Source organism: Caballeronia sp. LZ016 (assembly GCF_031450805.1).
In the GTDB taxonomy this organism is placed as follows: domain Bacteria; phylum Pseudomonadota; class Gammaproteobacteria; order Burkholderiales; family Burkholderiaceae; genus Caballeronia.
Genome location: NZ_JARTVY010000002.1, coordinates 56,544 through 112,103, shown reverse-complemented (window position 1 = coordinate 112,103; position 55,560 = coordinate 56,544). Strand labels below are relative to the sequence as shown.

The 55,560-nt window shown below is 63.5% G+C and carries 54 protein-coding genes and 2 pseudogenes (2 of these 56 running past the window's edge); 29 read left to right on the top strand and 27 right to left on the bottom strand.

From position 1 onward, the window contains the following. Positions 1–797, bottom strand: partial view of a methyl-accepting chemotaxis protein gene (locus tag P9220_RS14045; RefSeq protein ID WP_309765604.1) — the 5' portion only. The gene continues 745 nt to the left of window position 1, outside the view; only the first 797 of its 1,542 coding nucleotides appear in the window; the start codon lies at positions 795–797; the stop codon falls past the left edge of the window. Between the two features lie 226 nt (positions 798–1,023). On the opposite strand from P9220_RS14045, the gene P9220_RS14040 reads away from it, so the two are divergent. Beyond that, on the top strand, positions 1,024–1,461 hold the full coding sequence (locus tag P9220_RS14040; RefSeq protein WP_309765603.1) for a PaaI family thioesterase: 438 nt from the start codon (positions 1,024–1,026) through the stop codon (positions 1,459–1,461). A 73-nt stretch (positions 1,462–1,534) separates the two neighbouring features. Here P9220_RS14040 and P9220_RS14035 read toward each other — a convergent pair whose 3' ends face one another. The 4 genes from P9220_RS14035 to P9220_RS14020 are packed head-to-tail and all read right to left on the bottom strand — an operon-like array spanning position 1,535 to position 5,129. Next, on the bottom strand, positions 1,535–2,383 hold the full coding sequence (locus P9220_RS14035; protein ID WP_309765602.1) for an ureidoglycolate lyase: 849 nt from the start codon (positions 2,381–2,383) through the stop codon (positions 1,535–1,537). 56 nt (positions 2,384–2,439) lie between these two features. Beyond that, a complete protein-coding gene (locus tag P9220_RS14030) occupies positions 2,440–3,183 on the bottom strand; it encodes an SDR family oxidoreductase (RefSeq protein ID WP_309765601.1) in 744 nt (247 codons plus the stop codon). A gap of 51 nt (positions 3,184–3,234) precedes the next feature. Continuing rightward, complete coding sequence (locus tag P9220_RS14025) at positions 3,235–4,071, bottom strand: amidohydrolase family protein (protein ID WP_309766750.1); 837 nt, start codon at positions 4,069–4,071, stop codon at positions 3,235–3,237. Positions 4,072–4,079: 8 nt separating this feature from the next. Next, positions 4,080–5,129 carry an aldo/keto reductase gene (locus P9220_RS14020; RefSeq protein ID WP_309765600.1) on the bottom strand — a complete coding sequence of 350 codons (1,050 nt, stop codon included), beginning with the start codon at positions 5,127–5,129 and terminating at the stop codon, positions 4,080–4,082. 213 nt (positions 5,130–5,342) lie between these two features. Here P9220_RS14020 and P9220_RS14015 point away from each other — a divergent pair, with 213 nt between their 5' ends. Continuing rightward, positions 5,343–6,143 carry an IclR family transcriptional regulator gene (locus tag P9220_RS14015; protein ID WP_309765599.1) on the top strand — a complete coding sequence of 267 codons (801 nt, stop codon included), beginning with the start codon at positions 5,343–5,345 and terminating at the stop codon, positions 6,141–6,143. A gap of 89 nt (positions 6,144–6,232) precedes the next feature. Further along, positions 6,233–6,778 carry a hypothetical protein gene (locus P9220_RS14010; RefSeq protein ID WP_309765598.1) on the top strand — a complete coding sequence of 182 codons (546 nt, stop codon included), beginning with the start codon at positions 6,233–6,235 and terminating at the stop codon, positions 6,776–6,778. Here the strand turns inward: P9220_RS14010 and P9220_RS14005 are convergent. After that, complete coding sequence (locus P9220_RS14005; RefSeq protein ID WP_309765597.1) at positions 6,775–9,204, bottom strand: GNAT family N-acetyltransferase; 2,430 nt, start codon at positions 9,202–9,204, stop codon at positions 6,775–6,777. The genes P9220_RS14010 and P9220_RS14005 overlap by 4 nt on opposite strands. Positions 9,205–9,443: 239 nt before the next feature. Here P9220_RS14005 and parA point away from each other — a divergent pair, with 239 nt between their 5' ends. The 3 genes and pseudogenes from parA to P9220_RS13995 all read left to right on the top strand — a co-directional run. Then, positions 9,444–10,106 (top strand): ParA family partition ATPase, encoded by a 663-nt coding sequence (parA, locus tag P9220_RS14000; RefSeq protein WP_309766748.1) that lies wholly within the window; start codon positions 9,444–9,446, stop codon positions 10,104–10,106. A 24-nt stretch (positions 10,107–10,130) separates the two neighbouring features. After that, a pseudogene (locus P9220_RS27065) lies at positions 10,131–10,236 on the top strand (chromosome partitioning protein ParB); the annotation flags it as partial. A 77-nt stretch (positions 10,237–10,313) separates the two neighbouring features. Next, positions 10,314–11,195: pseudogene (locus P9220_RS13995) on the top strand (ParB/RepB/Spo0J family partition protein); the annotation flags it as partial. 21 nt (positions 11,196–11,216) lie between these two features. Here the strand turns inward: P9220_RS13995 and P9220_RS13990 are convergent. Next, positions 11,217–12,581 (bottom strand): replication initiation protein, encoded by a 1,365-nt coding sequence (locus P9220_RS13990; protein WP_309765595.1) that lies wholly within the window; start codon positions 12,579–12,581, stop codon positions 11,217–11,219. A gap of 1,684 nt (positions 12,582–14,265) precedes the next feature. On the opposite strand from P9220_RS13990, the gene P9220_RS13985 reads away from it, so the two are divergent. After that, positions 14,266–15,462: a DNA-binding protein gene (locus tag P9220_RS13985; protein ID WP_309765594.1), complete on the top strand. Its 1,197-nt coding sequence runs from the start codon at positions 14,266–14,268 to the stop codon at positions 15,460–15,462. Positions 15,463–15,486: 24 nt separating this feature from the next. Here the strand turns inward: P9220_RS13985 and P9220_RS13980 are convergent, their stop codons facing one another. Beyond that, complete coding sequence (locus tag P9220_RS13980) at positions 15,487–16,506, bottom strand: tyrosine-type recombinase/integrase (RefSeq protein WP_309765593.1); 1,020 nt, start codon at positions 16,504–16,506, stop codon at positions 15,487–15,489. A 199-nt stretch (positions 16,507–16,705) separates the two neighbouring features. Between P9220_RS13980 and P9220_RS13975 the strand changes: the two genes are divergently transcribed. Beyond that, the gene (locus P9220_RS13975) at positions 16,706–18,136 is read left to right on the top strand and encodes a DUF2252 domain-containing protein (RefSeq protein ID WP_309765592.1); all 1,431 of its coding nucleotides are present in this window, start codon (positions 16,706–16,708) and stop codon (positions 18,134–18,136) included. Between the two features lie 47 nt (positions 18,137–18,183). Here P9220_RS13975 and P9220_RS13970 read toward each other — a convergent pair whose 3' ends face one another. Further along, positions 18,184–18,540, bottom strand: coding sequence for a DUF2471 family protein (locus tag P9220_RS13970; protein WP_309765591.1), 357 nt, complete (start codon positions 18,538–18,540; stop codon positions 18,184–18,186). Positions 18,541–18,790: 250 nt separating this feature from the next. Here P9220_RS13970 and P9220_RS13965 point away from each other — a divergent pair, with 250 nt between their 5' ends. Beyond that, complete coding sequence (locus tag P9220_RS13965) at positions 18,791–18,976, top strand: CsbD family protein (RefSeq protein WP_309765590.1); 186 nt, start codon at positions 18,791–18,793, stop codon at positions 18,974–18,976. Positions 18,977–19,111: 135 nt separating this feature from the next. Here P9220_RS13965 and P9220_RS13960 read toward each other — a convergent pair whose 3' ends face one another. Further along, a complete protein-coding gene (locus tag P9220_RS13960) occupies positions 19,112–19,714 on the bottom strand; it encodes an XRE family transcriptional regulator (protein WP_309765589.1) in 603 nt (200 codons plus the stop codon). Between the two features lie 134 nt (positions 19,715–19,848). On the opposite strand from P9220_RS13960, the gene P9220_RS13955 reads away from it, so the two are divergent. Beyond that, the gene (locus P9220_RS13955; protein ID WP_309765588.1) at positions 19,849–21,051 is read left to right on the top strand and encodes a glycine C-acetyltransferase; all 1,203 of its coding nucleotides are present in this window, start codon (positions 19,849–19,851) and stop codon (positions 21,049–21,051) included. A 71-nt stretch (positions 21,052–21,122) separates the two neighbouring features. Next, positions 21,123–22,154 (top strand): L-threonine 3-dehydrogenase, encoded by a 1,032-nt coding sequence (tdh, locus tag P9220_RS13950; protein WP_309765586.1) that lies wholly within the window; start codon positions 21,123–21,125, stop codon positions 22,152–22,154. A 159-nt stretch (positions 22,155–22,313) separates the two neighbouring features. Here tdh and P9220_RS13945 read toward each other — a convergent pair whose 3' ends face one another. Next, positions 22,314–22,946 carry a YceI family protein gene (locus tag P9220_RS13945; RefSeq protein ID WP_309765584.1) on the bottom strand — a complete coding sequence of 211 codons (633 nt, stop codon included), beginning with the start codon at positions 22,944–22,946 and terminating at the stop codon, positions 22,314–22,316. 159 nt (positions 22,947–23,105) lie between these two features. Here P9220_RS13945 and P9220_RS13940 point away from each other — a divergent pair, with 159 nt between their 5' ends. Continuing rightward, positions 23,106–23,636, top strand: coding sequence for a hypothetical protein (locus tag P9220_RS13940; protein ID WP_404980288.1), 531 nt, complete (start codon positions 23,106–23,108; stop codon positions 23,634–23,636). Positions 23,637–23,665: 29 nt separating this feature from the next. On the opposite strand, the gene P9220_RS13935 is transcribed toward P9220_RS13940, so the two are convergent. Then, positions 23,666–24,595, bottom strand: a complete 930-nt coding sequence (locus P9220_RS13935; protein WP_309765582.1) for a LysR family transcriptional regulator — start codon at positions 24,593–24,595, stop codon at positions 23,666–23,668. Positions 24,596–24,711: 116 nt separating this feature from the next. On the opposite strand from P9220_RS13935, the gene P9220_RS13930 reads away from it, so the two are divergent. The 6 genes from P9220_RS13930 (at position 24,712) to P9220_RS13905 (ending at position 31,269) form a co-directional block, all read left to right on the top strand. Then, a complete protein-coding gene (locus tag P9220_RS13930) occupies positions 24,712–26,286 on the top strand; it encodes an altronate dehydratase family protein (RefSeq protein ID WP_309765581.1) in 1,575 nt (524 codons plus the stop codon). A gap of 55 nt (positions 26,287–26,341) precedes the next feature. Further along, the gene (locus P9220_RS13925) at positions 26,342–27,265 is read left to right on the top strand and encodes a dihydrodipicolinate synthase family protein (protein ID WP_309765580.1); all 924 of its coding nucleotides are present in this window, start codon (positions 26,342–26,344) and stop codon (positions 27,263–27,265) included. A 62-nt stretch (positions 27,266–27,327) separates the two neighbouring features. Continuing rightward, positions 27,328–28,623 carry an MFS transporter gene (locus tag P9220_RS13920; protein WP_309765579.1) on the top strand — a complete coding sequence of 432 codons (1,296 nt, stop codon included), beginning with the start codon at positions 27,328–27,330 and terminating at the stop codon, positions 28,621–28,623. Positions 28,624–28,683: 60 nt separating this feature from the next. After that, positions 28,684–29,919 carry an alpha-hydroxy acid oxidase gene (locus P9220_RS13915; protein WP_309765578.1) on the top strand — a complete coding sequence of 412 codons (1,236 nt, stop codon included), beginning with the start codon at positions 28,684–28,686 and terminating at the stop codon, positions 29,917–29,919. Between the two features lie 14 nt (positions 29,920–29,933). Further along, positions 29,934–30,884 (top strand): NAD(P)-dependent oxidoreductase, encoded by a 951-nt coding sequence (locus P9220_RS13910; protein ID WP_309765577.1) that lies wholly within the window; start codon positions 29,934–29,936, stop codon positions 30,882–30,884. Between the two features lie 55 nt (positions 30,885–30,939). After that, positions 30,940–31,269, top strand: a complete 330-nt coding sequence (locus P9220_RS13905) for a GlpM family protein (RefSeq protein WP_309765576.1) — start codon at positions 30,940–30,942, stop codon at positions 31,267–31,269. Here P9220_RS13905 and P9220_RS13900 read toward each other — a convergent pair whose 3' ends face one another. Then, a complete protein-coding gene (locus P9220_RS13900) occupies positions 31,270–32,265 on the bottom strand; it encodes an SDR family oxidoreductase (protein WP_309765575.1) in 996 nt (331 codons plus the stop codon). A gap of 194 nt (positions 32,266–32,459) precedes the next feature. Between P9220_RS13900 and P9220_RS13895 the strand changes: the two genes are divergently transcribed. The 4 genes from P9220_RS13895 to P9220_RS13880 all read left to right on the top strand — a co-directional run bounded on the left by P9220_RS13895 (position 32,460) and on the right by P9220_RS13880 (position 35,410). Further along, a complete protein-coding gene (locus P9220_RS13895) occupies positions 32,460–32,846 on the top strand; it encodes a YkvA family protein (protein WP_309765574.1) in 387 nt (128 codons plus the stop codon). Positions 32,847–33,150: 304 nt separating this feature from the next. Further along, on the top strand, positions 33,151–33,813 hold the full coding sequence (locus tag P9220_RS13890; protein WP_309765573.1) for a response regulator: 663 nt from the start codon (positions 33,151–33,153) through the stop codon (positions 33,811–33,813). Beyond that, a complete protein-coding gene (locus tag P9220_RS13885; RefSeq protein WP_309765572.1) occupies positions 33,810–35,186 on the top strand; it encodes an ATP-binding protein in 1,377 nt (458 codons plus the stop codon). The genes P9220_RS13890 and P9220_RS13885 overlap by 4 nt, the downstream gene beginning before the upstream one ends. A gap of 11 nt (positions 35,187–35,197) precedes the next feature. Then, positions 35,198–35,410, top strand: coding sequence for a hypothetical protein (locus P9220_RS13880; protein WP_309765571.1), 213 nt, complete (start codon positions 35,198–35,200; stop codon positions 35,408–35,410). 8 nt (positions 35,411–35,418) lie between these two features. Here the strand turns inward: P9220_RS13880 and P9220_RS13875 are convergent, their stop codons facing one another. From P9220_RS13875 to P9220_RS13865, 3 genes are all read right to left on the bottom strand, one after another. Continuing rightward, positions 35,419–36,333 carry a LysR substrate-binding domain-containing protein gene (locus P9220_RS13875; RefSeq protein ID WP_309765570.1) on the bottom strand — a complete coding sequence of 305 codons (915 nt, stop codon included), beginning with the start codon at positions 36,331–36,333 and terminating at the stop codon, positions 35,419–35,421. An 87-nt stretch (positions 36,334–36,420) separates the two neighbouring features. Further along, positions 36,421–36,702, bottom strand: a complete 282-nt coding sequence (locus P9220_RS13870) for a hypothetical protein (protein WP_309765569.1) — start codon at positions 36,700–36,702, stop codon at positions 36,421–36,423. 210 nt (positions 36,703–36,912) lie between these two features. Continuing rightward, entirely contained in the window at positions 36,913–38,319 is a 1,407-nt protein-coding gene (locus P9220_RS13865) for an MFS transporter (protein ID WP_309765568.1), read from the bottom strand. A gap of 245 nt (positions 38,320–38,564) precedes the next feature. On the opposite strand from P9220_RS13865, the gene P9220_RS13860 reads away from it, so the two are divergent. From P9220_RS13860 to P9220_RS13850, 3 genes are all read left to right on the top strand, one after another. Next, complete coding sequence (locus tag P9220_RS13860; RefSeq protein ID WP_309765567.1) at positions 38,565–39,335, top strand: IclR family transcriptional regulator C-terminal domain-containing protein; 771 nt, start codon at positions 38,565–38,567, stop codon at positions 39,333–39,335. Between the two features lie 112 nt (positions 39,336–39,447). After that, on the top strand, positions 39,448–39,723 hold the full coding sequence (locus P9220_RS13855) for a YlcI/YnfO family protein (RefSeq protein ID WP_309765566.1): 276 nt from the start codon (positions 39,448–39,450) through the stop codon (positions 39,721–39,723). Beyond that, entirely contained in the window at positions 39,720–40,019 is a 300-nt protein-coding gene (locus P9220_RS13850; protein WP_309765565.1) for a type II toxin-antitoxin system RelE/ParE family toxin, read from the top strand. Before P9220_RS13855 ends, P9220_RS13850 begins: the two co-directional genes overlap by 4 nt. A gap of 260 nt (positions 40,020–40,279) precedes the next feature. On the opposite strand, the gene wrbA is transcribed toward P9220_RS13850, so the two are convergent. Then, positions 40,280–40,882 (bottom strand): NAD(P)H:quinone oxidoreductase, encoded by a 603-nt coding sequence (wrbA, locus tag P9220_RS13845; protein WP_309765564.1) that lies wholly within the window; start codon positions 40,880–40,882, stop codon positions 40,280–40,282. Positions 40,883–41,038: 156 nt separating this feature from the next. Here wrbA and P9220_RS13840 point away from each other — a divergent pair, with 156 nt between their 5' ends. After that, on the top strand, positions 41,039–42,259 hold the full coding sequence (locus P9220_RS13840; protein WP_404980287.1) for an FUSC family protein: 1,221 nt from the start codon (positions 41,039–41,041) through the stop codon (positions 42,257–42,259). Position 42,260: 1 nt separating this feature from the next. Here the strand turns inward: P9220_RS13840 and zwf are convergent, their stop codons facing one another. From zwf to P9220_RS13810, 6 genes are all read right to left on the bottom strand, one after another. Then, the gene (gene zwf, locus P9220_RS13835) at positions 42,261–43,736 is read right to left on the bottom strand and encodes a glucose-6-phosphate dehydrogenase (RefSeq protein WP_309765562.1); all 1,476 of its coding nucleotides are present in this window, start codon (positions 43,734–43,736) and stop codon (positions 42,261–42,263) included. Between the two features lie 183 nt (positions 43,737–43,919). Then, positions 43,920–44,819 carry a LysR family transcriptional regulator gene (locus tag P9220_RS13830; RefSeq protein ID WP_309766745.1) on the bottom strand — a complete coding sequence of 300 codons (900 nt, stop codon included), beginning with the start codon at positions 44,817–44,819 and terminating at the stop codon, positions 43,920–43,922. Positions 44,820–44,898: 79 nt separating this feature from the next. Further along, positions 44,899–46,944 (bottom strand): pyridoxamine 5'-phosphate oxidase family protein, encoded by a 2,046-nt coding sequence (locus P9220_RS13825; protein ID WP_309765561.1) that lies wholly within the window; start codon positions 46,942–46,944, stop codon positions 44,899–44,901. 23 nt (positions 46,945–46,967) lie between these two features. Next, a complete protein-coding gene (locus P9220_RS13820) occupies positions 46,968–47,588 on the bottom strand; it encodes a glutathione S-transferase (protein ID WP_309765560.1) in 621 nt (206 codons plus the stop codon). 127 nt (positions 47,589–47,715) lie between these two features. Continuing rightward, on the bottom strand, positions 47,716–48,018 hold the full coding sequence (locus P9220_RS13815) for a hypothetical protein (protein WP_404980251.1): 303 nt from the start codon (positions 48,016–48,018) through the stop codon (positions 47,716–47,718). Positions 48,019–48,036: 18 nt separating this feature from the next. Beyond that, a complete protein-coding gene (locus P9220_RS13810) occupies positions 48,037–48,219 on the bottom strand; it encodes a DUF1289 domain-containing protein (protein WP_309765559.1) in 183 nt (60 codons plus the stop codon). A gap of 167 nt (positions 48,220–48,386) precedes the next feature. Here P9220_RS13810 and P9220_RS13805 point away from each other — a divergent pair, with 167 nt between their 5' ends. Then, positions 48,387–50,390 carry an AI-2E family transporter gene (locus P9220_RS13805; protein WP_309765558.1) on the top strand — a complete coding sequence of 668 codons (2,004 nt, stop codon included), beginning with the start codon at positions 48,387–48,389 and terminating at the stop codon, positions 50,388–50,390. A 128-nt stretch (positions 50,391–50,518) separates the two neighbouring features. On the opposite strand, the gene P9220_RS13800 is transcribed toward P9220_RS13805, so the two are convergent. Beyond that, positions 50,519–50,752, bottom strand: a complete 234-nt coding sequence (locus P9220_RS13800) for a hypothetical protein (RefSeq protein ID WP_309765557.1) — start codon at positions 50,750–50,752, stop codon at positions 50,519–50,521. Between the two features lie 56 nt (positions 50,753–50,808). Next, positions 50,809–52,386: a methyl-accepting chemotaxis protein gene (locus P9220_RS13795; RefSeq protein ID WP_309765556.1), complete on the bottom strand. Its 1,578-nt coding sequence runs from the start codon at positions 52,384–52,386 to the stop codon at positions 50,809–50,811. A 297-nt stretch (positions 52,387–52,683) separates the two neighbouring features. On the opposite strand from P9220_RS13795, the gene P9220_RS13790 reads away from it, so the two are divergent. Together P9220_RS13790 and P9220_RS13785 are read left to right on the top strand one after the other, a co-directional pair. After that, positions 52,684–53,577, top strand: coding sequence for a DUF1254 domain-containing protein (locus P9220_RS13790; protein ID WP_309765555.1), 894 nt, complete (start codon positions 52,684–52,686; stop codon positions 53,575–53,577). Then, positions 53,516–53,800: a DUF1214 domain-containing protein gene (locus tag P9220_RS13785; RefSeq protein WP_309765554.1), complete on the top strand. Its 285-nt coding sequence runs from the start codon at positions 53,516–53,518 to the stop codon at positions 53,798–53,800. The genes P9220_RS13790 and P9220_RS13785 overlap by 62 nt, the downstream gene beginning before the upstream one ends. Positions 53,801–53,933: 133 nt before the next feature. Here P9220_RS13785 and P9220_RS13780 read toward each other — a convergent pair whose 3' ends face one another. Next, positions 53,934–54,725, bottom strand: coding sequence for a 3-hydroxybutyrate dehydrogenase (locus P9220_RS13780; RefSeq protein WP_309765553.1), 792 nt, complete (start codon positions 54,723–54,725; stop codon positions 53,934–53,936). 24 nt (positions 54,726–54,749) lie between these two features. Further along, positions 54,750–55,560, bottom strand: the 3' portion of a protein-coding gene (locus P9220_RS13775) for a GntP family permease (protein WP_309765552.1). The gene runs 590 nt beyond the window's last position; the window shows 811 of its 1,401 coding nt (coding positions 591–1,401); its start codon lies off the right edge, out of view — the gene reads right to left on this strand; its stop codon occupies positions 54,750–54,752.

The window sequence follows — 55,560 nt, the reverse complement described above, 5'->3', positions numbered from 1 at the left end:
CGCACCGTCTTCACCGTGCTGGCGACGCTCGCCTGCATCGCGGCGAGACCCGCGAAGAGACGGCCGATTTCGTTGGTGCCGCGCTCCGCGATGCGCTCGTCCAGACGCCCTTGCGCGATGCGTTCGAAGTGACGGCCCGCTTCCTCCAGCGGCGCGATCACGCCACGGCGCAACGTCAGATGGACGAGGACGACGCCCGCCAGAAGGGCCACGGCGATCGCGAAACCCACGGCGCGGAACAAGGCGTAGCGCGCATCAATCGATTCGAGATACGCATTGCTCGACGCATTGCCGAAATCGACGAACTTCTGCTGCTCGGCGAGATAGCGGTCCTGGAAGCCTTGCGTCGGCTGATCGAGGAACGCCTGGAGATTATTGGAATCGAGATATTGCACGAGCTCGGAGAGCGCCTTTGCGTACTCCGCGTATTTCGCCTTTAACGCGGTCATGCGCGCGACGTTCTCTTCGCCGGTCTTCGGCGCATCGAGGAACGCGGAAAACGACTTGTCGGCGAGCGCGATCTCTTCACGCGCATGCTGCACGATCTCGACCGGCTCGGTGCCGCCGCGCACCATGCGCGTTCCCGCGCGCGACAGGTTGATGCGCGCGTCCATCAGATGCTGCGTGGTCTTGTTGACCGCGTTGACCTGCTTGAGCGCGATATCGGACAGGCTGCCGACATCGCCGTGCGTGCGCGAAAGCGACCAGAACCCGAGCCCTTCGGTCACGAGCTGGAACAGGCAGAACACGACCAATACCGCGAGCAAACCCGATGACACCTTGATCTTTCCCAACATCACTCTCACCCGACTAACGAATTGAGCCGTTTCAACTCACGGCGATAGTGCGGGTTTACGGCAGCGGGCGCCGCAAGCTTGAATCGTTCGCCCGAAAGTCTGTCTATGCGACTGGATTGCACCGAAACGCACCATTGCACGAATTCCGCCGAACGTGCTTGCGCCGCACGCGTTCGCTGCCTATTGTCTTTGCAGGACGGCGCTGAACCCACCAAGGAGTGTCCGAATGGCCGAAATCGTCGATATCGCCCGCGGTGCGCTGAATGCGCAACCGTTCAGCGCCTTGCTCGGAACCAAGCTGATGCAGGTCGATTCAGCAAGCCTCACGCTGTGTCTGCCGATCCGCGACGAGCTGAGGCAGCAGCACGGCTTCGTACACGGCGGCGTGGTGAGCTATCTCGTCGACAACGCGCTGACCTTCGCGGGCGCGCTGCGGCTCGGTCCGAAGGTGGTCACGGGGGAATACAAGATCAATCATCTGCGCCCGGCGGTCAGTGGCACGCTGATGGCCCGCGCGCGCGTCGTCCACGCGGGGATGACGCAGGCGACGTGTCAGTGCGATGTCTTCGTCACCGATGGTAATGCCGAACGGCTCGTCGCGGTCGCGCAAGGGACGGTCGCGCGCATCGGCGACAGCGCGATCGAGGCGTTTTATCACGCCTGACGCGTTTTTCGTCGCTCCATACGTGCGAAAGCCTCGCCACGGCATGTGGCGAGGCTTTTCGTTCACCTGACGCTTACTGCGCGGCTACGGTCTTCTGCTGCTGCTCGCCGAGGCCCTCTATGCCGAGGCGCATCGTCTGGCCGGCTTTCAGATACACCGCGCTCGGCTTCACGCCCATGCCGACGCCCGGCGGCGTGCCGGTCGAGATGATGTCGCCGGGCTGCAGGCTCATCACTTTCGACAGGTACGCGACGAGTTGCGCGACGGTGAACACCATCGTCTTCGTGTTGCCGTTCTGATAGCGATGGCCGTCCACTTCCAGCCACAGATCGAGCTTCTGCGGATCGGCGACTTCGTCCTTCGTGACGAGCCACGGACCGATCGGGCCGAACGTGTCGAAGCCCTTGCCCTTGTCCCACTGCGTGCCGTGCTCGAGCTGCCACTCGCGCTCGGAGACGTCGTTGATCACGCAGTAGCCCGCGACGTAATCGAGCGCGCTGGCTTCATCGACGTACTTGGCTTCCTTGCCGATCACGACGCCCAGTTCGACTTCCCAGTCGGTCTTCTTCGACTCGCGCGGAATTTCGACGTCGTCGTTCGGGCCGCAAATCGCGCTCGTCCACTTGCCGAAGATCACCGGCTCGGTCGGCACCGGCAGGTTGGATTCGGCGGCGTGATCCGCATAGTTCAGGCCGATGCACACGAATTTGCCGACGCGTCCGACACACGGCCCGATGCGCGGATTGCCCTCGACCACCGGCAGCGACGCCGGATCGGCGGCACGCACTTTCGCCAGGCCCGCTTCGGTCAGCGTCGCGCCGGCGATGTCGTCCACGACTGCCGACAGGTCACGAATTTGCCCATCCGCGTCGAGAAGACCCGGCTTTTCCTGACCCTTCGGGCCGTAACGAAGCAGCTTCATCTGGTTTGATCCTCGTATTTCTGCAGCAAGTTGAAAAGGAATGCGCGGCGAGCCTGTTAGTTCGACCAGCCGCCATCGATGATGTGAATCTGACCCGTCGTGAACGACGACTCATCGGAACCGAGGTACAGCGCGAGCGCGGCGATTTCCTCGGCGCGGCCGACGCGGCCCATCGGCTGGCGCGCGACGAACGCGGCCTGCACCTGATCGACGCTCGCGCCTTGCGCCTGCGCCTGCTCCGCAATGCGCTCCTTGAGCGACGGCGATTCGACCGTGCCCGGACAGATTGCATTGCAGCGGATGCCGCGCGTGACGAAATCCGCCGCGACCGACTTCGTGAGTCCGATGACCGCCGCCTTCGACGCGCCGTACACGAAGCGGTTCGCGACACCCTTTACGCTCGACGCCGCCGACGACATGTTGATGATCGAGCCGCCGCCCTTCTCCAGCATCGCCGGCAAGAACGCGCGAATCGTGCGGTACATCGCCTTCGCGTTCAGGTCGAAGGCGAAGTCCCAGTCGGCTTCGCTCGCTTCGAGAATCGAGCCGGCGTGGACATAGCCCGCGCAGTTGAACAGCACGTCGACCGGGCCGACTTCCTTCGCGAGATCGTCGATGGCCTGGGTGTCGCGCACATCGAGCTTGCGCACTTCAAAAGGCTTGCCGTCCAGCGATTCGATGCGGATGTCCGTTGCGATCACGCGCGCGCCTTGCGCCGCGAACATTTCCGCCGTCGCGAGGCCGATGCCCTGTGCCGCCGCCGTGATCAACGCGGTCTTGCCTGCCAGTCTTTGTACCATCCACTGCTCCAGTCGAAATTGATTTTGAGACATGCCCGGTATAGAGGGATTTCAAAGGCGGTAGAACGCGCGGGCGTTTGCGCCGAAAATCGCCTCCTGGCCGGTTTTATCGAGATGCGCGGTGAGTCGCGTGGCGACGGCGTGCCAGTCAGTGTATCCGCCGTTGAGATTCAGCACCGGCCAATCGCTACCCCACATCAGCCGTTCGGGGCCGAAATGCGCGAGCAGATGCGCGATAAAGGGTTGAAGCGTCGCGTCGGTCCAGCCCTTGGCTGCTTCAGTGGCGAGGCCCGAGAGCTTGCAGGACGGTTTCTGCGGCAACGCGGCGAGCTGCGCGATGCCGTCGGCCCACGGTTGCCAGGCCGCATCGACGCCATCGCGAATCGGCGGCTTCGCCCCATGATCGATGACGATGCGCAACGCCGGGTAACGGCGCGCGAACTCGATCAGCGACGGGACATGCCGCGCGAAGATCAGCGCATCGAAGGCGAGATCGCGTTCGATGAGGCATTCGATCGCTTCGGCGCGCGGCGCGTGGGCGATCCACGTGTCGTCGGGCAAGTCCTGCAACATCGGGCGGACGCCTTTGAATTTCGGGTCGCGCGAAAATTCGTCGATGAAATCGACGGCGTCGACAGAATCAAGCGGAATCCAGCCGACGACGCCCGCGATGGAATCGTCGCCACGCGCGATATCGAGCAGATAACGCGTTTCTTCGACGGTCGGCGCGGCTTGCACCGTCACCGTGCGCGCAATGCCCGAAGCCACGCGGAGCGGTTCGAGATCTGACGGCCCGAACACCCGATATAACGGCTCTAGTGCCGGCGTGAGCCAGCCGTAGTCGCCGCGCGCCGGGTCCCAATAGTGCTGATGCGCGTCGATTCTCAGGGCCATGTTCACTCCGGCACGGGTGCGTTCGGGTGCAGCAAGCCTTCCGCCCGCAACGCTTTCCACAGCGACGAAGGAATCGGCGCTCCGAACGATGCAGCGTTCTCACGGACTTCACCGGGATTGCGCGCGCCCATGAGCACCGTCGCCACAACTTTGTGCGCATAAGGAAACTGGAGGGCGGCGCTCGATAGCGCGACGCCATGCTCGCGACACACGCGTTCGAGCTTGCCTACCCGTTCGATAATTTCCTTCGGTGCGTCGCCGTAGTTGAACTTGAGATCGCCATGCGCGTTCGTGTCGAGACCGCGTGCCAGAATCCCGGAGTTGAATGCGCCGCCGAGCAGGATGCTCACACCGCGCTTCTCGCATTGGGGCAATAGGTCGTCGAGCGGATTTTGTTCGAGCAGCGTGTAGCGACCGGCAAGCAGCGCGCAGTCGATCTCGTATTCGGCCATCGCTTCCATGACCGCCGCGCTTTCGTTCACGCCGAGGCCGACCGCTTTCACCCCGCGCGACTGCTTGAGTTCATCGAGCGCGCGGAAGCCGCCTTCGTCCGTGAGTTGCCGCCAGTACTGCGCGTTCATTTCGCAGTGCGTGTATCGACCGATATCGTGAATCAGCACGATATCGATGTCGATCATGCCGAGCCGCTGCTGGCTGTCCTCGAAGGATCGCAGGATGCCGCCGTAGGTGTAATCGTAGATGGCCTGGAAGGGCAGCGGATTCGCCCAGCCTTCGCTGCCATCGTCGGGCGTCGTTCTCGGGACGAAGCGGCGGCCGACCTTCGTCGAGATCACGAAGTCTTCGCGCGGATAACGCCGCAACGCATCGCCCAGACGATGCTCGGCCTTCGTGTGGCCGTAGTGCGGAGCGGTATCGAAAAAACGGATGCCCGCGCCCCACGCGGCGTCGACGGTGTCGCGCGCTTCTTCTTCCGTCAGCTCGTGGTAGAGACCGCCGAGCGGCGCCGTGCCGAGCGACAACGCCGTTACTTCTAGCGGCGTGCGTCCAATTGGGCGTCGGCGTAGGACGACATCCTGCGTTTCTGCGCTCATCTGCAAACCTCGATCAATCGATGCGGGTGGCTGCGGCGGAGCCGCTGATCGCGGCTGGCGGAATTTCAGGCGGGCAAGTTCGACGTCAGCAGCAAGGAAAAACCCTCGATGTGACGATTCACCAATGAACGTATTATTCATATTCGCACAACGCCAAGTCAAGAAATGCGGCCGGCAGCCTCGTCGGTGATTTCCCTTAGCGCTCCGGGACCCATGAATCGACGCACGCCATCTTCGCTGGACCTAGCCGACCTCGATGCTGACCGCTATCGAGCGCCCGCGCTCGACAAAGGGCTCGACATTCTCGAACTGCTGTCGGAACAAAAGTCGGGGCTTACGCGCGCTGAGATCACGAAGATGCTGGGGCGCAATGCGAGCGAGATGTATCGAATGCTCGAGCGCCTCGTTGCGCGGCAATATGTCGTGCGCTCTCCGGAAGGCGACCGTTACTCGCTGGGGCTGAAGTTGTATGCACTTGCGCATCGGCATCCGCCGACGCACCGGCTCATTGCGGAAGCGTTGCCTGTGATGCAGCGTTTCACCGATGCCGCCGAGCAATCGGTTCATCTGGCCGTCTACGATCGAGGTAATCTCCTCGTCATCGCTCAAGTAGACGGGCCGGGCACGTGGGGCATTTCCGTTCGGCTCGGCTCGCGCGTCGGCCTGATCGACACCGGATCGGGGCGCGTCATGCTCGCGTTTCAGACGGACGAACAGCGCGCGCACATGCTGGCCGAGCACACGAAAGTCAAAGGCGAACTCCCGGTCGACGACGCCGTGCTGGACGCCGAGCATCGACGCATCCGCGAACTCGGCTACTGGAAGAAGGACAGTCAGCAGACTTTCGGCGTCACCGACGTAGCGTTCCCGCTGCTCGGCCCCTCCGGTCAGGCGATCGCGGCGCTGACGTGTCCGTATATGCGGCGCATCGACGAATATGTGGCGCCCTCCGTCGACGATGTGACCGCACTTCTACACCACGCCGCGCGCGCCCTCTCGATGACGCGCGACTGAGCGGCGGCATCGCGCGTTAGAATGGCGGCCCTCTCAAAAAGGCGGCCTTCGTATCGACGGGCCGCTGACCTTCATCCAGCGCATTACTCATGGCGAAACTTCTCTCCGATTCAGAATTTCAGCGTTTTTCCGAACTACAGCAAAAGCAGGCGAGCTTCACGATCACAACGGATGAAGCGGACGAGTTGCGCGATATCGTCGCGCGCGCACAGAAGAAGCGTGACGACCGTGCCGCCGCGATGCAGTCCATCGAAACGCATATCGCGCAGTTCGACATCAGCCCTGACGAGCTTTTCTCGCCCGAGCAGATTGGCGAAGCGGCGCGCACCTACGGGCTCATTCCTGCTGCGAAGAAAGAGCGCACACTTCCGCCGCAACTGATCTACAACGGCAAGCCGTATCAGTGGACGTCGCGCGCGCTGCCGGATGAAATCCGCGAACCGCTTTTCGAAGCGTTCACTTCGGGGCAGTCGGTGAAAACGTTCATCGCGACGCCGAAGGACGCCGCGCGCTGCGCATTGACCATCGCCCGGCTGGAACGTGAAACGGGAAGTTCGTATGCCGAATCATTGCTGAGCGAGTTGTCGCTCACGCGCGCGCAAGTCGACGACGCGGTCGCCAGGCTCGCAGCCTAAGCTCGTATCGTTTCGGGCGGATGCGCCGGCGCGTCGCAAAGGCGCATCCTGAAACCCACGACGCCCGGATCCTCGGTCCTGATCAGTTCGAATCCCGCTTTTTGCGCCAGCGCGATCATGCCCGCGTTCTCGCGCAGCGCCTCGCCGATGATCCATCGCGTACCGCGCTTGCGCTCGTAGTCGATGATTCTCGATAGCAGCAACCACCCCAAGCCCTGCCCTTTCATGTCCGAGCGCGCGGCCAGCGCGAACTCGGCGGTTTCATTGTCGGGATCGGCAATCGCTCGCGCCACGCCGAGCGTCTCGTGCGCGCCGTCGTCTTTCTTGCGCGTCACGATGAGCGCCATCTCGCGGTCGTAATCGATCTGCGTCATTCGCGCGAGCTGCGAATGATCGAAGCTGCGCACTGCGCCGAAGAAGCGCAGGCGCAGATCTTCGGCAGTGTTCGCGGCGACGAACGCACGATGCGCGTCTTCGTCTTCCGGTCGAATCGGCCGCACCGTCAGGCGCATGCCGCGCCAGTCGAGCGTCTCTTCCATCGCGCGCGGATACGGCACGATCGCGAGCGGCTTCCGATGCGAACCGAGCGTCAGTTGCGGCTCAAGGACGGTTACGGAATCGCGCTTCACGCGAAACGTCAGCTTCAGCGCGACGATCTCCTCGAGATAGCAGACCAGTTGCGATAGCGCAGTCAGCGCGTTGAGAAGAAGCTCGGCGGGTAATTCACGCGCGCGCGGCGAGGTGGCGATCAGGTCGCGGGCGAGCACGGGATTGAGCGGCGGGAGCGCAAACTCGTGGAGCGAATCTGCCAGTCCCAGCGCGCCGGCAGCCCGGAATTCGAACGCCGGGCCGAATATACGGTGGTTGATGAGCCGCGTTTCGATATCGATGGCATCCGGCGGCGTCGGATCGGTCGCGCCCGGCTTCACAACGAAGCCGAAGCGTGCGCACATGCGGGCGGCCGGTTCGCCAGATAACTCCGCGACGCCGTTCGCCAACCCGGCGCGGACTTCGCGCTGTGCGTCGTCGATGTCTTTCGGGACGTCTGCGGGAACGCCGTCTGGCGTCTGCATCAGCAGCTCGCGCCCTTGCCGGAAATCCACGAGACGGGCGAAGCCGCGCGCGAGGCGATGCGGCGTCGTGTGCACCGGGATGCCGTTAGCGTGCAGTTCGTCGCGCGTTTCCGAATCGACGCAGCCGAAGAAGCACGCGAGCAGGCCACGATAAGCGTGCCGCCGTTGTGCAATTAAAGTGCGCGCTACATCGGCGACGGGCGCGCTGTGCGTCGGCGCATGAACGACGAACACGGTGCCGGTTTCGCGATGCGGCGCGAGCGCTTCGAGCGCGACGCCAAAGTCGGCGGGCGATGCGTCATCGCCGAGCAGTAGCGGATTGCCGGTTCGCGCTCGGGGCAGCGCGGCAGTTACCGCATCGCGAGCGGCAACTGGCCAAGGCGCGAGGTCACCGCCCGCACCGCCGAACGCGTCCATCGCCAAGGCGGCGACACCGCGGTCGCTGGTTATGACGGTCGCTGTGTCGCTCGTTGCCACCCTGCCGACGCCGAGCGTTTCGATTTCATCAAGCAGGTCGTCGAGCGAATCGACGCGGACAAGTCCGGCGCGACGGAAAGCGGCGTTGTAGAGGCGATCGAACGGATCGTCGCGACCCGTGCGTAACACCAGAACGGGTTTGTTTCGTGCTGCGGCGCGTGCCGCCGACATGAATTTGCGCGCCGAGCTGACGTGCTCGATCGCGAGCAGAATTGCGCGCGTCGATGGGTCGCTCGCCAAGAAGTCGAGCATATCGCCGGAGTCGACATCGGCTTCATCGCCGAGAGCGACAATTCGAGAGAAACCCAGGCCGCGCGCAAGTGCCCAGCCGAGGACGCCGTTCGTTAGCGCGTTCGAGCCCGAAACCCACGCGACACCGCCCGGCTTGACCGTACAGGCGGGCGCGCCGATGCATGCGCCCATCGACGGCGTCACGACACCGATGCTCGCTGGCCCGACGACGCGGATAAGAAAAGGCCGTGCAGCCGCCAGTGTTCGCGTGGTCCATTCGCTTGCCTCGTCGGACGCGATGCCCCCTGCGCGGTGCACGCTGTCCGAGCGCGGTCGTGCCTCGCCGACGATGACCACCGCTTTCGTTCCTCGCCGCCCCAATGCTTCGACAAGCGATGGCCAAGTCTGCGGACGCGTGCATAGAACAGCGACTGACGGCGCATCCGGCAAGTCTTGAACATCTTTGTACACCCGTACGCCGTTCAGCGACTCGTGCCGCGGATTCACCGGCCAGATCGGGCCTTCGAAACGGGCACATCGGGCCCGCTCCCAAACCATTTCGCCGATCGTCCCCACACGCGGCGACGCACCGATAACGGCAATGGACTTAGGCGCAAAGAGGATGTCGAGGTTGCGAACTGTCATGGGCGGCTCTCCGATGTGCGGCACGGATAAGCATAGGCGATGTTGATCGGTCGATCGCTGCCCGACGGTCGCGGCAGTGCTTTATGCGCATAAAGTTGCCCCGCGCGCCAACAGCGCTGGCTGCTTTATGCGCATAAACCTTGTCCGAATGGCTATCCGCTGCAACGTTTGACGAATCCGGCTGGAAAAACATTGACCACAATGTAGAATTCAAACGCGATCAAATTTCGGAGTTAATTGTGGCGGCGGAAATCATAGCGATCACGCAGCAGAAGGGCGGTGTGGGCAAGAGCACTATCGCCATGCACCTCGGCGCTGCTTTTCATGAAAAGAAGAAGCGGGTGCTCGTGGTTGACGCGGATGGCCAAAACACCTTGATCCATTGGTCCAGCGCCGCATCTGAAGACAATAGCGGCATCCCGTTCCCCGTCGTCAATCTCTCGGAAGCGGGCGGGCAGATTCATCGGGAAATCAAGAAGTTCGTCAACGACTACGACATCATCGTCGTGGATTGCCCACCCTCCATCACCGAGAAAGTTTCGGGCGTCGTGCTTCTGGCTGCGAGTATTGCGGTCATACCGACGTCGTCTTCGCCGGCCGACTATTGGTCGAGCGTGGGATTGGTGAAGCTCGTGCAGCAGGCACAGGTCATGAACGAGGACTTGCGCGCCGTCTTCCTGCTGAACAAGACCGAAGAGAAGCGGATGCTGACGCGCGAACTCAAGGTTGCGCTGGAAGAACTTGGCTTTCCCCTGTTGAAGACGCAGATACCCACGCGGGAGTGCTACAAGCAGGCGATGGCCCTCGGCCAGACGGTGCTTCAAATGAGCGATCGCGGGGCGCGCCTCGCCGCTGCCGAGATTCGCGCCTGTGCCGACGAGATCGTCGCCATGCTCCCCTGACTTTATGCGCATAAAGGACACTGAATGAAACCGTCGCAGTTTGCCAAGGGCTTCAAGGCTCGCCCGGACACGACCAGCAGCGAGAAACGAACCGCGCTCGACAGGCTGAATGCGATCGACGGCATCGTCGACATCCAGCACGTCTCACAGACCGCCGCCAATGGCCGCTCCAGCGCGTTCGTCGCGGATGAACAAATGGAAGCGGTTGCCGGCGCCGAATCGGATGAATATCGCGCGTGGCGCCGGGCGAATCGCTATACGGCAGGGCAGGTCATCGACTTGCCTTTGAAGGCGATAAAACCGAGCCCTTTCAATCCACGCCACTTCTATCTGAAGGCGTCGATTGCTGAACTGGCCGTGAATCTCGCCAAGCAGGGTCAGCAGCAGGCGATCCACGTCATTCCCGACTACGAGAATCCGGGCACCTTCTTCGTCAGCGATGGCGGCCGGCGCGTGCGTGCGCTCAAGGAAGCGAACAAAGAGACGGTGAAAGCGGTGGTCGTCGATCTGCCGATCGGCATCGAGAGCTACAAGCTGGGTTACGACCTCAACGTTCAGCGCGATTCGCAGACCGTCTTCGACAACGCTGTCGTCTGGAGGCGCTTCCTCGACGAGCAGCACTTCCAGAGTCAACGTGAGCTGGCGGATCATCTCGGACTCGACGAATCGACGATTGCCGTAGCTTTATCGATCGCCAAGCTACCCGAGAACGTGATGCAAGAGATGGTCGCACGGCCCGATCGATTTGGCTCGAACATGGCCTATCAGATCTCGCGGTATCACACGGCGCGTGGAAGCGATGCGACGCTGCGGCTCATCAACAAGATCACGTCGGACGATCTGAGCACGCGCCAGGTTGCGGATATCGTCAAGGGACGTGCAAGCCCGCAGGAGACGCCGAAGCCCGCAGGACGGCAGCGGTATGCGCAACGCCTGGAGATCAAACTCGACGGCGTTTCCGTGGGCGACCTCAAATCTTACGGCGAAGACCGGCTTGAATTGAGACTGCGCGGACTATCGCGGGAGCGACGCGACGAGTTGCTTCATCAAATCGAGGCGATGCTTCAGTCCGACCAGACCAAGGACTGAATGCTTGAGTGACGGCGCGGCTCAGGCCGCGCGCGACTGGCTCAGCGTGAAAGCCAGCAGGTCGCCATCGGTAGGCTCGCCCCAGGTCTCGCGGGCGAGCCAATCAAAGAACGACGTCTCCGCCAGCTTCGAATCGAGACCACGCTTGCGCCAGTCATCGCGCATGTGCGAGCCCAACTCCGGCAGGACTGTTTCCTCGAAGCTCTGGCGTGCGAGCTCCCGTTCTTTCTCACCTTGCTCGTCGTACAGCGCACGAGCCTCTTTTCGCCGATAAGCCGAGAACTCGCTCAGCAACCGAGCCTTGAGATCGTCGGCAGCGGACGCGCCCGCTGCACCACCGCGCGTCGGAGTTCCGTTTGCGGCGGTGGGCAACGCTTCGACGGGCGGCGCGTAGCCCTTCTTGAGCGCATCCTTGAACAAAGCGGCGGCGCTGCGCACCGGCGGCAGCGTCGTGCTGCGCATGCGCTGCTCGGTCATCTGCAGGGCCGCACGGATGCGGTTTTCCTCGCTATCGGCATACAGCGTCTGCGCTTCCTTTAGCGGAATGCCGATCTTCACCATGCGGTCGACGAGCGTGCTGTCAAAGACGTTCGGATGTTCATCGAGCGCGAGCATCGGCTGCTTGCGCTCCGTGACGCGAAACTGAATCTCAGCAACGCGACGCCCCTCTCGATGCTCCACGAGCTCAACGAAGATGTTCGTCACCGCATTCACTTCAGCGATGGCGGGACGCAAGTAGTCGCGCTTGAAGTATTTGTACTCGCGCTTCGCTTCGTCGCCTGCTTCGGTGTCCGGCGTGCCGGAAAGGATCGGCCGCCACCACTCCCACGTTTCGCGCATGGTCAGATGGCTGGGATTGGTCAAATACCGGACGCAAATCTCATAAAGCGCGAGGCCGGCACTGCTGCGCAATTGACTCTGGAACTGCAGGCTCAGCCGGGCATACTGCACCGGGTCGAGCAGCTTCTTCTTGATCTTCGGCGCGAACGAGAATTCAACCCATACACGCCGCGTCGTCGGGTCTTCGAGAATTTCCGCATCCGCGATCAGCGTCGAGATGCCCCACTTGCGCCCCGGCTTTTGACTCGATGTGCCGGTGCTCCACTCGACCTGCACGGACACCATCCGGCGCAAATGCTCCTTGACGAGGGCGGTGTCGTTGGAATCGAACGCCGAATTCGCAACGATGTCCGACAGCAGCGCGCGATAGGTATCGCCCGACTCGTCCGCCTGTTGCGCAACAGCAAGCAGCACGTTGAAGAGTTTGCGAGTCAGCAGCGTAATCTTCCCGCTCTTGGGCTGAATGGCGATGGCTTCGACAGCTTTGCGCAATTCGGCCGAGCTAGGGCTGACGACGTCGGTTTTCTTGGCGCGCTTGGTAGCCATGCGTCTGGGAGGAACGAGATTGCGAGAAAGGATACCGGGTGTGGTGAAGTGAGTAAACGGGCGCGGTTTCACCATGACAGGGTGACGGCAGCGACGGCGCCCAAACTCACTGCAGTGCGTTCCCGTAAAGCCTCACCACTCACCGAAACGTGCTGGCTGAAAGAGCTAGAAGCCATGGGGGTTAACGGTTGGCAACGTTTTCCGGGGCTTGTTTCTACGTGATCGGTAGCTCCCGAAAAGCCTCACCCGAAATTTTTTTGGCGGCAATACCGGTGTTGTCTGGCAAAGACACCGGCCCGCGCGCCATTTTTTGCCGGGACTGTGGCTATGAATGCGTGCTGCCGCACATTTGGAGTGGCCTCAGAGAGATCGTCCGCCTTGTTAAGCTCCCGCAAAGTCTCACCCTTGCCTGCGTGGCTTATTGATAGCGCGTGCATACTGTCCTTGCGCCGACTAGATGCTACCGCGAAGGCCTCCCGCAAATGCTCACCTGCCATCAATAACGCGCCTTTCACGCTGCTCCTGAAACTGCTCACCCTACAGCCCCTGAAAATCCTCACCTTTAGCGACTCCAGCCAAAAAAGCTCCGTCCGTACAATCACTTACGTGCTTCGGATGGCCTTGCTGATCAATATTCGACTTCCCGAAAAGACTCACCGTTGGCGAACGGATGTCGTCCACCTCCCGTATTAGCTCACGTTTGGGTAGCCGGGCGCACTAAATGAAGCTTCCAAGGTGCCCGCCAACGGCCTGAGGGTAGCCACGCAATCGGCCGTCTTGGACGTACGCTCCCGAAAATCCTCACCGATCGCATGGAGCCAGAGCGGTTTGTCGCCCGTTGTCACAAACTAGCTCCCGCAAACACTCACCTTTGCGGTCGGAAAGGCGTTCAGCGACGGTCATCAACTCGAGTTCAGTCGATGCTCTCCCGAATAAGCTCACCGGACGCATTAAACGCTAGCGGAAACGCTCCAAATCCCGTACTAGCTCACCGCATGTTTGCTTCTTCGCCCGAAAAGCCTCACCTTATGGAAAAAATGGCTCCGACCTAGGGCCAATCGAGCGTTAATTGGCCATCCCGTAGAACCTCACCTTTCATTAACCAATTGCTTCGCAACGAGCCAGAACTGGCGAGGCGCCTTGCGCGATGTCTTCCTGCATGCCCTCACCGATCGACTCAGGCAGCGCCCCGAACCCGCTCACCATCTTTCCCGGTTGTCCTCACGCATTGTCCCGAAGGCCGCCACCGTTGCATCCCGTAACGCCTCACCATACATCCCGGAGCCTCTCACCCAATAGGCTGGAATCCCTTGTCGTATAAGGCTTTGGCGAGGCGTTAACGGTTTTAACTTGGTTCAAAGGTGTTAACTTTTACTACTCTCTAGAGCCCCGCGAGTAGCTCTCAGCAACGTCAACCAACATCCCGGAAAGAAGCGCAAGCCTCTATGTCACCGACGTGGAACACCAGGGGACACGCCCAGTGCTCAAAAAGCCTTGCGTTTTCAGTGCGTTACCGGCACAAGCTGAACACGTTTCACGACGTTAGCCTATAACTATCCCGGAGAAACCACTGCTTCGGCACAGTCGACGTCCAACTGCATTCTCCTCCCTTACAATCGAGCCACCTTGTTTCTCCCGAAACGTAAAGCGTTATGAACGTTACGCTTCACCACACCGACAGTCTATGGATACACAACTTCGCGACACGCTTCGCCAGGAACTCGACGCCATGCGCAGCACCGGCGCACGTCGGCAAGACCTCTCGCACCACGCCTGCAAGCGCTTGTTCTTTGATCTGGGCGTGCGTCCCTCGGTCACGACCGTCCGCGATTTGACGCAAACCGGCAGCGCAAGCGACATCCCCCGCGATATAGAGTCGTTTTGGGAAATGGTCCGCTCGACACTACGTGTTCGCGTCGAAGCGGGCGCAATTCCGGAACCGCTGCAACAGCGCGCCGGCGAATTGCTTGCGGAGCTTTTCGCCGAGGCGCGTCGACACGCCGATACCGCGTTGGCCGCGGACCGCGCCAAGGTCGACGCAAGCGTACTTTCCGCCCAAGCCGCCACCCGCGACGCCGAGGTGCGCTGCCAGGCCATCGAGCAGGCGCAACGGCGCGCCGAAATGCGAGCGGAAGCCGCTGCGGCACAGGTTGCGTCGCTGGAGGCGGAGTTAAGGGCGTCGCGCGCTCGCGAATCGCACGCGCAGAGCGATCTGCGCGACCTGGTCACGCGTCTCGAGGGGGAAAACAGGGCGCTTTCTGAACGCATCGCGCGCGAGCAGGCCGATGCCGCGCGCCTTCGTGATCGTATCGACGAGCTACAGAGCGAACTGCGCCACAACACCGAGCATTACGCGCAGCAGATCAAGGATGCAGTGAAGGACGCTGAACGACGAGTCAAGCCGATGCTCGTCGAACTCGACGCATTGCGCGGCATGGCGGCGACGTATCAGACCAAAGTACGCGAAGCCGGGCAGAAGGAATTCGATTTCCTTCAACAACTTAGCGCGGCGCGAACGCGCGCTGACCGGCTGGAATCGCAAGTGCGGGAGCAATCCGACGAAATCGATGCACTGACACGCGAACGCGACGCCCATCGCGTGCGGGCCGGCATGAGCGCCGAGGTGGGCGGGTTGATCGCATCGCTCGCGGCAGAGGGCCGCCTGACATCAGCCGAAATCGCCGCGCTCGGCACGCAAGTCGATGCGTACATCGCCGCGCCGGCAGACTGTCCGGCGTGCGAGAGCGCCGAACCGGAATTGCAGCGGCACGAAGACGAATTCGAACTGTCGTGCCCCCACTGCGAGCGTAGTTCGGGCGCGGTCGCGTCCAAGCTGGCGGCGGTGCAGGCGTTTCTCCGCCCCACTTCGGCGCGCGTGTGACAGCCGTTGCGGCGACGGTCAGTCCTAAAGGTGAGCGTTTTCGGGACCGGTGCTGTCGTCCGCGCCGGCGCGCGCTCGGGCGACATCGCGCTCCCGTATCTGCTCACCCATCCACTCCTGCCAGGCCCGATGCAGCCGATGAACCGAGATCGACTGCTGAAAGCCCAGCCATTGGCCGACGCGCTCGGGGTCGGTGCCATCGTCGAATAGTTCGGCTGCGTAGGTATTGCGCAGCGTCTGCGGACTCGCTCGCGCGGCCCGCGATGCCCCGATGCCGGACGCCGCGACGACGGCATCGATGGCGCGCAGCATCGTCGCCTTGTGCATCGGACGGCCGGACGGCGCCGCAGGAAACAGCAACGTACCCGCGAGCCCGACCGCCTTCCGTTCCGCGATCCAGCCGTCGAGCAACTCGACGGCGAACGGCGCAAGCCGCGCCTGCCGGATTTGCAGCGGATTCGATGCGTCGACGGTGACGTACGGCGCACCGGGCGCGTAGCAGTCGACGGTCAATTGCGCCGCCTCACCCGTCTTGACGCCCGCGCCGAGAAACGCGGCGACGAGCGCACGGTCGCGCCGCTCCCGCCAGCGCTGGCCCGTCGCAAGCTCGCCGAGCGGGGAAAAGAGATGCGTGATCAGCGCCGCCCGCTCGTCGTGGGTCAGGAATCCGGTCGGTTCGTTGTCGCGCGCCTTGCGCCAGGCGGCATCACCGTCCTGGGCGATGAACCGTGCGGGATTGGTCGCCGCCGATTCCACCTCGCGCACGTGATCGAGCACACGCTCGATCAGTCGCAGATAACGCATGCGTTGCGGCCGCCGGATATCGAGTTGAGAAATGAATTGCTCGATGACCGGCCGCTGCACCGTATGCAGCGTCGTCCGCTTGGCGGTCAGCCATTCGAGGAAGTTTCCCCATTGCGCGCGATACACATCGGCCGATGACGCCCGGAATTCCTGTTGGGCGAGCCAGGCGTCGAAGGCTGCGTGCGGGTCTGCCTGCCAGTCGGCGCGGTGTTGGTCGAAGAGATCGGAAGTGTTCGGCATGGTGTTCGAAAGGCGTCTGACAGCGCCATATTGCGTTCCGGAAAGAGTCAGGCTTGGAGCCGCTGACGTCAAGAGCACAGTGGCGCTCAAATGTGTCGAAGTGTCAGAAGGATTGTCTTGCCCCGTCCGCAGCCGATCGTCTACTGTCTTGTGCGAGGCCTTGCGTCCGACACGAGACGAAGGCAAGGAGGGGCGATCGATGGCGCAAACGCAGCGCGTGCAGTCGTGGCAGGAGCGGCGTGCCAACGGGCGGGCCGCACGGCAACGCACGTCCCGCGGCGCCCAAGCGATGATCGGAGACGTCGATCGGGACCCCATCCAATTGCTGCGCATTAGCAGCGAAAGACGCGTCGCGACGCTGGTGCCGCTGCGCTACGGCCGGATGCTCGCTTCGCCGTTCGCGTTCTATCGCGGCAGCGCGATCGTGCAGGCGCACGATCTGGCCGGCACGCCCGATAGCGGTATCCCGATCCAGATCTGCGGAGATTGTCACCTCGCGAACTTTGGCGGCTTTGCGACGCCCGAGCGCACGCTTATCTTCGATCTCAACGATTTCGACGAGACCGCGCGCGGACCGTGGGAGTGGGATCTTAAGCGCCTGACCGCGAGCTTCACCGTTGCGGGCCGGCATTTAGGCATGGGCGGTCTGGCTGCCGACGAGCTCGCGTATCGCACCGTTGAAAGCTATCAGCGACACATGCGCGAATACGCCGAGATGGGCGTGCTCGATCTATGGTACGAGCGAATCAGCTTCGCGCGACTGTACGATCTTGTTCAGACCGACGCTGCCCGGCGCCGCATCCGGCGAAGTTTCGAACGCGCGTCGCGGCGCACGCACGACACTGTGCTGCCGAAGCTCGCGGACAAGGACGGCGACGGCTGGCGCATCCGCGATGCCCCGCCCGCCGTGTTCCACATCCGCAGCGAGAGCACGCTCATCGATCAGGCGGACGAATGGATGACGCTGTCGGGCGATCGTGCAACGCTTCTGGGATCGCTGATGCAGGATTACACGAGATCGCTGACGCCGGAGCGGGCGGCGCTGCTCTTGCAGTTTCACCTCGAGGACGTCGCGTTCAAGGTGGTGGGCGTTGGAAGCGTGGGCACGCGCTGTGTCGTGCTGCTCTTCACCGACCATCACGGCAGGCCGTTGTTTCTACAACTGAAGGAGGCGTCGACGTCGGTCGTCGCGCGATACCTGCCCCAACACTCCGCGAAAAGCCAACACGAGGGTCAACGAGTCGTTCACGGACAACGCCTGATGCAGGCGGCGAGCGATCCGTTCCTCGGCTTCGCGACCGGTGCGCTCGGACGCACCTTCTACGTGCGCCAACTGCGCGACATGAAGATTTCCGTTCAGATCGAAACATTCGACGACGAAGCGCTCCGCAACTACGCCGCACTCTGCGGCTGGGCGCTCGCCCGGGCGCACGCGAAGGCTAGCGGCCTCGCGCTGGAGATATCGGGCTACATCGGCAGCGGCTCGCGGCTGGTCGACGCGCTCGTGAGCTATGGCCGCGCCTATGCCGACCAGGTCGAGAAAGACTATGAGCGATTTCGCCGCGCCTGCCGTAGCGGCGAGTTGCAGGCGCGCACCGACGCTGACATGGCCGCCGACTTCGCACTCTGATGGCGTCGACTTCTGCGGATGGTCGCGCGACCAGGTCCCACGACGTGTCAGTGGGCAGCGACGGAAAGTTGCGGCCTGCCTTGCCGGGCGGCGCACTCGTAGGCATCCACTACGAACGCAAACACGGCAGGCAACGCGTTGGACGATGCGAGGTCGACGACGTCATCGGTCTCCGGGAAATGAAAGCCGTCCGGGCGCGCGAACAATTCGCGCAACGCGGCTTCGTGGCGTCCGGCGAAACCGAGATCCGCAACGGCTTCGGCTTCGATCGCATGCAGCAGGCGCCAGGTAAGCGGCACACTTTTCTCGATATAACGCCCTGCGATTTGTCTCGTGATGCGTTCGAGGTCACGAACCGCGCGCTCGAACTGCTTTCTGCTGAGATGTTCGCCGTTCGACTCCATATTCACCTCCTCTAGCGGTCTCCAGTACTGTATAAATATACAGTACTCGCATCGATGAAAATAGCGTCGCGCTGTTCCGTTGCGCTGTATGTGCGATTCCGCCTACGTGCGATTCAGACATGCGCCGCTATGAGCTTGCGCTCGGGAAGCGCATCGTAGAGCCGTGCTTACGCGGCATCCCGCGTTGAACTCGCGGGCGTCACAACGAAGCATGCGCGCACTCTGAGCGCGAAACCAAAGGAGAGCCAGAATGAACAAGGACCAGATTGAAGGCGTTGGCAAGCAGGTGAAGGGGAAGGTCAACGAAGTGGTCGGTAACGCAACCGATGACCCGGCGCAGGAAGCCAAGGGCGACATGCAGCAAGCAGCCGGGAAGATTCAGAAGGGCGCGGGAGATGTCCGCGAAGACGTGAAGGACACTCTGAAGAAGCCGTAACACATACTGGCGGCGATGGCCGCTGGACTTTGAGCGGGACGCCGGGTCGGCGTCCCGTTTTTACTTGACGGCGGGCCGCTGCCCAACTTGATGCGCATAAAGTTCCGCTCGCACTGACGCCCGCAGCACGCCGGCTCATCCGTGAATCACCACCAGCAGTGCCTTCGCTTCCGATCTTCCTGCATTTCGAATGGAATGGCCATCGTCGGCAGCGTACCGGGCTGTCTCGCCCGCCTTCAGACGTCGCGTCGTGCCTGCCGCTTCTACCTGTATCGTTCCGTTGAGCACGGTCATGTGCTCCCGCGTCCCCGGCTCGTGCGCGTTCGATCGGAGCGCCGCCCCCGGCTGCAGCGTGAGTTCGTACCACTCGAACTTGCCTGCCAGTTCGATCGGCCCCCACACCCGCAGCTGATATCCACCGTTGTCACCGCTTAGCGTCGGTATCTCGTGCGGGCCGGCCACGCGAATCGCTTCGAGCGGCCGTTGCTGCGCGAACAATTGATCGAGGCTGATTCCGAGCGCGTTCGTCAGCCTCCATGCGACGGCTATCGTCGGATTCGCCTTGTCGCGCTCGATCTCCGACAACATCGACTTGGAAACCCCTGCTGCACGGGATAAGTCATCGAGCGTCAACTTTCTCTCGTTGCGCAACCGTTGAATCTGTTCCCCGACGCGCGGCGGCGACGATGCGGACGGTGCCGGTTCCCCGGCTGCCTGCGTGGAGCGAGCGCTTGCCATGACTTCTTCGATCCTTTACAGTGTTCGGCATATCGGAAGGTTGTTCGAAATATCGAACTCGTCCGATGCGATGCATGGACTATAACAGGGCTATGGGCCACGCGCCGAGCGCCCGCATTCACAGGATGCTGCTGATGAACGACCGATATTTGACCCATCTGCGCCAAACCATCGATGAAATTCGCGCGGCCGGTTTCTACAAGACCGAACGAGTCATCGCCAGTCCGCAGTCGTCGGATATTCGGCTCGACAGCGGGGCGGAAGTACTCAACTTCTGCGCGAACAACTATTTAGGCCTCGCCGACGACCCGCGTTTGATCGCCGCCGCGAAAGCGGGTCTCGATGCAGACGGCTTCGGCATGGCGTCGGTGCGTTTCATCTGCGGGACGCAGACCGTGCATAAGCAGTTGGAGCGTGCGATCGCGGAGTTCCTTCAGACCGATGACGCCATCCTCTATTCAAGCTGCTTCGACGCGAACGGTGGCCTGTTCGAAACGCTGTTGACCGATGAAGACGCGATCATCAGCGACGAACTGAACCATGCGAGCATCATCGACGGCGTGCGTCTGTCGAAGGCGCGACGACTGCGCTACAAGAACAACGACCTCGCCGACCTGGAAGCGCGTCTGAAAGAAGCCGATGAAGCCGGCGCGCGCTTCAAGCTGATCGCGACCGATGGCGTGTTTTCAATGGACGGCATTATCGCGGACCTCGCCGGCATCTGCGATCTTGCGGATCGCTACGACGCGCTGGTGATGGTCGACGACTCCCACGCCGTCGGTTTCATTGGCGAGCACGGACGGGGCACGCCGGAGCGTTGCGGCGTGCTGGACCGCGTCGACATCATTACCGGGACGCTTGGGAAAGCGCTCGGCGGTGCATCGGGAGGATATGTCGCCGCTCGCAAAGAGGTCGTCGAGTTGCTGCGGCAACGAAGCCGGCCGTATCTTTTTTCGAATACGCTTGCGCCGAGCATCGCTTCGGCTTCCTTGAAAGTGCTTGAGTTGCTTGCGAGCAACGAAGGCGCCGACTTGCGCGAGCGCGTCCGGCAAAACGGCGCACATTTCCGCCAAGCCATGACCGCGCTCGGCTTCGACCTCGTGCCCGGTGAACATCCGATCATTCCCGTCATGCTCGGCGATGCGCAACTCGCATCCCGAATGGCGGAAGCATTGCTCGGGGAAGGTGTGTACGTGATCGGCTTCTGTTACCCAGTCGTGCCGAAAGGCCGCGCACGCATTCGAACGCAAATGAGCGCGGCGCACACGCCGGAGCAGATCGATCGGGCGGTAGACGCGTTTGCCCGAGTGGGGCGGCGGCTGGGCGTCATCCGCTGAGCCTTTATGCGCATAAACTCGGCCGAGCATCGTGCGGCCACAGCACCCAAAGCAATCCACAGGACCAACGCATGAAAGCCCTTGCTAAACTCGAACGCGCTCCCGGTCTCACATTGACAGACGTCGAGCGTCCCGAGGTCGGTCACAACGATGTCCTCATCCGCATCCGGAAGACCGCCATCTGCGGCACCGACATTCATATCTGGAAGTGGGACGACTGGGCTCAAAAGACGATTCCCGTGCCGATGCATGTCGGGCATGAGTACGTTGGGGAGATCGTCGAGATCGGACAGGAAGTGCGCGGGTTCGCTGTCGGCGACCGCGTTTCCGGTGAAGGGCACATCACGTGCGGCTTCTGCCGCAATTGCCGCGCGGGCCGGCGGCATCTTTGCCGCAACACGGTCGGAGTCGGCGTGAATCGCGAAGGCGCTTTCGCCGAATACCTCGCAATCCCCGCCTTCAACGCGTTCAAGATTCCGCCCGATATCTCCGATGACCTCGCCGCAATCTTCGATCCCTTCGGCAATGCAACGCACACGGCGCTTTCATTCAATCTCGTCGGTGAGGACGTGCTCATTACCGGAGCGGGTCCGATCGGCGTGATGGCGGCGGCTATCGCGCGGCACGTGGGCGCGCGCAACGTTGTCATCACCGATGTCAACGATTATCGGCTGGACCTTGCTCACAAGATGGGCGCGACGCGCGCCGTCAACGTGACGCGCGAGGATCTGCGCGACGTCATGCATGAACTCGGCATGACCGAGGGCTTCGACGTCGGCCTCGAAATGTCGGGCGTTCCGAGCGCCTTCACTTCAATGCTGGAGTCGATGAATCATGGCGGCAAGGTTGCTTTACTGGGCATTCCGCCCGCGCAGACTGCCATCGACTGGAATCAGGTCATATTCAAGGGGCTCGAAATCAAAGGCATTTACGGCCGCGAAATGTTTGAGACCTGGTACAAAATGGTCGCCATGTTGCAGAGCGGTCTGGACCTGTCGCCGATCCTGACGCACACGTTCCCGGTCGATGACTATCAGCGCGCGTTCGAGACAATGCTCTCCGGTAACAGCGGCAAGGTCGTTCTCGACTGGACGGGCGCTTGACCATCCCTTTAGCATGATGCTCGGCGGTATCCCGCGCCAACAACGCTGATGCGCAGAGCATCTGACTGGCTCTCAAGTAGCGTCGTCAACGGCGAGCGCCCGCGCTAACAGTAGCGCTCCAACAGACGTGCAAAGCCGAGCTCAGCCTTCGGGATCGCCTTAATCACCCGTCTTCTCGAACTCCGCCTGAATCGCGACGTGAACATCGTCGCCGACGGCCGGATACCACGTCGCCAGACCGAACTGCGCGCGGCTGAAATGCCCATCGGCCGAAAAGCCCAACGTTTCCTGCTTGATGAGCGGGTTCACCGCGTGGCCGTTGAAGATCACATTCAACGTGACGGGATGCGTCGTGCCGCGAATCGTCAGATTGCCGGTGAGCGCCCCGCGATCGTTCCCGGTGCGCACGAACTCTGTGCTGACAAAATCGATGTCCGGATACCGGGCCACGTCGAACATATCCTGCCCTTTCAGCATCCGGTCCAGTAGAGGCACGTTCGTATTGACGCTTGCTGCATCGATCGTCGCGCGTACGGTGCTGTCTTCCATGCCGCGAGCGTTCCATTGGAGTTGCGCCGTCGCCCTGTCGAAGCGAATGACAAAGCGCGAATAATGCAAATGGTCGACGTCGAAACTGATGTGCCAGTGATGTGGATCGAGGGCATAGCGCCCGACCGGCACGGTCGATTCGCTGGCGGACACGCGATGGGTGACCACCTGCAACGGCGTGCAGCCTGCAAGAAGCAGCGCGACCGACGCCAGAAGACGCGCCCAATAGACATTCGATTTCATCGTGCAATACCCCAAGGAAATGCGACACATTGCCAGCCAATATGCGACGGTCACATCGTTTTCGTAAGCGCACACGAAAATGACGCGATCAGGTAGAGTTCGCCTCGACCTCCATCTCAAAAAAGGCGCCACGGCATTTGCGCGATGGCGGACAACACTATGCGCTTGTGGCCGTCCTTTTTCTCTCCCCGACCGCTTCGCCTCGCGTCCTTGGTGGCCGCGCTGCTCGTTTGCGGCGCCTTGTCGTGGGCGCCATCCGCCAGGGCCGCCTTGTGCGCCGATGGCCTATGGGTCGACGCGATGATCGGATCGCATCACTTTCACCCGGACAAGCATTTCGAGCAATTCAATCCGGGCATCGGCGCAGAATGCTGGGTCGCGCCCGAGTGGGCACTGACAGCGGGCTATTTCCGCAACTCATTGTCGAAGCCTTCGTTCTATGGGGGCGGCGTTTGGGCGCCCGAATTCCTCCATTGGGGCTTCTTCCGGCTTGCCGCGATGGGCGGACTCATCTCCGGTTATGACTATGGCCGCTGGGGCATCGGACACGACAACATGGTCGGCCCGGTGGCGGCGCCGCTCGTCATGTTCGAGTACAAGCGTGTCGGAGCCAACCTGATTTTGATTCCGCCGATTCCTTCAAGCGACCTTCCGTTCACGATCGGCTTTCAGGTCAAGATGAAGTTCTGAGAATTAGTTAGTAAGACGAACTGTAGCGTTCATGCACGCACGCGCTCACGCAACAGTTCGATGAACCGCTCCGCCATCGGTGACAGCACGCCGCTTCGTCGCGTCACGACGCCGAACGTCTGCGAAGGCGATCGAAGGCTTACCGGAAGTATGCGCAGCATCTTGTGTTGCGCGAACATATCGGCGATATCAGTCGGCAATAGCGATGCAAGGTCCTTGCTCTGGTTCAGCAACGCGACCGTAACGAAGGTCGAAGCCGTCGAAATGGTGTTGGGCGGCATGTTCATGCCCGCGAGGTCCATCTCGCGCTCGAGCAGTTCACGCAACGGCATCTGACTGGGATACGTCACCCATCGGCAATGAGCGAGGTCGCGCATCTCGATGGTGCCTTTCGACTTCGCCGAATGCCGATACCCCACAACCACCGAGAGCGGTTCGTCCGCGAGCGTCACATAACGATACTTCGAAGGCTGGGCGCTCACCGCGGATCTTCCGATCACGAGATCGAGATGACCGTCATCGAGTTGCAGCAGCATGCGTGCGCTCGTGTCCTCGACGATTTCGATCGATACGTTCGGCAGTTCCGCATGCAGTGATTCCAGCACGGGCACGACGACCGCCGGTATCGCACCCATGATCGCGCCGATTGCAAGACGGCCGCCGCGTCCCGACTGAATCTCGCTGATGTCCTGACAAAGCAGCGTCAGATCGGTTGTCAGCAGACGCGCATATTGAATGACGCGCCGGCCATACTGATTCGGGATCATGCCGCTAGCCGACCGCTCGAAAAGCTCGGCATCGAACATAGTCTCCAGTTCATGCAGCGCCTTGCTCGCCGCCGATTGCGTGACCGCCATGACCGCCGCCGCCTTGTGGAGCGACTTGTGCTCGTCGAGCGCGATCAGCAATTGCAGCTGCTTCATTCTGAGCCGCGACAGCAGCGTCTGGACGGTGTTCATCGGCGAGTAGAAAAAGTGATCGGGGGATGGAAACAATTCAATATACAGGCTGCGGACTGCAAACGTATAGTCGGCCTCGGAGACAACAAACGATCGGCCCGAACACGGGTGACAACATGCAGAACGCAAGCCAGATCAACACCGGCCAGCCCGACGCGGCGCGGCCACGCCCCTTGGTAATCCGCCTTCACCGCGACGACGACGTCGTCATTGCACGCGAGCAGCTCGTCGGGGGAACCACATTGCCCGATGAGGGCGTCACCGTATCCGGCCTTATCCCTCCTGGCCACAAGATCGCGACGCGAGCGATCGAACAGGGACAGGCGGTGCGGCGCTATGGCCAGATCATCGGCTTCGCAAACAAACAGATTGCGCCGGGCGAACACGTCCACATTCATAACATCGCGATGGGCGAGTTCGATCGCGATTACGCCTATTGCGAGAGCGCACGCCCCACGCAATACGCGGATACGCCCGCCACATTCGATGGAATCGTCCGCGCCGACGGCCGTGTCGCCACGCGCAATTACATCGGCATCCTAACGTCTGTGAACTGCTCGGCGACGGTGGCCCGTGCGATCGCCGATCACTTCCGACGCGACACGAACTCTTCGAGCCTCGAAGCGTATCCGAACGTCGACGGTGTCGTTGCATTGACGCACGGCGTCGGCTGCGCGGTCGATCCCGAAGGCGAAGGGCTCGCGCTGCTGCAACGCACGCTCGGCGGCTATGCGGTGCATCCGAATTTCGCGGGCGTGCTGGTCATCGGGCTCGGCTGCGAGACGAACCAGATCGCCCGCATGATGGAAACGCAAGGTCTCACGGAAGCATCGTTTCTGAAGACGTTCAACATCCAGGAGACGGGCGGCACGGCGAAGACGGTCGCGCACGGCATCGAACTGGTGAAGGGCATGCTGGCGGCGGCGAACCGCGTCGAGCGTCAGCCGGTGCCGGCTTCGCATCTGATCGTCGGACTGCAGTGCGGCGGCTCCGATGGCTACTCGGGCATCTCCGCCAACCCTGCGCTGGGCGCTGCCGTCGATCTGCTCGTGAAGCACGGCGGGACCGCGATTCTTTCCGAAACCCCTGAAATCTACGGTGCGGAACACCTGCTCACACGACGCGCGGTGAGCCGCGAAGTCGGCGAAAAGCTGGTCGCGCGCATTCACTGGTGGGAAGACTACTGCGCGCGCAACCGCGCTGCGATGAACAACAATCCGTCGGCGGGCAACAAGGCGGGCGGCTTGACGACCGTGCTCGAGAAATCGCTCGGCGGCATCGCGAAAGCGGGTAACAGCGATCTCGTCGAAGTGTACGAATATGCGCAACCGGTGACGGCCAAGGGCCTCGTCTTCATGGACACCCCCGGCTACGATCCGATCTCCGCCACCGGACAGGTAGCGGGCGGCGCGAATCTGATCTGCTTCACGACAGGGCGCGGATCGGCATACGGCTGCGCGCCGACGCCATCGCTCAAGATCGCCACTAACGACGCGCTGTGGAACCGCCAGCAGGAAGACATGGACCTCAACTGCGGTCCGATCCTGAGCGGGCAGCGGTCCATCGAAGAGATGGGCGCCGAGCTGTTCCAACTGATGCTCGACACGGCATCGGGCAAGCGCAGCCGCAGCGAAATTCACGGCTATGGGCAGAACGAGTTCGTGCCCTGGCAGATCGGCGCGATCACCTGAACCTGCGTCAGGCCTCGACGCTGCTTCGAACTCCCAACCATTGCGACCAACCATCATGCCAAACAGCGTCCCATATCGCGGCGTATTTCCCGTCGTGCCGACGATCTTCGATGAAGACGGCAAGCTCGATCTTGAAGGACAAAAACGCTGCGTCGACTTCATGATCGATGCAGGTTCCAACGGCCTCTGCATTCTCGCCAACTTCTCCGAGCAGTTCGCACTGTCCGACGAAGAACGCGATTCCGTCATGCATGTCGTGCTCGAACACGTCGCGGGCCGCGTGCCCGTCATCGTGACGACGACGCACTTCAGTTCGGAAGTCTGCGCACGCCGCAGCGCCGCCGCGCAAGCCGCCGGCGCCGCAATGGTGATGATCATGCCGCCGTATCACGGCGCGACCATTCGCGTGACGGAAAAGGGCATCTACGAGTTTTTCGGCAAGGTGTCGGATGCCATCGGCATTCCGATCATGATCCAGGATGCGCCCGTCGCCGGCACGCCGCTGTCCGCGCCATTCCTCGCCCGCATGGCGCGCGAGATCGAGAACGTCGCCTACTTCAAGATCGAGACGGCGCAGGCGGCATCGAAGCTGCGCGAGCTGATCGAACTGGGCGGCGAGAGCATCGTCGGTCCGTGGGACGGCGAAGAGGCGATCACGCTGTATCCCGATCTCGAAGCGGGCGCGACCGGCTCGATGACGGGCGGCGGCTATCCCGACGGCATCCGCAAGATCGTCGATGCCTACATGCGCGGCGACAAGGAAAGCGCGGCGTCGCTCTATCAGCAATGGCTTCCGCTCATCAACTATGAGAATCGCCAGTGCGGGCTCGCCGCGTGCAAGGTGCTAATGAAGGAAGGCGGCGTCATCGCATCCGATGCAGTGCGTCATCCGCTTGCGCCCGTGCATCCGAAAACCCGCGAAGGCCTGCTCGAAGTCGCGCGCCGACTCGACCCGCTCGTGCTGCGCTGGGGCCGATAAGCCTCGCATCGCGGATGGCGACATCCGCGCCTTTCATATAAAAGCATTTAGGAGACCGGACCATGAGTGTGTCCAGCGTGCAATCCGTACGAATGACCAACGTCCGATGGAAGACATTTCTTCTGTTGCTGGCGCTGGTCTCGATCAACTATATCGACCGCGCGGCGCTTTCCGTCGCCATGCCGGCCATCGCGCAGGAATTCGATCTGTCGCCGGAGCGCCAGGGGCTGATCCTGAGCTCATTTTTCTGGACGTATCTGTTCATGCAGGTGCCGTCAGGCATGCTGGCCGACAAGCTGAAACCGCGCGCACTCATCGCGATCGCGACGGTCGGCTGGGGCTTCTTTCAGGCGCTCGGCGCGTTCAGCACGGGCTGGGTCCTGCTGTTGCTGACGCGCCTCGGGCTCGGCGTCACCGAAGCGCCGATCTATCCGGGCGGCGGCAAGCTCAACGCGCTGTGGCTCACCAAGAACGAAAAGACGCGCGGCGCAGCACTGCTCGATGGCGGCAGCGCGCTCGGTTCGGGCGTGGGCGCGATCGTCGTCGCGACGCTGATGGCGGTGCTCGGCTCGTGGCGCGCCGCGTTCGTCGTCGCGGGTGTCGGCACGATTCTCTGCGGCATCTGGGCATGGTGGTACATCCGCAATACGCCGCGCGAGCATCCGGCGATCAACGAAGAGGAAATCGCGTACATCGAGCGTGCTCACGCAGAAGAAGACGCGGCTGAACCGACGGTCGCGCCGGGCGGATCGCTCTTTCGCTTCTTCTCGTTCCGCTCGGTGTGGGGCATGTGCCTGAGCCACACCTGCACGAACCTGATTTTCTTCGGCCTGATGACCTGGCTGCCGACGTACCTGTACAAGGTCCACGGCTTCGATCTGAAGTCGCTGGGCGGCGCGACGTTCCTGATCTTCTTCTGCGGATTCGTCGGCGAAGTGATCGGCGGCAATCTCGCCGACAAGTGGAAGTCGTCGGGCGCGGGTGCGAATGTCGTGTATCGCACGATGATGATCATCGGGGCAGTGGCGGTCGGTCTCTCGATGCTCGGTGTCGCCTACGTCCGCGCGCCGGTCATGGTGGTCGCCCTGCTGTGCGTCGCGCTGTTCTTCCTGCGCTGGTGCGGCGGCTGCAACTGGGCGACGCCGGCGATGCTGGCAACCCGTGCACGCACCGGCACGCTCAACGGCATCATGAACTTCGTCGGCAACATCGCGGGTATCTTCGTGCCTATCTTCATCGGTTACATCGTGCAGACGACGGGCTCGTACTTCCTCGCGCTGATGTTCTTCGTCGCGGTGGCGGGCTTCCAGGCGCTGTGCGTGCTTGGCATCGACTATCAACGCAAGCTGCCGGTCTGACCGGGCATGTGACCGGAGCGAAGTGTCGAAGGCTTCGTTCCGGTCGACAGGAGAAGTGAAGTGCAACGTCGTCTTTATACGGGTAACGATCCGCGCCGCGCTCACAGCATCGAGGAGCTTCGCGGGATGGCGCGGCGGCGCGTGCCCAATTTCTGTTTTGAGTACGTGGAAGGCGGTTCGGAGGATGAGTCCACGTTGCGCCGCAATCGCGATGTTTTTGCGGAAATCGCCTTTCGCCCGCGCTCGCTAGTCGATGTATCGAAGCGCGATATCGGCATCGATCTATTCGGACGACGAAGCAATGCGCCGTTCATGATCGGGCCGACGGGCTTCAGCGGATTGCTCTCCCACGAGGGCGATATTGCGCTCGCGAGCGCCGCGGCTGCGGCGGGCATCCCGTACATTCTCAGCAACGCGTCGACGGTTGCGCTGGAGCATGTCGTCGAGCGCGCGGGCGGGCGCATCTGGATGCAGGTCTACATGTATCGCACCCGGGACTTCGTCGCGAAGCTGGCTGAACGCGCGAAGAAGGCCGACGTGGAAGCGCTGGTCGTGACGACCGACAGCGCGATCTACGGCAAGCGCGAGTGGGACTTGCGCAACTACGCAAGGCCGCTGAAGCTCGATATGCGCAACACGTTCGACGTGCTGACGCATCCGCGCTGGATGATGGACGTGCTCTGGCCGCACGGCATGCCGCGCTTCGCCAATCTCGGCGATCTGCTGCCGCCGGGCCAGGACAGCGTGCGTGGCGCCGCGTCGGCGCTTGCGAAGGAACTCGATCCGTCGCTGTCGTGGGACGACATCCGCTGGCTGCGCGATCGCTGGCCGGGCAAGCTCATCGTCAAGGGACTGATTCACCCGGACGACGCGGCGCGCGCCGTGTCGCTCGGCGCCGACGGCATCGTGTTATCGAATCACGGCGGCCGGCAGCTCGACGGCTCGGTATCGGCGATGGAAGTCCTGCCCGAAGTCGTCGACGCCGTGAAGGGCCGTCTCGCCATCATGCTCGATGGCGGATTCCGCCGCGGCTCGGACATCGTCAAGGCGATGGCGCTCGGCGCCGATGCCGTGCTGCTCGGCCGCGCGACGACGTGGGGTCTGGGCGCGGGCGGCAGGGCCGGCGTGGATCGCGCGATCGAGATTCTCAAGACCGAGGTCGACCGCGTGATCGGACTATTGGGCGTCGGGAGCATCGCGGAACTGGACGCGCGATATATCGAGTGGTCGCGTATTGCGCCGCGCAGCGCAGCGCGGACTCGTCAGGATGCGCCGGTCGAACTCGAACTTCAATGAACGGGACAGGGGCCATGGAAAACAACAACGGAATACGCCTTCCGAAGCGCGTCGAACGCGTCGGCATGATCGGGCTCGGCCTCATGGGCAGCGCGATCGCAGGGCAATTGCTCAAGAAGGGCTTCGAGCTGCACGTGCTTGGCCATCGCAGCCGCGAGGCGCTGGAAGCGCTCGTATCGCACGGTGCAAAAGAGGTGAGCAGTGCGGCCGAACTCGCGCGTGACGTCGATGCCGTCATCATCTGCGTGACCGGGACGCCGCAAGTTCGCGATGTCGTCTTCAGAGAGAACGGCTTGCTGGCGGGGGCGCATGAAGGCCTGGTCGTCGTCGACAGTACGACCGCCGATCCCGAATTCGCCGACGAAGCGGCCAGCGCGTTGGCCGCAAAAGGCGCGGCGTTCCTCGATGCGCCAGTCAATCGGACTCCGAAGGAAGCGCGGGAAGGGCGGCTGAACGTGCTGGTCGGCGGCGATGCGCAAGTGCTCGAGTTGCTGCGTCCCGTGATGGCTGCGTACGCGGAGACGGTGCATCATCTCGGCGCGCACGGATCCGGGTATCGCGCCAAGCTGATCCACAACTTCATCGCGCAGGCTAACGGCGCGATTCTTGCCGAAGCGTTCGGCACGGCGGCGAAGGCGAAGCTCGATCTGCACGAGTTCGCGGCCGTCTGCCGTTTAAGCGGCGCGCATAGCAAGACGTTCGATCGGATCATCCCGTACCTTCTCGAAGGCGACGATAGCGGCCAGCAGTTCGCCATCCGCAACGCCGCGAAGGACATGCGGTCGTATGCGCAACTGGCGTCGGCGCAGTCGTCGACGGCCATCATCGCGGAAGCCGTGCGGCAGATTTACGTGCTGGCGACGAATCTCGGACATGGCGACAAATACGTGCCGCATATGTTCGATGCCGTCGCGCAGTTCAATGGCATGGCGCCGTCGCGCGAGCCAAAGGACGAACTCAGCTGATTGCGCAGCGCTTCCCTATAATCCGTCGCTTTGCTTCGCACTCGACGGAATCTCAATGGACGTATTGTGGAAGGGCATCGTCGGCGGGCTGGTCACTGCGTTGATCGTCACCGCTTCCAGGCGCGGCAACGTGCTGCCGGGCATCCTGCCGCTCGCGCCGACGTTCGCAATCATCGCGCTGCTGGCCGTCGGCGCGAAGGGTGAGCCGGGCGGCTTCAAGACCGCGTGCCTCTCCGGCGCGCGAACCATTCCCGCCTATCTCGTGTTTCTCGGCACGTGCTATGTGCTGATCCACTATGTCGATTACCGCGTCGCCATTCTCGGCGGACTGGCGGCGTGGCTGATCGCGGCGCTCGCGATCTTTCTGGCGCCGCGCTTCATGTAGTCACACTTTGCGCCGATGGCCGCGCGCAAGCCACATCGCACCGAGCACCGCGCCCGCGCCCAGCATCAGTCCGCGATGCGTCCCGAGCCAAAGCGACGGGCACGCATCCGACGCCTCGTCATCGAACCGCCCGTGCGTGCGATGCAACGCCGTCACCGGTTCCCACAAGTTGTCAGGACGGCCCGCGCCCGGAAGGCTTTCGTCCTGTTGCGCGTCGTAGCCGGTGCGGCCGAGATAGGCATCGAGCAGGCCGGGAAACAGATGGTTCGCCACAATGGCCTTCACCGACGACGACCCGACCCAAACCTCCCGCCGCCGATGCGTCGCCGCCCAGTAAATCGCGCGCGCCGCGACTTCCGGCTGGAATACCGGCGCAACCGGACGTGGCGCATAAGGCGTCGCGGTCTTCGCCCAGTCGAATTGCGGCGTGTTGATCGCGGGCATCTGCACCATCGTCACGTGAATGCGGCGCTTGTCGTGACGCAGTTCGCAACGCAACGAGTCGGTGAAGCCGCGTATCGCGTGCTTCGCGCCGCAATAGGCCGCCTGCAGCGGAATCGAGCGATACGCGAGCGCCGATCCCACTTGCACGATCACACCGCGATTGCGCGGCTTCATGCGTCGGAGCGCGGCCATCGAGCCCCATACATAGCCGAGATACGTGACTTCGGTGATGCGCGCGAAATCGCGTTCGGGCATGTCGGCGATCGCGGCGAGAGACGTGAGCATCGCGTTGTTGACCCAGACATCGATCGGGCCGAGCGTTGCTTCGATCTGCGATGCCGCCCGATCGACGGCATCGGCGTGACTCACGTCGAGCGCGATCGGCAACGCGCGCACGCCGTATGCGCGCACTTCGGCGGCGGTATCGGCGAGAGCGGCTTCGTCCCGGGCGATGAGCGCGATGTCCGCGCCGCGTCGCGCGAACTCGAGCGCCGCCGCACGTCCGACGCCCGCCGTCGCGCCGGTGATGACCACGATGCGAGGTTTCCTCATTGCGTACGATCGCTCCCGGTTGACTGTGCGAGCGTGACATGCAACCGTCGTGCCGCGCAAAGCGAAGTCCCGAAAACGCTCACCTTTAGGACGGTGCGAAGGCTTTGGCGGGGCGGGCGCAATGCGCAGGTCCCGAAAACGCTCACCTCAAGGGGTAAGATCGATGGTTCGCGGACCGACCGATGTTTCCCTCGATGAGCATCTTCGAAACGATTCGAACATGGGCAAGACGCATCAAGCGTGATGCGATGACGCTTTGGTTTGCGTATCGAAATCCGGCAACGCCGCTATTCGTCAAGCTGCTATGCGTGTTCGTGGTCGGTTATGCGCTGAGTCCTGTCGACCTGATTCCGGACTTCATACCGGTTCTGGGCTATCTCGACGATGCGCTGCTGCTGCCCGGCCTCATCTGGCTCGCGATCCGGCTACTGCCTGCGGGTATCGTTCAAGAGAGCCGGCTGCGCGCCGATGCGTGGATGGCCGAACGACGCGCGAAGCCGAAGAGCTACACGGGAGCCGCGGTCATCGTGATCGTCTGGCTGGCGGTGGCGTATGCGGCGTGGGCGTGGCTGGGACGCTGAAAAAAAGCCCGGCCGAAGCCGGGCCCAAACCGGACCGGGCGCGTTCCGAGTCACGCCCGACCGCGTGGATGCATCGCAGGAAGAAGCGGCGTTCATCACGACACGCTCGCCTCAACGCAAAGCAACGGCCTTGGCGGTATAGTGCGGCCTGAAAACTTATGCAACGCTTAAGCGCCCATGCAGCGGCACGCGAAACGAGGACGCGAAACGAGGACGCGAAACGTCGAACCCGATTCCGCGTTAAGCCGCGCTTAAGCAAGCGTCAAGGACAATCGGCGGCGACACGCAAGCCCTGGAGACGTGCATGCGCCTGCTTCTGGTAGAGGACGACGAGATGATCGCGGAGACCGTGCTGGCCGCGCTGCGTCGCGCGAGCTATACGGTGGACTGGGCGCAGGACGGCCGGGCCGCCGAGCTTTCGCTTGCGAACGGTGTGTACGATCTCGTGCTGCTCGATCTCACTTTGCCGAAGCGCGACGGCCTCGACGTGCTCGGCGTCTACCGCAAGAACGGCGGCGATGCGCCGGTGATGATTCTGACCGCGCGCGACGCCATCGACGATCGCATTCGCGGTCTCGATGCCGGCGCCGACGATTACCTGATGAAGCCCTTCGATCTCGATGAACTCGCCGCCCGCGTGCGCGCGCTGCTCAGACGTCGCACGGGCCACAAGCAACTCGTCTATGCGCATGGCGAACTGACGCTCGATCCCGCCGCGCACGAAGCCGCCAAGAACGGCGCGCCGCTCAACCTCGTGCCCCGCGAATTTGCGTTGCTGCAGGCGCTGATCGAAGAACCGTCGCGCGTTTTTCGCCGCCGCGAGCTCGAAGAGAAACTCTATGGCTGGGGCGAAGAAGTCGGCAGCAACGCCATCGAAGTCCATGTGCACAGCTTGCGGCGCAAGATCGGCGCGGATGAGATCGTGACGGTGCGCGGCGTCGGTTACCGGCTGAAGAGGATCGGATGAACTCCATCCGCCGCTGGCTGCTCGGCTGGCTCATTTGCGGGCTTGCGCTGGCGTGCCTCATTGCGGGCTACGGCATCTTCCGCGCGGCGCGGCTCGAAGCGGGCGAGCTTTTCGATTACGAATTGCGCACGGTCGCGCTCTCGCTGCCCGACAACATCACCGCCGCCGATGCCGCCGAGGGACGCACACACGAACTGCACGGCATCGCGGACGATCAGCTTGTCATCGACATCTGGGACAAGTCGGGGCGCCTCGTCTATCACTCACCGCACGAACCCGCGTTGCCGCGCTTCGGCGACGGCTTCCAGTCGGCGGAACGCGAAGGCTATCGCTGGCGCGCGTTCGGCGTCGCGCTGCCGGACCGCTATGTGCAGGTCGCGCAGCCGTACTTCGTTCGCGACGACATGGCCGTCATGCTCGCGCTGCGCATCATCTGGCCGCTTGCCTTGCTCATACCGGTGATCGTCGTGATCGTGCTCGTGGTGGTGGCGCGTGGGCTCGCGCCGGTCCGGTGGCTCTCTTCGTCGATCGCCGCGCGCTCACCGGAATCGCGCGAACCGGTAGCGGTCGCCACGCCGATGCCCGATGAACTTCGTCCGCTCGTCGATGAACTGAACGGCCTGCTCGCGCGGCTCAACGATGCATCGGAGGCGCAGCGCATCTTCGTCGCCGATGCGGCGCACGAACTCCGCACGCCGCTGACCGCGCTGAAGCTGCAGATTCAAGGCGCAATCGGCGATGGATCGCTGAAGGTCGACAGCACGACGCTTGCGAAGATCGATGGCCGGCTGAACCGGCTGATCCATCTTGCGCAGCAGTTGCTCAGCATGGCGCGGGAGGATGCGGCGCGCGAGGCGGCCATCGCGCCGATGAGCCTGCGCACGCTGTGCGAAACGCGCGTCGCGGATTTCTCGCTGATCGCAGAGGCCAAGTCGATCGACCTCGGCCTCGTGCTCGAAGAAGCGCGCGACGAGCACGATGCATTCACGATATGCGGCGACATGCACGCGCTTGCCGTGCTCGTGAACAATCTGCTCGACAACGCTATTCGTCATACGCCGCATGGCGGACGCGTCGATGTGACGTTGCGACGCGAGAACGACGGCATCGCGCTGACGGTGCTCGATACCGGGCCCGGCATTCCGGCGGATGAAATCGATCGTGCGTGCGACCGGTTCTATCGATGCGTGGGTACGCAAGGGCAGGGCAGCGGGCTGGGACTTGCGATCGCGCTGCGTGTGGCGCAACGGCATCACGCAGCGTTTACGGTGACGAATCGCGATGCGGGCGGGCTCGCGGTTTCGCTGCGTGGATTGCGCGCGGTGGAGATGGAAGCGCAAGAAGCGGGAAGTGCGGTTGCGGCTATGCGGTGATGATCGATGCCATGAAACTCATTGTTTATTGTTTCGCCATCCTTACGTTATCGACAAATCCCGCACGAGCCGACGATGCCGCGAGCGCGCCGGCATTGTCGGAAGCGAAGACGCTGAAAGAGCGCCTGGGCGACAAGGCCAGCGACGAACAGCGCGTCGACAACTGCAAGGTGCCGCCGGATCGCCGGGGCGCGAAGGCGCGGCCCGACGCGTGCGCCCGCTAACGCAAGCGTTACCGCTCGCTGGTCAGCGCGATCACGAGATCGAGAAAAGCCCTTGTTTTAGCGGGCGGATGATGCCGCGACGGATGAAACGCATAGAGCGGAAAGCGTTCGTCCGGCCAGTCGGGGAAGAGATCGACGAGCTTTCCTTCGGCCATCAGATGCTCGTGACCGAGCGCGAGTATCTGCGCGACACCATAGCCGGACAGACACGCGCTCAGCAGCGTGCCGGGATCGTTCAGCGTGAGATGTCCGCGCGTCTCCACGGTCAGCCGCTTCTTCTTGCGATGAAACTCCCACGCGAACGGCCGTCCCGTCTCGGGATCGCGGAACTCGATGCAGGTGTGGGCATCGGTGGCGAGCGCCTGCGGCGTCGCGGGCCGGCCGCATCGCGCGATGTAGGACGGCGCGGCGACGGTGTGCACGGGCGTGTCGAGCAGCTTGCGCGCGACGAGGCTCGAACTGCGCGGCTCACCGAAGCGAACGGCGAGATCGAAGCCATCGGCGATCATGTCCCCGAGCCGGTCGCGCGTGATGAGTTCGAGATCGAGTTCCGGATGCGTCTGCATGAACGCTTCGAGCTGCGGGCCGAGCACGAGCCGCGAGAAGATGGGATCGACGTTGACGCGCAAGCGCCCGCGCACGGCGGTCGTGCTGCTGGAGGCGGTGGCGGCGGCTTCTTCAATGCCGAGCAGATGCGGCATGACCTGGTCGTAGAAGCGCCGTCCGTCGTCGGTGAGGGAAACGGTGCGCGTGGTTCGATCGAAGAGGCGGATTTTGAGCTTCGCCTCCAGACGCGTGATCGCGCGGCTCACGCCGGGCGCGGACATGCCGAGCTTGTCCGCGGCGGCGGAGAAGGCGCCGGTATCGACGATTGCGGTGAAGATGGTCAGCGCGGGAAGGAGAGGCGTGGTGGGGGCGGGCATGCGCGCCTTGTCGTCATCGATGGGATGACAGCGATGGTAGCCGCGAACCCCGATGTGTTGCAGCGGCCGGTGCGGTCGACGTTCGTGCTACAGCAAATGAAAGTCCGCTTCGGGAACGACGACCGCCACGGGAAACGGAACTTCGGTTCCCTCGGTTCGTACTGCGCCGCTTCCATCGAGGCCGACCACCCAGCCATCTTCCGTGCCGAACACCTGATCGCTCGAGATTATCGCGGCCCAGCCTGCGAGTTCAGCCAGCGACGACACTCTCAGTCCGGTTCTTTGCCCGCTCTGAAACTGAAGCACGACCAGGCCTTCGTTCTTCGACTGATTCCAGGCAATCTCACTCCTGACAAGTCTGACGGGCATGACGCGTCTCCCTGAGTTGAGCGCTGAAACACGAATTGCCGGCTATTTGCGGGACCGGCTGGATCATGAGTCGATATTAGTTCCTCGTCGAATATCGTCAATGCGAAGTTGATTCGATAACGGAGCGAGTGCATTGGGGATAGGCGCGTGACCTAAAAAAAACGGGCCCCGAAGGGCCCGTTCCTCGTGACGCCCGGTTATCGGCGCGCGTCACGCATGCGCCTTCGCTCCGCGGCTATCCGCCATCGAATTCGCGCGCATCCGCTCGTACTCCTGCTCGGTCATCGGCACTGCATCCTTCTTGCCGAGATCTTCCAGACGCACGCGATACGTTTCGCGCGCAGACCAGGCCGCAATCGCCGCGATGATGGTCACGCTGAAAGCCAGCGCCCCGATCGTCAGCGGAATATTCGTCGATCCCGGCGGCGCGACGGTGGCGAACAGCGCCGGCAGCAGAGCCGTGATCGTCGTGCCGATGTTCTGCGCAATCGCCATCGCCGAAACACGCGAGCGCGTCGGGAACAGCTCAGGGAAAAAGCTCGGGAAAATCGCGTTGTATCCCTGGTAGACCACGCCCCACATCAGCAGCGACATCACGATCGCGAGCGGCACGTTGCGAATGCTGATCGCGTAGAGATAGGCGAACGAGAGCAGACCCGCGAGCAGCGAACCGGTGATCATCGGAATGCGGCGTCCGATGCGATCGGACAGATTGCCGACAAACGGAATCACCAGCACCGCCAGAATGTTGCCGACGACCGGAATCCACAGATACACGCTCTTGTGAAAGCCGATGCCATACGAAGCCTGCACCGCATACGCCGCCCCGAAGATCGTCGCGACGACCGGAATCACGTTCATCAGCGCCATGCAGACCACGCGGATCATGTCCGGCGTGCTGTTGGCGAACGCTTCCTTGATCGGCGATTTCGGCAGTTCGCCCTGCGCGCCTTCGGCGGTGAACGCCGGCGTCTCATGCACTTCGCGACGGATGATGTAGCCCGCGACCAGCACGAACGCCGACAGCAGGAACGGCACGCGCCAGCCCCACGAATTGAACATGTCCTCGGGCATGAACGCCGCGAGCGGCAGGAACACGGCGGCGGCCAGAATCTGGCCGGCCTGCACGCCCTGCAGCGTGAAGCTGGCGTAATAGCCACGCCGGCCGGACGGTGCATGTTCGAGAATCATCGAGCTGGCGCCCGAGATTTCCCCCGCTACCGCGAAGCCCTGAATCAGACGCAGCACGACGAGCATCGCGGGCGCGGCCATGCCGATTTGATGGTACGTCGGCAGAAGACCGACCGCCATCGTCGAGAAGCCCATCAGGAACATGCAGATCAGCAGGACGTTCTTGCGGCCGTGCGTATCGCCGAGATGGCCGAGCACGAACGCGCCGATAGGACGCGCCACATAACCGACGCCATACGTGGCGAGCGACGCGACGATCGCCACCTTCGGATTGCCCGACGGGAAGAACAACTGTGGAAAGATCAGCGCGGCCGCCTGCGCGTAAATGAAGAAGTCGTAATACTCCAGCGCCGAGCCGATCCAGCCGCTCGCCGTTGCTTTCTTCGCCTGGCGGCCGCCGTGCGCTTCTTCCTTGAGGCTAGCCATGTGTGTCTCCGAACAATGGGTTTATCGATTGAACTCGCGTGCCGCCTGTCGTTCTTCTGATTCGTCGTCCCGCCGATGCATGACGCATGACAGCGGTGGCGAGCGCGTGGCTCCGGGTGATTGGAGAATAGGGGCGCGGACCTTTGGCGGCAACGATTTGTGATAGATTATGCGCGATTATCGCACGCGCGTGTCCGATAATCGACCGCTTTGGGGGTTAGCACTAGCAAATGCAAGGTTTGACGATGAACAAGCCCGCACTCGACAAGCGCGACTGGATCGCCGGGCTGGAAAAGGGCCTCGCGATCCTCGAAGCGTTCGACGATCAGCACGCGCGCATGACGCCGACGCAGGCGGCGGCGCGTACCGGCATGACGCGCACGGCGGCGCGTCGGTATTTGTTGACGCTCGCGCATCTCGGTTATGTGCAGACCGACGGCAAGCTCTTTAATCTGACGCCGCGCGTGCTGCGCGTCGGCTGGTCGTACTTCGATTCGGCGCGGCTGCCGCGCATCGTGCAGCCGTATCTCCAGCAACTGAGCGCCACGATTCACGAATCCGTCTATGTGAGCGTGCTGGATGACTGGGACCTCGTGATCATCGCGCGTAACGGCTCCACGCGTGTGATGACCACCGGGTTCGTGCTTGGCGCACGGGTGCCGGCTGCGCTGATGTCCGGCGGGCTCGTGATGCTCGCCTACAAGCCGGATGAAGATGCGGTCCGCCAGTGGCTCGATGCGACCGAGTTCAAGCCGTTCACGCCGCTGACGCTGACCAACAAGGAGAAGCTGTACGAGAAGATCCGCCAGGCGCGCGCAGATGGCTTCGTCGCGATCGAGCAGCAGTTGCAGGTAGGCGTGCGCGGCGTCGCGGTGCCGATCAAGAATCGGCATGGGCAAGTGGTCGCGGCGTTATCGGTGAACATGCCGATCGGAAAGGAAACGCACGAGGCGGCGCTTGCCCGCGTGCTGCAGCCCTTGCAGGAGACGGCGCTTGCGATGTTGAACGTGATATGAGGCGGACGGCGCGACGGTGAGGACTTTCGGGAGCGAGGCGAGGTGAGCGTTTTCGGGAGGCCGCCGTTCGGCGCTAACATGTATCGCAACTGCGATGCATCCGGAGGTAAGTATGAAAACGGCCACTATTCCTGCGCTGCGAGTCGAGCCGGAACTGCGTAAGGCTCTCGAGGACGTGCTGAACGAAGGGGAATCGCTGTCTTCATTCATGGAATCGGCGTTGCGCGCGAGTCTTGCACGGCGGCGCCTTCAGCGGGAATTCATTGCGCGGGGGCTGGCAGCGCGTCTTGAAGCGAGACGAACCGGCGAGTACTTCGATGCAGAGGACGTACACGCCGAACTCGAAACCATGCTGAAAGCGGCAAAGGCAAGACAGGCAGGTCATTGAGCTACGCAGTCCGATACACGCGAGGCGCACGCGATGACTTATTGCACCTATATCAGTTCCAGCTCGAACGGGACATCGACGTTGCCGAGCGCGCCCTCGAGGCGATTCGCGAAGGGACACGTGTGCTGAAATCGTTTCCCTTCACGTGCCGAAAGGCCGATGAGCAGGATCCTTTCCTGCGCGAGTTGCTGGTCTCGTTCGGCTCGTCAGGGTACGTCGTGCTGTTCGAAGTGGAAGACGACACCACGGTGAGCATTCTCGCCAGTCGACCTCAGATCGAAGAGGACTATCACTGAATATCACGCTACAACGGCAGTCGAGTTGGAATTGATTAGTCTCCCGAACTACCGCCAGCACGACAAGAAACGGACCGGCGCACGAGGCAGCCGGTCCGGTCACATCCTTCAGTGACAGGGCTGTCGGAAAGTGACGCTGTTACCCATGCAGCGACCATGCCAGCGAAACGCAAACGGCCAGACGAGCGCCGGCGCGGTCGATAGTCGGCGCAATGCCGACGCGAGGCGCCTATCTGTTCGCTCGGCCGATACAACCGCCATCACCCCGCGATCTTCACCGCAAGCTCCGCCACATGCTTGCCCTGATACCGCGCGATCTCCAGTTCGTTGTGCGTCGGCTGCCGCTTGCCGTCCGGACCGACGATCGTCGTCGCGCCGTAGGGCGTGCCGCCGGTGATCTCTTCCATGTTCGTGAGCGCCGGACACGCATACGGCACGCCGACGACCACCATCCCGTGATGCAGCAGCGTCGTATGAAACGACGTGATCGTGGTTTCCTGGCCACCGTGCTGCGATGCCGTCGACGTGAACACGCTGCCGATCTTGCCGATCAGCGCGCCTTTCACCCATAGCCCGCCAGTCTGATCGAGGAAGGTTCGCATCTGGCCCGCCATGTTGCCGAAGCGCGTCGGCGTGCCGAAGACGATGGCGTCGTAATCGGCGAGTTCGTCGATGCTCGCAACCTGCGCCTGCTGATCCAGCTTCACGCCGATGACCGCGGCCTGATCGGCGGCGATCGTTTCGGGCACGCGCTTCACCGTCACCTCGACGCCCGCCACGCCGCTTGCTCCTTCGGCGACGGCTTGCGCCATCGTCTCGACGTGGCCATACATCGAGTAGTAGAGAACCAGAACTTTCGCCATGAGATGTCCTTGTAGGTCGAACGATGCCGGGATCGGGCGGGAGCGCACACGATAGCATCGGTTCGGCAGTCGCGCAGACCGCGCCCCATGCGATTCTTTGCGTCATCGCCGATACGCGTCTACGCTCCGATGAGACGCACGACAACCGCACGCGCGATGCCCGACGATCCATCCATCCATAGCAGCGCCCGACATGCCGTTGCCGGCTTTCATGCGCTCGCCGGCATTCTGCGCGATGCATTCGGCGCGCTCGGCCGCGAGCTCGTCGCGATCAGGCCGTCGTCGTCACGCGCGCGCTTCGGGACTCAGGCGATGCTGTCGGTCGCGCTTGCCGTCGCACTGGCGCATGTGTTCGATCTGACGCACGTCTGGTGGGCCGCGATCAGCGGATTCGCGGTGATGCATTCGAAGTTCTCGGCGTGCGCGCAACGCGGCGCGCATCGCGTGCTCGGGACGGTCGCGGGCGCGCTGCTCGGCGCGACGGCGGGGCCGCTCATCGGCGACATGCCGTGGCTCTTCGTGCCCTTGCTCGGCGCGATTGCGGGCGTTTCGGTGTATCGGGCGCTCGTGTCCGATGCGGGCTATGCGTGGGTGCTCGGCGCGGTCACATCGCTGATGGTGACGTTCGAGGCGCACCGGCTCGCGTCGGCATCGGCGACCGCATCGTTCGCGCTGCTGCGCGTGGCCGAAGTGATCGTCGGGACACTCGCGTGCGTGGCCGTCTCCGCGCTTTTTCACGCGGGCGTGCAGCACTATCGCAAGTCACGCGGCGTCACGCCGATGCCCGGTGCGCTGGCCGCATCGGCGGTGGATCGCGTGGACGGGGCAAGCGTCAGGACTGCGGCCGCGGCATCCGCAGAGGCGCGGCATAAGCGCATCGCGTGGCACGCGGCGTGGTCCGTCATGATCCTTTCTGCGATGGCCTACGCGTGGAACCTGCCGGGCTTCCCTCAGGCGATGGTGACGGCCATCGCCGTGTTGATTCTTCCGGCATCCGCGCTCGGTCAGCCGACGCACAGGCCGATCGCCGCGCGCATGGTCCAGCGCTTCGCCGGCTGCCTGCTCGCGGGCGCGGTCAGTCTCGCGGTCCTGCCGCTGATCGGCGACAACGCCCTCGCGTGCATGGTCGCGCTATGCGCGGGCGTGTGGATCGGCTGTCACGTGCAGACGGGCTCGCAAGGTGCGAGCTATGTCGGACGGCAGTTCACCATCGCGTTCATCATGGTGTTCGTGCAGGACCGCGACTGGTCATCCGACCCGATGCCCGCGCTGATGCGGCTTGCGGGCATCGTCGGCGGAATCGCGGTGCTGGCTGCGGTGATGGCGACCGGAACCGCGATAACCCGCCGGCGCGCGGCGCGCCGGACGTTGCAATAGGTCAGGCCTCTTCCGCCCAGGCGAGATTTTCCCGCGCCATGAGCGCCGACGAAGCCGCCGGCCCGAATGTGCCGGCTGTGTAACCACGCGGCTTGTCGCCCAGTTCCTTCCAGCCGTTCAGAATCGGCTCGACCCACGCCCACGCCGCTTCGAGTTCGTCGCGGCGCATGAAATGCGTGAGACGCCCGCGAATGACATCGATCAGCAGGCGCTCGTACGCTTCGGCGCGGCGCTGCGTCATCGCCTGCTGCAAGTCGAGGTTGAGGTTCACGGGCAGCATCTGCATGCCGCTGCCGGGTTCCTTCGCGAGCATCTGCAGCTGGATGGACTCTTCCGGCTGCAGCGTGATGATGAGACGGTTGCCATAGTTGCGCGGCCCGCTCGGGATGATCGAGAACGGCAGGTCCGCGAAGTCGATCACGATTTCCGACTTGCGCGTCTGCATGCGCTTGCCGGTGCGCAGGAAGAACGGCACGTTGGCCCAGCGCCAGTTGTTGATATGCGCGCGTAACGCGACGAAGGTCTCGGCCCGGCTGTCGGCGGGCACGTTGTCTTCCTGCAGATAGCCCTTCACCGGCTCGCCGCCGACCGCGCCGGCCGCGTACTGGCCGCGCACGGTATCGCGTGCGATGTCCGATACGGTCATCGGGCGCAGCGACTTCAGCACTTTCAGCTTTTCGTCGCGCACCGCGTCCGGGTCGAGCGAGACCGGCGGCTCCATCGCCACGATGCACAGCAGTTGCAGCAAGTGGTTCTGCACCATGTCGCGCAGCGCGCCGGTGTGATCGTAGAAGCCCGCGCGGCTGCCGACGCCCACCGTCTCCGACACCGTGATCTGCACGCTCTTGATGTACGGGGCCTGCCACAGCGGTCCGAAGATGGCGTTGCCGAAGCGCAGCACCATCAGGTTCTGCACCGTTTCCTTGCCGAGATAGTGGTCGATGCGATAAATCTGCTCTTCCCTGAAGCGCTTGCCGACCGCATCGTTGATGGCGCGCGCCGAGGCCAGATCGTGACCGAGCGGCTTCTCCAGCACGACGCGCGCATGATCGTCGACGATACCCGCCGCCGCGAGGTTGTCGCAGATGGTCGTGAAAAGCTCCGGCGAAGTAGACAGGTAGAACACGCGCTGCGCGCCGTCACGCGAGGCTTCCGCGAGCCTGCGGAAGTCCTCGGCGTTCTCGACATCGACGCGGACGTAGTCGAATAGCGCGAGAAACTTGTCCCACGACTGGGCATCGAAAGCCTTCTCGTCGATGAACGGACGCGACTGCTTTTCCATGAAGTTCTTCAGATAATCTTCGCGCGTCCAGTCCTTGCGGCCGATGGCGAGAATGCGCGTATCGGCGGGCAGGTTGCAGTGCGTGTGCGCCATGTAAAGCGCGGGCAGCAGCTTGCGTGCGGCCAGGTCTCCGCCGCCGCCGAAGATGATCATGTCGAGCGGGCGTTCGTTCGAAGGAGAAGTCGAATTCGTCATGGTGCGTGAGCCGTTGAGGTTCGAAGAGGCGGTTGCAACGAGCGGAAAATGGAACCCGCTGCAACGCTTAAGAGAGCTATGTTGCATGGTTTGCCGCCATTTTGCACGGCCCGCGGCCTAACGCCCGTTCGATTAGCGCAAAGATTCACGAAGCAACGCGCCGCTGCGTCTGTTTAGCGCGCTTTAGCGCAACGATTCATCCGCGCGCAGCGTCGCGACCGCGAGATCGAGGAACGCACGCACCTTCTGCGTGACGTGGCGTCCTTCGCGATGCACGAGATGAATCGGCAGCGGCGGCGGCTGATACTCGGGCAGCACCACGACGAGCCGTCCTTCGCTCAACTGCTGCGCGATCTGATACGACAGCAGTCGCGCGATGCCGAAGTCCGCGAGCGCGGCGTCGATGGCGGAATCGTTCGTCGTGGTCATGAAGCGCGGGTGGGTACGCACGAGAATCTGGCGATCGCCGTCGTGAAGCCGCCATTCGGGCGGCGTCGACGATCCGGTTGATGCGATGATCGTATGCCGTTCGAGATCATCCGGATGCGTCGGCGTGCCGTGGTGCGCGAGATAGCCGGGCGAGGCGCACAGCACGCGTCGCACGCGCCCGACCGGAATCGCCTGCAACGACGAGTCGGGCAGTTGCGCGATTCGCACAGCCACGTCGATGCCCTCGTCGACCAGATTCACCACGCGGTCGATGAACCAGCAATTCGCATCGGCTTCGGGATAGCGCGAGAGATAGTCGAGCACGATCGGCGTCACGTGCAGCCTGCCGAACAGCACGGGCGCGGTCAGCGAGAGCACGCCGCGCGGCGCCGCGTGCGTGCCGCGCGCGGCGAGTTCGGCGCCGTCCACTTCGCCGAGAATGCGCCGGCAGTCTTCGAAGAAGCCGTTGCCGGCATCGGTGAGACGGACGACGCGCGTCGTGCGCGTCAAGAGCCGCACGCCGAGCCGTTCCTCCAGCTCGGTGACGACGCGGCTCACGACCGAAGGCGATACATCGAGCTTGCGGGCGGCGGACGCGAAGCCGCCGGTTTCGACCACCGTGACGAAGGTCGACATTGCCTGAAAGCGGTCCATGTCGGATGCGGAAAGCGGGCGAATGAGTTGCCGTGCATTCTCGGGCATGCGGGCATCCGTCGCAATCGCGGACCGTGTTTCAGAGATCGAGTTCGAGTGCGTCGTTGGTGTCGGCGGCGGGAATCGCGCAGCAGATCAGCGCTTCGTTGCCGGCAGCATGGAACTCGGGCGCTTTCCCGTAACTCACTGCGCCCTTGACGATGCGCGTCCTGCATGTGCCGCACGTGCCGCCACGACAGTCCGATTCCGCCTCGACGCCCGATGCTTCCGCGAGTTCGAGCAGGCTGCCGCTTTCGGGCTTCCATTCGGCCGCGCGGTTCGACTTCGTGAAGCGCACCGCGACGGCTTGCGTTGCGGGCGGACGAGTCGGCCGTTGCCCGACATCGCGGTTCAGCGACGCCGGACCGAACGCTTCGGCGTGAATGCGTGCATCGGCCACGTTCAGCGCGCGCAGGCCGTCGTAGAGGGACTGCATGAACGCGCCCGGCCCGCACAGATAGAAGTCGTAGTCGTCGAAGGGCAGACGGCCCTTCAGCAGATCGATATCGATGCGCCCCGACACGTCGTAATCGCGCGCCGAGTCCGCGCCTTGCGTGTCGCTCAACACGCGGATCACGTGCACCGCGCCGCCCGCGCTTTGTGAGAGCGCGTCGATTTCGGCGGCGAACGCGCGGCTCGCGAGCGTGCGCGCCGATGCGATGAGCCATGTCGGACGGACGCGCCGCGTGCGCAGTCCCTCGTAGACGATGTGGCGCAGCATCGCGAGCATCGGCGTGATGCCGACGCCGGCCGCCAGCAGCACCGCCGGGCGCGCTTCGAACGGATCGATCGTGAAGCTGCCCGCAGGCGCGCGCGCCTCGATGATGTCGCCGACCTTCAGCGTATCGTGCAGATGCGCCGACACGCGGCCTTCACGCTTCACGCTGATCCGCACGACGCCATCGCCCGGCGCGACCGACAGCGTGTAGGTTCGCACCACCGGCTTCGCGATGCCCGGCAGCGTGACGCGCACCGGAAGATGCTGGCCGGCCGCGTGGGGCACGATGCCCGCGCCGTCGGCGGGTTCGAGCCAGAACGAGCGGATCACATCGCTTTCATCGACGATCCGGCTCACGCGGTACGGCCGCCACGCATCCGCGAGCGCCGCCGCCTTCGAGCGTTGCGCCGCCTGGTTCCAGTCGCCGGTCATGAGCGAGTTGGGCGACCAGCCTCCGTCGCGAAAGCTCCAGCGCAGCGGCAGCGCATCCTCGCGCAGCACGACACGGCGCGGCGTGAAGCGCCACAGGCGTTCCGCGCCCTGGAACGCGGCGGTTTCCGGCGACTCGGTCAGCACTTCAGCGTCGCCCGTGAGCTGCAGCACGTCGCCCGTCGCGAAGTCCGCGAACACGAGGCCCGCCTTGCCGTTCACCGCAATGTTGCCGAGCGTGTTGAAGAAGAGGTTGCCCGCGAAGTCGGGAATGGTGAGCGCGCCGTCATCGGATACGCGCACGAAGCCCGCCTTTCCTCCGCGATGCGACACATCCACCTGACGATGCCCGTCCTCGCGATCGAAGTACGAGGCGACGAAGAACGTATCGGCGCGCTCGATCATCGACCGCACGCGAGGCGAAGTTGCGTCGAGCGCGATGGGCTGCGCACGCAGCGGCTCGTCGCGCACGAAAACAAAGTCGCGCAGTTGAATGTACTGCGGGCAATTGCCGAAACTGTGTTCGACGCTCAACTCAAAGGCATCGCCGCGACGATGGACCACGCCATTGACGCGATTACGGCGGCGCGTATGCAGCTCGATGCCGAGCATGCCGATCGACGCGCCATCGCGCAGACCGGCATCGGCGGGATCGAGCGGGTCGCGGGTATGCGCGACGGAGAGCGTCGTTGCATCCGGCGTGCGCAGAAAGCCGGGGCGGCCGGTCAGGAATGTGGCCCAGGCGTCGCCGTGGTCATCGACCGTACCGGCGACGATGAACGGCAACTGCGCGAAGAACTGCCGGTGCTGCTCCGGCATGTAGTCGCGCACGACGCGCTGGCCGAGCGCGCGCATGCGGTCGTAAGCGCCCGCGGCTCTTTGCAGCGCGATTTCGCCGCGATGCCAGGGCGTCGCCGTGATCGTTGACGGTGCGGACATGATGGTGAGCTCCGGGCGCGGTTTCAGGCGGACAGTCCGGCGGCCGTTTTCTGGAACGGCACGAAGCCGGGCAACGCTTCGATGCGCCGCAGCCACGCGTTCACATTGCGATAGGACGACAGATCGACGTTGCCTTCCGGCGCGCTCGAGATGTAGCTGTAGAGCGCCACGTCCGCGATCGTCGGATGCGCGCCGCCGGTGTCCGCAATCCACTCGCGGTCCTGCAATTCGCTGTCGATGACCTTGAGCACCGCATGGGCGCGGGCGATCACTTCGTTCGCGTCGAACTTGCTGCCGAACACGGTGATCAGGCGCGCCGCAGCGGGGCCGAACGCAATCTGTCCGGCCGCGACCGACAGCCAGCGCTGCACGGCGGCGGCGCCTTCGGGCGTCTCGGGGAGCCATTGCGTCGCGCCGGCGCGCTTCGCGAGATAGACGAGGATCGCGTTCGAATCGGCGATGGAGCGATCGCCGTCGACCAGCACCGGCACCTGGCCGAAGCGGTTGATGCGCAGGAACTCGGGCGACTTGTGCGCGCCCGCGGCGAGGTCGACCGGTTCCTCGTCATGCTCGATGTTGAGCAGATGCAGGAAGAGGCGCGCGCGATGCGAATGCCCCGACAGCGGATGGTGATAGAGCTTCATGGCAATTCCCCGGATACGGCCGGGAGACGTCCCGGCCTCTGAGAATCAGTATCGGTTCTTGCCGTTAGAAGGTGAATGCCAGCGAAATTCAAATGACTGTTCTCGTTGCGAGAACAGTGCGGCGCGTTCAGTCACCGCGTGGCGGCACGTTCGCTTTGCTGCCCGCGAGCGGCGATCCGTATCCGCCGCTATTGGCGTTGTTCGGCAGGCCGTTGGACAACTGCGCGCGCGGATCGGACGGATTGAGATTCAGCTCGCCGGCTTGCGCGTTGCCGTGGGTCGGGTATTCGCTGCCGAGCGGGGCGTTGGGCATGAGACGCGTGCTGTTGTGCGGCGCGTTCATGTCCGTTTCCGGACTCGGATGCAACTGCGCATGAACCGGCGAGGCGGCTGCCAGTAATGCGCCGCATAGATAGGCCATTGCTCGCATGATCGACTCCTTCGATGGCTACTTCTTGTGCTTCTTCAGCTTCGCCTTGCGCGCCGGACGTTCATCGATGATCCGCACGCGATGCTTGTCCTTCATCTTCTTCCACTTCCTGCACTCTTCCTTCGTGCGCAGGCAGCCGATGCAAAAGCCGGTCTTTTCATCGAACTTGCAGATGCTGATGCACGGTGAATCGACGCCCATGTTTTTTCTTGCCTCGGCTTTGAACGAACGGGATGACTGTCCCACGCGGATGCGCGCGCATCCAACTGATTGTCTCGATGGCCGCGATAGACGCCGCTCGCTCCGGAGAAAGCTGACCGGCACGTGCCTTGCTTCCACGCATGACTACCTCGAAGAGCGCAATCTCCATGCCCCAGCTTCCCGGTCCGCGCCGGCCACCTGCCAAAGTCCTGCCGCCCGATGCGCCGGGCCTGCGCGCGCTGGCGTCGCTGGTGACGGGCGTGGTCGTCATTTGCGCGCTGTACTTCGGGCGCGCGGTGATGATTCCGATCATCCTCGCCATCCTGTTGAGCTTCCTGCTCGCGCCGTTCGTCGATTTCCTGCGACGCCTGCGCTTCGGCCAGGTGCCGTCCGTGATCGTCGCGGTCGTGGTCGCGCTCTCCGTGCTGACGGCGGTGGGCGCGCTGATCGGTGCGCAGGTCGCGCAGCTTGCAGGCGATCTGCCCAAGTATCAGGTGGCCGTCGAGCGCAAGGTCGACAACATCCAGCGTCTCACCGTGGGCCGCGCCGATGAGTTCCTCGGGCGCGCGTCGCGGGCGCTCAAGCGGCTGTCGCCCGCGCGCGAGCAGGAGGCGCGCACCGCCGAGAACAATCCCGCCGCGTCGCCCATCGACCAGCCGATGCCCGTCGAGGTCCACGAGCCGACGCCGACGCCGCTCGAGCTTGCGCAGCGTTTCCTGTCGCCGGTGATCAGTCCGCTTGAAACGACGGGCATCGTGCTCGTGGTCGCGGTGTTCATCCTGTTGCAGCGGGAGGATTTGCGCGACCGCCTGATTCGCCTGTTCGGCTCCCGCGACCTGCATCGCGCGACTACCGCGATGGACGAAGCCGCGCGCCGCCTTTCGCGCTATTTCCTCGCGCAACTGGGCATTAACGTGGGCGTGGGGACCGTCATTTCGATCGGGCTCGCGGTCATCGGCGTGCCGGGCGCGCTGCTCTTCGGCGTGATGACGACGCTGCTGCGCTTCGTGCCGTACGTCGGGACGTGGATCGCGGCGATCGTGGCGGTGGTGTTCGCGGCGGCCGTCGGCCCCGGATGGACGATGCTGATATGGACCGTCGTGCTCTTCGCCATCACCGACATCACGGCGGGGCAGATCGTCGAGCCGCTGCTGTACGGGCACAGCACCGGGCTGTCGCCGTTCGCGGTGATCGTCGCGGCGATTTTCTGGAGCTGGATCTGGGGGCCGATCGGCCTCGTGCTGTCGACGCCGCTGACGCTTTGCCTCGTGATTCTCGGGCGACATGTGGATCGCCTCGAATTTCTCGACGTGCTGTTCGGCGATCGACCCGCGCTCACGCCCGCCGAGAACTTCTATCAGCGCCTGCTGGCGAACGATCCCGACGAGGCGCTCGTTCAGGCGGAATCGCTGCTGAAGGAGCGGTCGCTGATCGCCTATTACGATGAAGTCGCGCTCGAGGGCTTGCGCCTCGCGCACAACGACGTGCAGCGCGGCGTGGTGACGGCGGATCAGTTGAAGCGCATCAACGAATCGGCGCTCGACATCATCGAGGGGCTGGAGGACACGGAGGATATCGCGCCGCCTGCGCCGCGCAAGGAAGAGCCGCCCGCGAGCCCGCTGTTGTCGGACGAGGCCGCCAAGATCACGTCGGAAACGCCGCCCGAGCGCTTCGATGCCGAAGCGGAAGGGCATACGGCGTCGGTGCTGTGCATCGCGGGAAGAAGCGAGCTCGACGATCTCGCCGCGACCATCGCCGTGCAGCTTTTTCGCAAGCACGGGCTGGGCGCCGATCTGGCGGGTTACGAGGGATTCTCGCGCGGACGCTTCGGCGAAGTCGACTTGTCGGGCGTGACGATCATTTGCGTCGTGTCGTTCGACGCCGCCGAGTCGCCGCCGTATCTGCGCAACCTGCTGCGCCGGCTGCATCAGCGGGCGCCGTCGGCGGAGCTGATCGTCGGGCTGGTGTTTCCGGAGAGTCCGCTGCAAGGCGAGGTGCTGGTACGCACGAGTTCGGCGGCGGTGTCGTTCAAGGAACTGGTCGATGCGTGCGTGGCCGCCGCGCGTCGGCAGTCCACGGACGCGGTATCGTGGTCGGCGGCGGCCGCGTTGCCCGCCGATGCCGCGCAGAGCGACGTGCGGGCGGATGTCGCGGCGTTGCGCAATGCGTGAGCGGCGCGCCGGACAACGCGCAGGAGAGAGCGCCGTTTAGCCGTGCGGTTTCATGGCCGGACTGACGCAGTAGCGAGAGCGGAAGCGCGGCGAACCCGGCTGATCCCGCCAGGAGCGTCGGAGTGTTCTCAACGATTTCCGTCGAAGAGATCGTTGAGCATGGTATCGAAGGCGGCCTGCGCGTCTTCGAGTTCCTGCAGCGCGGCGTCGAAGGTCTGCAGCGCCATCTGCGACGGGCGGCCGTCGCCTTCGGGCGGGAACTGCTTCTGCAAGCCGAGGAACGCGGTCTGCACCTGCTTCGTCGCATTGACGATACGTTCCATCGCTTGCGCTTCTTCCACGCGATTGTTTTCAGCGGTCATCGGGCGCTCCTCGTTGGCAAATGCTCCGATAGTACCAAGCGCCGCGCCGTTGCACGCTACGCCGTCGCCGGATCGCGCGCCGGCTCGACGGTGAAAAGCCGCACCGCTTCGTCCAGCACGACCGCGCGTTCGGCCAGCCGCTTGGCCGTGGCCGCCGCCTGCTCGACGAGCGCGGCGTTCTGCTGCGTCGAATCGTCCAGATGCGCGACCGCCTGATTCACCTGCGCGATGCCGTCGGCCTGTTCGCCGCTCGCCTTCGCCACTTCCATGATGATCGCCGATACGCGGTGCACCGCCTCGTCGATCGCACGCATCTGGCTCGTCGTGCGCGACACGAGGCTCGTGCCTTCCGCGATCTGCGCGACGCTCGTAGCGACCACGCTCTCGATTTCCTTCGCCGATGCCGCGCACCGCTGCGCCAGCCCGCGCACTTCGGTCGCGACGACCGCGAACGAGCGGCCCGCCTCGCCCGCGCGCGCCGCTTCCACGGCCGCGTTGAGCGCGAGGATGTTGGTCTGGAAAGCGATGCCGTCGATCACGTCGGTGATGTCCGCGATACGGCGTGACGCCGCCGTGATCCGCTCCATCGTCTGCTCGACCTGGCTCGCGATGCGGCCGCCGTCGTCGGCAGCGGCCTGCGCTTCCCTGACGAGTTCGAGCGCGCGCACGGTGGCGTCGGCGTTGCCCTGAACGGTCGTGGTGAGCTGGTCCATCGTCGCGGCTGTCTGTTCGAGCGATGCCGCCTGAAGCTCGGTGCGGCGCGAGAGATCCGTGTTGCCGCTGGAGATTTCGCGGGCGGCGTCGAGCATCCCGCCGATCTGGCCGCGCACGTCAAACACGATCGCCGCGAGATTCGCCTTGAGCTGGCCGAGCGCGCGCTGCACTTCGCCGAGATCGTCGTGGCGTGCGTCGGGCATGTCGACGGTGAGATCACCGGCGGCCATGCGTGCAGCGAAGCCGGACATCGTGCGCACGGGGGTATCGAGCTGACGCGACAGCGCGAGCCATCCCGCGATGCTCACCGCCGCGCCCGCGCCGAACGCGAACCAGAACGGCATCGGCGGCGCGCCTCGCCAGGCGGATAGCGCCACGACCAGCGTGACGGCGGGCATCGCGGCGAAGCCCATGGCGACGCGTGCGCTGACCGGCATGCGGGCGATGGCGGCGAGCTTGCCCGCGATGCCGCGCCGCACGAGCGCGCCGCGGACGAGACGATGCTGCGAGTTGCCGCTGCGCATGGTCGCGTAGAGGGCTTCGGCTTCGTCGATTTCGGCGCGGCTCGGCTTGACGCGCACGCTCAGATAGCCGACGGCCTTGCCGTGCTCCATCACGGGCGTGACGTTGGCGCGCACCCAGTAGTGATCGCCGTTCTTGCGGCGGTTCTTGACGAGCGCGGTCCAGGCGCGGCCGGCGCGGATGGTCGACCAGAGATCGGCGAATGCTTCGCGCGGCATGTCCGGATGGCGGATCGTGTTGTGCGGCTGGCCGATGAGTTCGTCGCGCGAAAAGCCCGAGACCGAGACGAAGGCCGGATTGCAGTATTGGATGTTGCCCGACAGATCGGTGGCGGAGACGAGCATCTCCGAGGCGGGGTAATCGAACTCGTGCTGGGTGACGGGCTGGTTGTTACGCATGATGTCCTTTCGCTTTTTGTTTCTTGCGCCGCTTGAGGGCGCGCTTTCGCTTTCAAGGACTTAACGGCAGATTCCCCTACGAGCTTTAGGGGCATGCGGCGGAACGACTCGGGGAACGTTGCCGTTCAGCGGTGGGTTTCGACGAATAGCAGTCAGCCGGCGATGGGTTACAGCGCCCTCCGTCCGCGATGTGCCTTCCAAGTTCGGGAGAATCGCGCTGCTACGATGTTCTTTTGCGCATTCTCGTTTCGTCTTTCATCAAACGTTGCTAGCATCGGACGGGTTTTCCGAACGATCGTGCTCGTCCGCATCATATTTATGCGACCCGCAAAAGCCTCTCTTCGACAAGACGTGGAGACTGCCGGACGTCGAAAAGTCATCAATGCAATAAGCAACGAGGGACAACATGAAAATAGCTGCACTTGCTGCCTTTACATTGCGTTCATCAGTATTGGTGCGCCGGCCCTGGCGAAAGACACCGTGCCCGTGACGGTCGACAACTTCGTTCGCGCGGAGACCGACATGTACTTCAACAACTCCGTGCAGGGAGGCGGTTTCGGCGGCTGGCACCACGTTCGCGAACTGTTGCCGATCGATCGTCAGAGCGTGATCCGAGGCAACCGGGATACGCTGTACTCCACGCGCGTCTTCGACCTCGACGCGGGGCCAGTCACCGTGACGCTACCGGATGCCGGAGCGCGATTCATGTCGCTTCAGATCATCAGCGAGGACCAGTACACGACGACTGAATACGGCGCGGGACCGCATACGCTCGACAAGGCGAAGGTCGGCACGCGCTACGTGCTTGCGGGCGTTCGTACGCTGATCGACCCCAATCAGCCCGGCGATCTCGAGCGTGTTCACGCGCTGCAGGACGCGATCGAGGTGTCGCAACCCGGCGGGCCGGAAAATTCGAAATTCCCGATTGGGACAAGGCTGGCCAGAAGAAGATTCGCGATGCTCTGTTGGTCCTCGCCAGCACGGTCACGGATACCCAGCGTGCATTCGGAAAGAAAGCGAAGTCGATCCCGTTCAATATCTGATCGGTGCAGCATCGGCATGGGGAGCGAACTCGCCGCGCGACGCAATCTACCTCAACGTCGTTCCGGAAAAAAACGACGGCAAGACGGTGTACTCGCTCAAGCTGAAGGACGTGCCTGTCGACGGCTTCTGGTCGATCAGCATCTATGACGAGAAGAACGCGTACAACGCCTATTCGTTGAACAGCGTCACGGCGAAACCGGACAGCGACGGCGGCATCACGGTCCGCTTCGGCGGCTGCGACGGACGTGTGCCCAATTGCCTGCCGACGATGGACGGATGGAACTACATGGTCCGGCTTTATCGTCCGCGCGCGAGCATACTCGACGGCACATGGACGTTTCCCGCCGCCGTAGTGGCGGGCCAGCAATAGCTGACGCGGTGATGGGCGAACGCCCGTCGGGATGCATCGTCTCGACGCGGACGTTCGCGTGTGAACTCTCGCAGCGGATTGGCAGAGCCCGAACGGCAGGCGCGCGACTCCATCCGCGCCCGCCTACGCTTCCTTACTGCGCGCTCCATCCCCCGTCGATCTGCAACGCCGAACCCCGCATCTCGCTCGCAGCATCCGAGCACAGGAACACGGCCATATCGCCGATCTGCTGCGGCGTCACGAACTGCGCCGACGGCTGCTTTTCCCCGAGTAACTTCGCCCGCGCCGCATCGGCTGAGAGCGATTCGCGCGCGGCCAGATCGTCGATCTGTTTCTGCACCAGCGGCGTCAGCACGAAGCCCGGACAAATCGCGTTGACCGTCACGCCGGTGCGCGCATTCTCCAGCGCGGCCACTTTCGTGAGCCCGAGGATGCCGTGTTTCGCCGCCACGTACGCCGACTTGCCCGCCGATCCCACCAGCCCGTGCACCGACGCGATATTGATGACGCGGCCCCAGTTGCGCGCACGCATCGCGGGGAGCGCGACACGCATCGTGTGAAACGCCGAACTCAGGTTGATCGCGATGATCGCGTCCCAGCGATCGACCGGGAACTCGTCGATGGTCGCAACGTGTTGAATGCCCGCGTTGTTCACGAGCACATCGAGCGCGCCGAAGCTCTCGTTGGCGAAGGCGATCATCGCTTCGATTTCGGCGGGCTTCGTCATGTCGGCGGGATGGTGAAGCGCCTTCGCGCCGGTCGCCTCGATCTGCGCGAGCGCGCCGCTCACGTCGCCGAAGCCGTTCAGCACGAGATTCGCGCCCGCGTTTGCAAGCGCGGTGGCGATTCCTAAGCCGATGCCGCTCGTCGAGCCAGTCACGAGCGCCGTCTTGCCGGCGAGCGTTTTCGATGCGGTTTGAGTCATGAGCGCTAATCCTTGATTGGGTTATCAGACGATGCCGGTCGCGTAGTACACGCCGATCACGAAGAACACAGCGAGCGTCTTGATGATCGTAACGGCGAAGATATCGCGATAAGACTCGCGATGCGTCAGCCCCGTCACCGCGAGCAGCGTAATCACCGCGCCGTTGTGCGGCAGGGTGTCCATGCCGCCGCTCGCCATCGCGACCACGCGATGCAGCACTTCCAGCGGAATATGCGCCGCTTCCGCGCCTTTGATGAAGAGATCCGACATCGCCGCGAGCGCGATGCTCATGCCGCCCGACGCCGATCCCGTGATGCCCGCCAGCGAGCTGACCGAAATCGCCGCATTGACGAGCGGATTCGGAATGCTCTTCAGCGCATCCGACACGACGAGAAAGCCCGGCAGCGCCGCGATCACGCCGCCGAAACCGTACTCGGATGCCGTGTTCATCGCGGCGAGCAGCGCACCTGCGACCGCCGCACGCGTGCCCGCGGCGAAACGCTCTTTCACGCGCGAAAACGCCGTCACCAGCACGAGCAGGATGCCGAGCAGCAGCGCGCCTTCGACCGCCCAGATGGCGATGACCGGCTTGATCGCCGTCGTGACCGGCGTATGGACGCCCGGCAGCGCATCGGGCGCGACGGTGTAGCTCGCGCCGTACCACAGCGGAATCCAGCGCGTCAGCGCGAAGTTCGCCACACCGACGAGCACGAGCGGCGCGATGGCGAGCAGCGGATTCGGCAGGTTCGTCGATTGAACGCGCTCCGGCTCGTTCACGAGCGATGTGCCATAGCCTTCGCCCTTCGCCATCGCCGAGCGGCGACGCCACTCGAGG

Excerpts from the sequence above, each read along its gene's own strand:
- P9220_RS14040 (WP_309765603.1), top strand. The coding sequence starts at position 1,024 with ATGGCCGAAATCGTCGATATCGCCCGCGGTGCGCTGAATGCGCAACCG.
- P9220_RS14035 (WP_309765602.1), bottom strand. The coding sequence starts at position 2,383 with ATGAAGCTGCTTCGTTACGGCCCGAAGGGTCAGGAAAAGCCGGGTCTT.
- P9220_RS14030 (WP_309765601.1), bottom strand. The coding sequence starts at position 3,183 with ATGGTACAAAGACTGGCAGGCAAGACCGCGTTGATCACGGCGGCGGCA.
- P9220_RS14020 (WP_309765600.1), bottom strand. The coding sequence starts at position 5,129 with ATGAGCGCAGAAACGCAGGATGTCGTCCTACGCCGACGCCCAATTGGA.
- P9220_RS14015 (WP_309765599.1), top strand. The coding sequence starts at position 5,343 with ATGAATCGACGCACGCCATCTTCGCTGGACCTAGCCGACCTCGATGCT.
- P9220_RS14010 (WP_309765598.1), top strand. The coding sequence starts at position 6,233 with ATGGCGAAACTTCTCTCCGATTCAGAATTTCAGCGTTTTTCCGAACTA.
- P9220_RS14005 (WP_309765597.1), bottom strand. The coding sequence starts at position 9,204 with ATGACAGTTCGCAACCTCGACATCCTCTTTGCGCCTAAGTCCATTGCC.
- P9220_RS13990 (WP_309765595.1), bottom strand. The coding sequence starts at position 12,581 with ATGGCTACCAAGCGCGCCAAGAAAACCGACGTCGTCAGCCCTAGCTCG.
- P9220_RS13985 (WP_309765594.1), top strand. The coding sequence starts at position 14,266 with ATGGATACACAACTTCGCGACACGCTTCGCCAGGAACTCGACGCCATG.
- P9220_RS13980 (WP_309765593.1), bottom strand. The coding sequence starts at position 16,506 with ATGCCGAACACTTCCGATCTCTTCGACCAACACCGCGCCGACTGGCAG.
- P9220_RS13975 (WP_309765592.1), top strand. The coding sequence starts at position 16,706 with ATGGCGCAAACGCAGCGCGTGCAGTCGTGGCAGGAGCGGCGTGCCAAC.
- P9220_RS13970 (WP_309765591.1), bottom strand. The coding sequence starts at position 18,540 with ATGGAGTCGAACGGCGAACATCTCAGCAGAAAGCAGTTCGAGCGCGCG.
- P9220_RS13965 (WP_309765590.1), top strand. The coding sequence starts at position 18,791 with ATGAACAAGGACCAGATTGAAGGCGTTGGCAAGCAGGTGAAGGGGAAG.
- P9220_RS13960 (WP_309765589.1), bottom strand. The coding sequence starts at position 19,714 with ATGGCAAGCGCTCGCTCCACGCAGGCAGCCGGGGAACCGGCACCGTCC.
- P9220_RS13955 (WP_309765588.1), top strand. The coding sequence starts at position 19,849 with ATGAACGACCGATATTTGACCCATCTGCGCCAAACCATCGATGAAATT.
- tdh (WP_309765586.1), top strand. The coding sequence starts at position 21,123 with ATGAAAGCCCTTGCTAAACTCGAACGCGCTCCCGGTCTCACATTGACA.
- P9220_RS13945 (WP_309765584.1), bottom strand. The coding sequence starts at position 22,946 with ATGAAATCGAATGTCTATTGGGCGCGTCTTCTGGCGTCGGTCGCGCTG.
- P9220_RS13940 (WP_404980288.1), top strand. The coding sequence starts at position 23,106 with ATGCGCTTGTGGCCGTCCTTTTTCTCTCCCCGACCGCTTCGCCTCGCG.
- P9220_RS13935 (WP_309765582.1), bottom strand. The coding sequence starts at position 24,595 with ATGAACACCGTCCAGACGCTGCTGTCGCGGCTCAGAATGAAGCAGCTG.
- P9220_RS13930 (WP_309765581.1), top strand. The coding sequence starts at position 24,712 with ATGCAGAACGCAAGCCAGATCAACACCGGCCAGCCCGACGCGGCGCGG.
- P9220_RS13925 (WP_309765580.1), top strand. The coding sequence starts at position 26,342 with ATGCCAAACAGCGTCCCATATCGCGGCGTATTTCCCGTCGTGCCGACG.
- P9220_RS13920 (WP_309765579.1), top strand. The coding sequence starts at position 27,328 with ATGAGTGTGTCCAGCGTGCAATCCGTACGAATGACCAACGTCCGATGG.
- P9220_RS13910 (WP_309765577.1), top strand. The coding sequence starts at position 29,934 with ATGGAAAACAACAACGGAATACGCCTTCCGAAGCGCGTCGAACGCGTC.
- P9220_RS13905 (WP_309765576.1), top strand. The coding sequence starts at position 30,940 with ATGGACGTATTGTGGAAGGGCATCGTCGGCGGGCTGGTCACTGCGTTG.
- P9220_RS13900 (WP_309765575.1), bottom strand. The coding sequence starts at position 32,265 with ATGAGGAAACCTCGCATCGTGGTCATCACCGGCGCGACGGCGGGCGTC.
- P9220_RS13895 (WP_309765574.1), top strand. The coding sequence starts at position 32,460 with ATGAGCATCTTCGAAACGATTCGAACATGGGCAAGACGCATCAAGCGT.
- P9220_RS13890 (WP_309765573.1), top strand. The coding sequence starts at position 33,151 with ATGCGCCTGCTTCTGGTAGAGGACGACGAGATGATCGCGGAGACCGTG.
- P9220_RS13885 (WP_309765572.1), top strand. The coding sequence starts at position 33,810 with ATGAACTCCATCCGCCGCTGGCTGCTCGGCTGGCTCATTTGCGGGCTT.
- P9220_RS13880 (WP_309765571.1), top strand. The coding sequence starts at position 35,198 with ATGAAACTCATTGTTTATTGTTTCGCCATCCTTACGTTATCGACAAAT.
- P9220_RS13875 (WP_309765570.1), bottom strand. The coding sequence starts at position 36,333 with ATGCCCGCCCCCACCACGCCTCTCCTTCCCGCGCTGACCATCTTCACC.
- P9220_RS13870 (WP_309765569.1), bottom strand. The coding sequence starts at position 36,702 with ATGCCCGTCAGACTTGTCAGGAGTGAGATTGCCTGGAATCAGTCGAAG.
- P9220_RS13865 (WP_309765568.1), bottom strand. The coding sequence starts at position 38,319 with ATGGCTAGCCTCAAGGAAGAAGCGCACGGCGGCCGCCAGGCGAAGAAA.
- P9220_RS13860 (WP_309765567.1), top strand. The coding sequence starts at position 38,565 with ATGAACAAGCCCGCACTCGACAAGCGCGACTGGATCGCCGGGCTGGAA.
- P9220_RS13855 (WP_309765566.1), top strand. The coding sequence starts at position 39,448 with ATGAAAACGGCCACTATTCCTGCGCTGCGAGTCGAGCCGGAACTGCGT.
- wrbA (WP_309765564.1), bottom strand. The coding sequence starts at position 40,882 with ATGGCGAAAGTTCTGGTTCTCTACTACTCGATGTATGGCCACGTCGAG.
- P9220_RS13840 (WP_404980287.1), top strand. The coding sequence starts at position 41,039 with ATGCCCGACGATCCATCCATCCATAGCAGCGCCCGACATGCCGTTGCC.
- zwf (WP_309765562.1), bottom strand. The coding sequence starts at position 43,736 with ATGACGAATTCGACTTCTCCTTCGAACGAACGCCCGCTCGACATGATC.
- P9220_RS13830 (WP_309766745.1), bottom strand. The coding sequence starts at position 44,819 with ATGGACCGCTTTCAGGCAATGTCGACCTTCGTCACGGTGGTCGAAACC.
- P9220_RS13825 (WP_309765561.1), bottom strand. The coding sequence starts at position 46,944 with ATGTCCGCACCGTCAACGATCACGGCGACGCCCTGGCATCGCGGCGAA.
- P9220_RS13820 (WP_309765560.1), bottom strand. The coding sequence starts at position 47,588 with ATGAAGCTCTATCACCATCCGCTGTCGGGGCATTCGCATCGCGCGCGC.
- P9220_RS13815 (WP_404980251.1), bottom strand. The coding sequence starts at position 48,018 with ATGCGAGCAATGGCCTATCTATGCGGCGCATTACTGGCAGCCGCCTCG.
- P9220_RS13810 (WP_309765559.1), bottom strand. The coding sequence starts at position 48,219 with ATGGGCGTCGATTCACCGTGCATCAGCATCTGCAAGTTCGATGAAAAG.
- P9220_RS13805 (WP_309765558.1), top strand. The coding sequence starts at position 48,387 with ATGCCCCAGCTTCCCGGTCCGCGCCGGCCACCTGCCAAAGTCCTGCCG.
- P9220_RS13800 (WP_309765557.1), bottom strand. The coding sequence starts at position 50,752 with ATGACCGCTGAAAACAATCGCGTGGAAGAAGCGCAAGCGATGGAACGT.
- P9220_RS13795 (WP_309765556.1), bottom strand. The coding sequence starts at position 52,386 with ATGCGTAACAACCAGCCCGTCACCCAGCACGAGTTCGATTACCCCGCC.
- P9220_RS13780 (WP_309765553.1), bottom strand. The coding sequence starts at position 54,725 with ATGACTCAAACCGCATCGAAAACGCTCGCCGGCAAGACGGCGCTCGTG.